Genomic DNA, 55927 nt, shown 5'->3' with positions numbered 1-55927 from the left:
CACGTACAACCTCGTCACCGACTTCGGGAAGATCGCCGACCCCATCGCCGACAAGGCGATCATGGGCGCGGCCCTCATCTGTCTGTCCTGGCTCGGCGACCTCCCGTGGTGGGTGACGGGTGTGATCCTCGGGCGTGAGCTGGGCATCACCCTGCTGCGCTTCCTGGTCATCCGCTACGGCGTGATACCGGCCAGCCGGGGCGGCAAGCTGAAGACGCTGACCCAGGGTGTCGCCGTCGGGATGTACGTCCTGGCGCTCACGGGGTGGCTGGCGACCCTGAGGTTCTGGGTGATGGCCGCGGCGCTCGTCCTGACCGTCGTCACCGGGCTCGACTACGTACGACAGGCCATTGTGCTGCGCAGGCGCGGCATCGCCGAGCGCCGTGCCGCGGCCGAGGAGGCGGAACGTTGACATCCCCGGCCGCCGAAGTGCTGCGACTACTGAACGTGAGAGGCGAGACGCTCGCCGTCGCCGAGTCGCTGACCGGCGGCCTGGTGGCCGCGGAGATCACGGCCGTGGCCGGTGCCTCCCAGGCCTTCCGCGGCTCGGTGACCGCCTACGCCACCGATCTGAAGCGGGACGTGCTGGGCGTGGACGGCACCCTGCTGGCCGAGCGGGGAGCGGTGGATCCGCAGGTCGCGGCCCAGATGGCGGCCGGCGTGCGCAAGGCGCTCGGTGCGGACTGGGGGCTCGCGACGACCGGTGTGGCCGGGCCCGATCCCCAGGACGGCTGCCCGGTGGGCACGGTGTTCGTGGCCGTGGACGGGCCGCTCGAAAGCGTTTCCGCCGAACTCGGTGGCGGGAAAGTGGCCGCGCTGCGGTTGAACGGCAGCCGTGCGGAAATCCGTATGGAGAGTGTACGGAGCGTACTCGCTCTGCTTCTCGAGGAGCTTGCGGGCGAACAGACCGGGAATGAGCGGGCACAGGATACGGAACAGAACGGGGGGACTTGATGTTTGCAGCCCTGAGTGAACACAACAGCGCTCCCCGCACGGCCGCGGCGCAAGGCGGTACGGTGGGGCGTGAAGGATGCGGTTTCGCGGTCCGAGGAGGGAGCCACCGATGATTCTGCTCCGTCGCCTGCTGGGTGACGTGCTGCGTCGGCAGCGCCAGCGCCAGGGCCGTACTCTGCGCGAAGTCTCCTCGTCCGCCCGAGTTTCGCTCGGCTATCTCTCCGAGGTGGAGCGGGGGCAGAAGGAGGCGTCCTCCGAACTGCTCTCCGCGATCTGCGACGCGCTGGACGTACGGATGTCCGAGCTCATGCGGGAAGTGAGCGACGAGCTCGCGCTCGCCGAGCTGGCACAGTCGGCGGCAGCCACCGAACCGGTGCCCGCGCCGGTGCGTCGCCCGATGCTCAATTCGGTGTCCGTCACCGGTGTCCCACCGGAACGGGTCACGATCAAGGCGCCCAGCGAGGCAGTGGACGTGGTCGCCGCCTGACACCCCGCCGCGGGGTGCGCACGGCGCCGACGTGTACGAGGGCCCCGGCCGGGGCCTCTCCGGGGAGACCTGGAGGGGGCGGCCGGGGCTTTCGTGTGTCCGGGGGCGTGATGCTTTGTGGGCAGGGGGTCGGGGGCCGTGGGTGCGGCGCCGTGATCCTCGCCGCCGTCGGTCTCCCGCGCCGGCGGGCGTGCGGCCCCGTTTGCCGGGCCCGTGGGGTGCGGTCATCGTGGAAGGGCGCTCGGGGCCGTACGCACGCTTGCGGAGGATGTCGATGTACGTCGTGAAGAGCCCGCTGTCCGACACGGACCTCAAGATCGTCTCCGAGGCCCTGCAGGGAGCCCTCGTCGATCTGGTGGACCTCTCCCTCGTGGCCAAGCAGGTCCACTGGAACGTGATCGGGCCGCGCTTCCGCTCCATCCACCTCCAGCTCGACGAGGTGGTCGACAGTGCGCGCCTCCACTCCGACACCGTGGCGGAACGGGCGTCGGCACTCGGCGTCCCCCCGGACGGCCGCGCCGCGACTGTCGCTCAGGGCAGCGGCATCGGTGCGGTGCCCCAGGGCTGGGTCAAGGACACGGACGCGGTGGGCACACTCGTCTCCGCGCTCGGCGCGGTGATCGCGCGTATGCGGGAGCGGGTGCAGGCGACCGCCGCGCCGGACCCCGTGAGCCAGGACATCTTCATCGGCATCACCGCGGACCTGGAGAAGCATCACTGGATGTTCCAGGCGGAGAACGGGTGAGGCGAACGGGTGAGCGGGCCGGGTCGCGAGGGGTACCGGACTCGGGTGGTGAGGCCGGGCGCGGGGGAGGGTGTGCGCGGGGTGCGCCGTGTGCGACAGATGCCCGGGGCATGCGCTGGGTCCGGTGCGCCTGTGTGCCGCTGGTGCGCCCTCCCTGGTGGTGACAGGGCGGTCTAGGGTCTGGTTCCTCGGGTTGGAGGTGACGGCCATGGCGGGGCGCGCGGCGCGCTGGGGGGCGACGCTGGCGCTGGGTGCGCTGTGGTGGTGGGGGGTACTCCGACTCGTGCTGGCACCCGATGCGGGGGTGCTGGAGGGGGCGGTCGCGACCGGGGGGTGGGGGCTGAGCCTGCTACCGGTGCACTGTGTGCCGAAGACCCGTGCCGTGGGGGCGGCCGGGTCGGACCAGCAGGCCGGGTCCTGGCGCCGGTGGTGGACCGCAAGGGGGCGCGGGAGGGGCGCGCAACCGGGGTGAGGGTGGGCGAAGGGGGGCGAGCGGGGTCGGCTGGAGACGGTGTCCGGGGGCGTTCAGGGGGCTCCTGGGTGCGGTTTGCGGCCGGCCCGGCCGCCGAGGCCGACAGAGGCTCGGATGCGGGCTGTGCGGCCGCCCTCTTACGGGGCCTGCTCACCAGGGCATCGCTACGCCGCCGTTCGGGCGCAGGATCTGGCCCGTGGTGAACGAGGCGGCGTCGGAGGCCAGGTGCAGCACCGCGTGGGCGACGTCCTCCGGCTCGCCGACCCGGCCGAGCGGTGACAGCCGCGCCATGGACGCCTCGGTCCGTGCCCGGGTCTCCCCGTGCCGGTCGGTCATCGGTGTACGGATCCATCCGGGCGCCACCGCGTTGACCCGGATCCCATGCCGCCCGACCTCGGCCGCCAGGGTCTTCGTCAGCTGCACCACGGCCGCCTTCGCCACGCCGTAGCAGAGCAGTCCCGGGCCGCCGGTGTCGACGGCTCCGGACGCCATCGTGACGATGCTGCCGCGGGTACCGTCCGCGATCATGCGACGGGCCGCCTCCTGGCAGGCGTAGAGCACGCCCTTGAAGTTGACGGCCAGCACCCGGTCCAGGTCCTCGTCCCGGGTCTCCAGGACGGGGCTGCTGTGCATGATCCCGGCGATGGCGGCCAGCGCGTCGAGGCGCGCGCAGGAGGCGACCGCCTGTTGCAGCCGTGCCCGGTCCGTCACATCGAGCGGGTGTGGATGCGCCGTGCCGCCGCGGTCCTTGATCAGGGCCGCCGTCTCGTCCAGACCGTCTGCGTCCCGGTCCGCGCAGTGGACGCTCGCCCCGGCCTCGGCGAACAGCACCGCCGTGGCCCGGCCGATGCCGCTCGCGGCGCCGGTGACGAATGCGGTGCGTCCACTGAGGCCGTACGCCGTGACGGGCATGGTTCCGACGGTACGAGCATTTCTGACGGGTCGTCAATCAGCGGTACGCGGAGGGCTGTCGCGGGGGTCTGCCGGGGCGCGGCGGCGGAGTCGGCCCCCACTGGCAGGCGGGGCACCAGTAGGTGGGGCGCTCCCGGGAGCCGTCACCCTGGTCAGATACCCGGATCGGGGTGCCGCAGTACAGACAGGGGCGGGGCGCACGGCCGTACACGAACAGGTTCTGCTCGCGCCGTCCCGTGGTGTTGCGCGCCGGGCGGTCGCGGTTCGCCTCCAGAAGCCGCTGGGCGAGAACGGGGAGCTGTACGGCGCACTCGGCCGGGAGGTCGCCGACGGGCAGCCATGGGGTCACCCGGAGCAGAAAGCACAGCTCACTCTTGTAGACATTGCCGATGCCGGCCAGATTGCGCTGGTCCAGGAGGGCCTCGCCGAGGGGGCGGGCGGGGTCACTCAGCAGGTTCTCCCGTGCCAGAGCGGGATCCCAGTCCGGACCGAGGAGATCGGGGCCGAGATGGCCCACGGCGCGGGCCTCGTCGGTGGTGCGGAGCAGTTCCAGGACGGGCAGGCGATAGCCGACGGCCGTGCGGTCGGCGGTGCCGAGGATCGCCCGGATCTGGTGGGTGGGGCCGCCGGTCCAGCGCTGTCCCGCCGCGAAGATCTTCCAGGCGCCGTCCATCTTCAGATGGGAGTGCAGGGTGAGTCCGCCCTCGAGCCGGGTCAGCAGGTGTTTGCCGCGCGGGGTGACGTCGAGGACGGTACGGCCGGTGAGGTCGGCCGTGGCGTACTTGGGCACCCGGAGGTCGGAGCGCGTCAGCACCTTCCCTGCGAGCGCCCCGTGCAGACGCTTCGCGGCCATGTACACGGTGTCGCCTTCGGGCATGGGTCAAGGGTGACACGTCGGGAGGCCGCGGTGGCGGGCCCCTGGTCGGGGTGCGCCCCGGTGGCCGGGGAGCCGGTCGCAGGCTGGGAAGCCGGCGGTGCTGATGCCGGGGGAGCCGGCCGTGCTGTCGACGGGGTGCCGGCGGGGGCTCATGCGCGGATGCGCAGTCCTCGTGGGGTCGCGATGAAACCCGCTCCTTCCAGGAGAGCGCCGAACGGGGACGACAGGGCGGCTGCGCCATTGACGCGCTCCACCGTGACCGTGCCCAGGGAGCCCGCCCGTGCGGCCGCCCCGAGAGCCTCGGCGGCGGCGCGCAGACGTGCGTCCTGCGTCAGCTCGGCCTCCGGGTCCAGGGGCCAGGCCAGCAGGGTCTTGCCGCCGCGCTCCATGTAGAGCGCGAGCTCGCCGTCGACCAGGACCACTAGCGAACCCGCCTTGCGTCCCGGCTTGTGTCCCGCGCCCGTGGGCGGCTCGGGCCAGCCGAGCGCGGCACCGTACGCGTTGGCCGGGTCGGCGGCCGCGAGGACCACCGTGCGGGCGGGGCCGGTGGAGCGTGTCCGGTTCGGCGGAAGCCCTGGCCCGCGCTGCCCGTACGGCGGACGGGGGCCGGACTCCACGCCGGTCCCGGAACCGGAGCGCGGCCCTCCGAACCCCGGTGCGGACAGCGGGTCGGGGGGCGCCGGGCCCGAGTCGAAGGGGTCGACGAAGCCCGCGGCCGACGGATCACCGAAGGCCGGAGCGGGCGGGCCGTCGAAGCCGTCGTGGTGCCCGGTGATGCCGAAGGGGTCGTCCGGGGTCTCGTCGTAGCCGGTGCCGAAGGGGCTCTGCGGCGACTGCCCGTAGCTCCCGGGGAATCCGTTCGGGAATCCGTCGGCGAAGCCGCTCCCCGCGCCGGGCAGCGGTTCGCCCCGCTCACGCGCGTTCGCCACCGCGCGCAGCCGGTCCACCGCGCCGTCCATCGCGAACTGCGCCGCGCCCAGCCCCTCGACCACATAGCCGCGCCGGGCCTGCCCGCTCTCCTCGAAGACGGACAGGACGCGGTAGACGGCGGAGAAACCGCCCCCGACGCCCTCCGCCGCCACCGCGCCCCGGGTCACGACGCCGTGCCGGTCCAGCAGCGTCCGGGCCAGGGCGTGGGCGCGGACGGTGGGGTCCCCCTCGCGGGAGGGGAGCAGCGACCAGCGGCCCGCGACGGTCGGCGGTCCCGTACGGGACTGGGGGCGGGCGGCGGCCGTGAGTGAGCCGTACCGCCCGCGCGGGACCGCGCGCTTGGCACGGTGGGCGGTGGAACCCGCGGTGCGGCCCGAGCCGAGCAACGACCGCATCGGCGCCAGCGTGTCGTTCGTCAGCCGGCCCGACCAGGCCAGATCCCAGATCGCGTCGGCCAGTTGGGGGTCCGTGACGTCCGGGTGCGTCGTGGCCCGGACCTGGTCGCCGATCTGCCGGAAGAACAGGCCGTAGCCCCCCGAGAGGGCGGCCAGGACCGACTGGTGGAGCGCGGTCAGCTCCAGGGGGTGCGGGTCGGGCAGCAGCAAGGGGGCCGCGTCCGCGAGGTAGAGGGAGATCCAGCCGTCCTTGCCGGGCAGCGCGCCCGCGCCCGCCCACACCACCTCGCCGGCGGCGGTCAGCTCGTCCAGCATCGCGGGCGTGTAGGTGGCGACGCGGGACGGCAGGACGAGCTTCTCCAGGGCGGACGCCGGCACGGACGCGCCCTGCAACTGTTCGATCGCGCGCACAAGACCGTCCACGCCCCGCAGACCGTGCCCGCTGCCCACGTGCTGCCACTGCGGCAGGAACTGCGCCAGCGCGGCCGGAGGCACCGGCTCCAGCTCGTGCCGCAGCGCCGCCAGCGAACGCCGCCGCAGCCTGCGCAGCACGGCCGCGTCACACCACTCCTGACCGATCCCCGCGGGATGGAACTCCCCCTGGACGATCCGGCCGGAGGCCGCGAGCCGGTGCAACGAGCCCTCGGTGACGGCCGCCCCGAGACCGAACCGCGCCGCGGCGGTGGCTGATGTGAAGGGGCCGTGCGTGCGCGCGTACCGCGCGAGAAGGTCTCCGAGCGGGTCCTTGACCGGCTCGGTGAAGGCCTCCGGGACACCCACCGGCAGCGCTGTGCCCAGGGCGTCCCGCAACCGGCCGGCGTCCTCGATCGCCGCCCAGTGGTCGATGCCCGCGATACGGACCTTGATCGCACGGCGGGCGGCGGCCAGCTCGGGCGCCCAGTGCGGCTCGGCCCCCCGCTCCACCAGCTCGGCGTCGGTGAGGGGGCCCAGCAGCCGCAGTACGTCCGCGACCCCCTCGACGTCCTTGACCCGCCGGTCCTCCGTGAGCCACTGCAGCTCCCGCTCCAGCTCGGCCAGCACCTCGGCGTCGAGCAGCTCCCGCAGCTCCGCCTGGCCCAGCAGCTCCGCCAGCAGCCGGGAGTCCAGCGAGAGCGCGGCGGCGCGCCGCTCGGCGAGCGGGGAGTCCCCCTCGTAGAGGAACTGGGCGACGTACCCGAACAGCAGCGATCGGGCGAACGGGGACGGCTCGGGGGTGGTGACCTCGACGAGCCGCACCTTGCGTGACTCGATGTCGCCCATCAGCTCGGTGAGACCCGGGACGTCGAAGACATCTTGCAGGCACTCGCGGACCGCTTCGAGGACGATCGGGAACGAGCCGAACTCGCTCGCGACCTGGAGCAGTTGGGCCGCCCGCTGGCGCTGCTGCCACAGTGGTGTGCGGCGGCCGGGGTTGCGCTTCGGCAGCAGCAGCGCACGGGCCGCACACTCGCGGAATCGGGAGGCGAACAGCGCCGACCCGCCGACCTGGTCGGTGACGATCTGATCGACATCGCCCTTGTCGAAGACGACGTCGGCCGCGCCGACCGGGGCCTGCTCGGAGTCGAACTCCGCGCCCGCCTTCATCGGCTCCTGGTCGAGCAGGTCCAAGCCCATCAGATCGGCGTCCGGCAGCCGCAGCACGATGCCGTCGTCGGCGTGCATCACCTGGGCGTCCATGCCGTAGCGCTCGGCCAGCCGGGCGCCCAGCGCGAGCGCCCACGGGGCGTGGACCTGCGCGCCGAACGGGGAGTGCACCACGACCCGCCAGTCGCCCAGCTCGTCACGGAAGCGCTCCACGACGATCGTGCGGTCGTCCGGGACATGGCCGCAGGCCTCGCGCTGCTCGGCCAGATACGACAGCACGTTGTCCGCGGCCCAGGCGTCGAGACCGGCCGTCAGCAGCCTCAGCCGCGCGTCCTCCTTCGGCAGCGAGCCCACCTCGCGCAGGAACGCGCCCACCGCGCGGCCCAGTTCGAGCGGCCGGCCCAGCTGGTCGCCCTTCCAGAAGGGCAGCCGGCCCGGGACGCCGGGGGCGGGGGAGACCAGCACGCGGTCGCGCGTGATGTCCTCGATCCGCCAGGAGCTGGTGCCCAGGGTGAACACGTCCCCGACCCGGGACTCGTACACCATCTCCTCGTCCAGCTCGCCGACCCGGCCGCCGCCCTTCTTCGGGTCGGACCCGGCCAGGAAGACCCCGAAGAGCCCGCGGTCCGGGATCGTGCCCCCGGAGGTGACGGCGAGTCGCTGGGCGCCCGGGCGGCCCGTGACCGTGCCCGCCACCCGGTCCCACACCACGCGCGGGCGCAGCTCCGCGAAGGCGTCGGAGGGGTAGCGGCCCGCCAGCATGTCCAGCACCGCCGTGAAGGCCGACTCGGGGAGCGAGGCGAAGGGGGCCGCCCGGCGGACCATGGCGAGCAGGTCGTCGAACTGCCAGGTGTCGAGCGCCGTCATGGCGACGAGCTGCTGGGCGAGCACGTCCAGCGGGTTCCCCGGGACCCTCAGCGACTCGATGGAGCCGGACCGCATCCGCTCGGTGACCACGGCCGCCTGGACCAGGTCGCCCCGGTACTTGGGGAAGACCACGCCCGTGGAGACCGCGCCGACCTGGTGTCCCGCGCGGCCCACGCGCTGGAGCCCGGAGGCCACGGACGGCGGGGACTCCACCTGGACGACGAGGTCCACCGCGCCCATGTCGATGCCCAGCTCAAGGCTGGAGGTGGCGACCACGGCGGGCAGCCGGCCCGCCTTCAGGTCCTCCTCGACGAGGGCGCGCTGCTCCTTGGAGACCGAGCCGTGGTGGGCGCGTGCGAGCACCGGCGGCGCCCCCTGCGCGGCACCCGAGCCGCCCATCAGCTGGGCGGGGGAGTGGTGCTCTTCCAGGGACTCGCCGGTGGCCCGCTCGTAGGCGATCTCGTTCAGCCGGTTGCACAGCCGCTCCGCGAGACGGCGCGAGTTGGCGAACACGATCGTGGAGCGGTGCGCCTGGACCAGATCGGCGATCCGCTCCTCGACATGCGGCCAGATGGACGGGCGCTCCGCGCCCTCGGACCCGTCGCTGACCGGGGAGCCGCCCAGCTCGCCGAGATCCTCGACCGGGACCACGACGGACAGGTCGAACTCCTTGCCGGACTCCGGCTGGACGATCTCCACCTTGCGGCGCGGGGAGAGAAAGCGCGCGACCTCGTCCACCGGGCGGACGGTGGCCGACAGGCCGATGCGGCGCGCGGGCTTCGGCAGCAGCTCGTCGAGGCGCTCCAGGGACAGCGCGAGATGGGCGCCCCGCTTGGTGCCCGCCACCGCGTGCACCTCGTCCAGGATCACGGTCTCCACACCCGTCAGCGCATCGCGCGTGGCGGACGTCAGCATCAGGAACAGCGACTCCGGTGTCGTGATCAGGATGTCCGGCGGACGCGTGGCCAGGGCGCGGCGCTCCGCCGCCGGGGTGTCGCCGGAACGGATACCGACCCTGACCTCCGGCTCGGGCAGTCCCAGCCGGACCGACTCCTGACGGATGCCCGTCAGCGGACTGCGCAGGTTCCGCTCGACGTCCACCGCGAGGGCCTTCAGCGGGGACACGTACAGCACCCGGCAGCGCTTCTTGGGATCGGCGGGCGGTGGGGTGGAGGCCAGCTGGTCGAGCGCGGCGAGGAACGCGGCCAGCGTCTTGCCGGAGCCGGTCGGGGCGACCACGAGCACGTCCGAGCCCTCGCCGATGGCGCGCCACGCCCCGGCCTGGGCCGCGGTGGGCGCGGAGAACGCCCCCGTGAACCAGCCGCGGGTCGCGGGGGAGAAGCCGTCGAGGGCTCGGTGTGCAGGACTGGGCATGCGTCCATCCTGCACCCAGCCACTGACAAACCACCTGACCTGCGCAAACACCGCATGCGTGGGTGCCGGGCGGTGGGGCCGTACCGCAGAATGGAGCCATGGCAGGTTCCGGGGAGCGGGCACGGCACTGGCGGTACGAGGAACTGCCGGGCGTCGACCTGCTGCGGGCCCGCTACATCCACAAGACGTTCGTGCGGCACACCCACGAGAACTTCGTGATCGCGGCCATCGCCGACGGCGTCGAGATCTTCCACCACGGCGGTGCGGACCAGTACGCGGGCCCGGGAGCGCTGGCGCTGGTCAACCCGGACACCTCGCACACGGGCCGGGCCGGGGTACCGGAGGGCTGGCGGTACGGGGCCGTCTACCCCTCGCCGCGGCTGGTGGCCGAGATCGCCGCCGAGACCACGGCCATCCGCGGCACGCCCGGCTTCACCAGCCCGGTGCTGGAGGATCCGTACGCCGCCGGCCTGGTCCATGAGGTCCTCCGGGCCGTGGACGAGGACAACCCGCTCGCCGCCGACACCCTGCTGCGGGTCGCCGTGACCCGGCTGCTGAGGCGGGTCGGCGGGCCCCTGCCGCAACGGGCCGTGCGCACCGCCGGAGGCCGGGCCGCCGCACGCGCGCGTGCCGTGCTCGAGGAGCGGATGGCACAGCCCCCGAGCCTGGAACGGCTGGCAGCCGACCTCGGCACCAGTCCCTTCTCGCTGCTGCGCGCCTTCCGCACCGCCTACGGGATGCCGCCGCACACCTGGCTGACCGACGCCCGGGTCCGCCGGGCGCGGAGTCTGCTGGACGCCGGGACCACACCCGCCGAGGCGGCCGTTGCGGTCGGCTTCACCGACCAGCCCCACCTCAACCGCCACTTCACGCGGATCGTGGGCGTTCCTCCGGGGGCGTACCAGCGCGAGCGCAGGGAGGACGGATCCCGTACCGCCGGGCGCAAGAACGTACAAGACCCGAATGCGTGACTGCTCGTAGCCTCCGGGCGTGGCAGAACAGAGTGCTCTCGCGGACCTCCGCAGAGGAGACAGCGAAAAGCCGGACGCCGCCGTCGTCCGGGACGCCCTCGGGGTCGGGGTGGCCGTCGGCCTGTCCGGCTTCGCCTTCGGGGTCACCTCGGCCGGCAGCGGGCTCACCCTGCCGCAGACCTGCGCGCTCAGCCTTCTGGTGTTCACCGGCGCCTCGCAGTTCGCGCTCGTGGGCGCGCTCGCGGCGGGCGGCAACCCGCTCACGGCGGCCGCGGGCGCCTTCTTCCTGGGCGTGCGGAACGCGTTCTACGGGTTGCGGCTGTCGCAGCTGCTGGCCCTCCCGCGCGCGGTGCGGCCGTTCGCCGCGCAGTGGGTCATCGACGAGACCACCGCCGTGGCGCTCGCCCAGCCGACCCGGCGGAGCGCCCGCATCGGCTTCACCGTGACCGGGCTCACCCTGTACGTCCTGTGGAACCTGACCACGCTGCTGGGGGCCCTCGGCGCGCAGGCCCTCGGCGACACCAGGGCGTGGGGGCTGGACGCCGCGGGGCCCGCGGTCTTCCTGGCGCTGCTCGCGCCGATGCTGAGGACGACCGCGGAGCGTGCCGTGGCGGGCGCGGCCGTCGTGCTGGGGCTCGGTCTGCTGCCGGTCCTGCCCGCCGGTGTGCCGGTCCTGGCGACGGCGCTGGCGGCTCCGGCCGTCCTCTTCCTGGAGGGCCGTCGGGCGGCGGCGAACGCGCGGGGCGCACGGACCGAGACCGTGCGGAAGGCCGACGAGACCCGAGGGGAAGACAGTTGAACGTCTGGATCGCGATCGGCGTCACCGCCGTCGGCTGCTACGCCGTCAAGCTCCTCGGTCTGCTCGTTCCGGCCGGGATCCTGGAGCGGCCGCTCGTCCAGCGGCTCGCAGCCCTGCTGCCCGTCGCCCTGCTGGCCGCCCTCACGGCCCAGCAGACCTTCGCCGACGGCCGCGCCCTGGTGCTGGACGCCAGGGCGGCGGGGCTCGCCGCGGCCGCCGTCGCCCTGCTCCTGCGCGCCCCGTTCCTGGTCGTGGTCGGCGTCGCGGTCGTGGTGACGGCGGGGCTGCGCGCGCTGACCGGCTGACCGAGCGCCTTGCCCGCCCCCGGAGCAGCGACCGCGTCAGCCGATGGCCCGCCCGTACGCCCGGAGGGTGAGCAGCGCCTCGATGGTCACCATGGGGCGGCATTCCAGGGCCGTGCCCGGAGCCCACTGTCGCCACCGGACGGGCCAGCCGCCGTCCTCCTGCTGCTCGCCCGTGAGGTGGTCCAGGGCGCGTTCCGTCTCCTCGTCGGTGAACCACGCGCGCGCCAGGGAGTCCGGCGTACGCGCGAAGTCGTACGGGAAGTGGTGCTCGCCCGGCGCGTACCCGGGGGCGACCGGGTACTCCTCCGGACGGCCGGGGTCCAGGCACACGAGTCGCTCCTCGCGCACCAGGCGGCCCAGCCGGTCGGCGGCGCCCTGCGCGCGCGGCCGGTCGGGCGCCGAGTCCAGGAACGCCACCGCGGCCTCCACCTCGTAGGGATGCGTCTTCCGCAGGGAGTCGATCGCCTGCCAGCAGAAGTCGGTGGCCCGGAACAGCCACGCGTGCCAGACCTCGTTGCGGTGCAGCAGACCCACCACAGGGCCCATGGCGAGGAGGTCGCCCGGCGGGTCGTTGACGATGGGCAAGAAGGGAGCCGCCGGGTAGCCGCGCTGGCTGGGATGGATCGCCGGTAGGGCACCGTCCGGGGTCGACACGGCGGTCAGGTAACGGCACACGCGCTCGACCCGCTGTCCGCCGCAGCGCCCGATCGAGTCCAGGACGCGCAGCGCGTGCGCGGTGTGCAGGGGCTGGCTGACCGGACCCCGCAGATCGGGTTCGAGGGCATGACCGTACCCCTCGTCCTCGTTGCGGTAGGCGGCCAGCGCGGTCTCCACCGGGTCGGCGGCGCCACCCAGGAAGTGGTAGGCGAAGCGGCGCTGCTCCAGCACGCGCGCGGTGAGCCAGACGAACTGCGCGGCGCGGGAGAGCGGGGTGTGCGCCGGGGGTGCGGCGGGGAGTGAGGATGCTCCGGTTTCGGCCATGGATCAGACCGTAGGACGGAAAGCGGTCCTGGGAAGCGGTCCCGGGCAGGGCCCACTCTCAGGGGCTGGATACTGGAGTCATGCGGTTGACGGTTTTCTGGCAGCGGATGGCGGATCACTTCGGTGAGGCGTACGCCGAGACCTTCGCGCGCGACCATGTGATGTCGGAGCTGGGCGGTCGTACGGTGCACGAGGCGCTGGACGCCGGCTGGGAGGCCAAGGACGTGTGGCGGGTGGTGTGCGGGACCATGAACGTTCCGCACGAGAAGCGCTGAACGCGCACGAAGATCCGCAGGCGGTCTCCGGTTGTCGGTGGCGTCGGGGACACTTGCTCCGTGGCCCCGACAGACGAGACCGCACAGGTCCCCCAGCAGGAAGCGCAGCTCCGCACGCTTCAGCCCGACCGGCCTCCGGCGGGTGACGGCGCCGTGCCGGCCGCCCGCATGCCGCGCTGGCTGCCGCGTGCCATGGTGCTGGCGCTCGCCCTCATCGCCGTGTTCCAGCTGGGCAGCTGGGCGTTCCACCAGCTCACCGGCCTGTTGATCAACATCCTCATCGCGTTCTTCCTGGCGCTCGCCATCGAGCCCGCGGTGAGCTGGATGGCCTCCCGTGGCATGCGCCGCGGACTGGCCACCTTCCTCGTCTTCCTCGGTCTCACGATCGCCGTGGCCGGGTTCGTCACCCTGCTCGGCTCGATGCTCGCGGGCCAGATCGTCAGGATGGTCGAGGGCTTCCCGGCCTATCTCGACTCCGTGATCAACTGGATCAACACGACGTTCCACACCAAGCTCAGACGCGTGGACGTCCAGGACAGCCTGATCCACTCCGACTGGCTCAAGAAGTACGTCCAGAACAGCGCGACCGGCGTGCTGGACGTCTCCGCGCAGGTGCTGGGCGGCCTCTTCAGGCTGCTGACGGTCGGGCTGTTCTCGTTCTACTTCGCCGCCGACGGGCCGAGGCTGCGGCGCGGGCTGTGCTCGGTGCTGCCGCCCGCCCGGCAGGCCGAGGTGCTGCGAGCCTGGGAGATCGCGGTCGACAAGACGGGCGGCTATCTGTACTCGCGCGGTCTGATGGCGCTCATCTCGGGCATAGCGCACTACGTCCTGCTGGCGGCGCTCGACATTCCGTACGCGCCCGTACTCGCCGTCTGGGTCGGGCTGGTCTCGCAGTTCATCCCCACCATCGGCACCTATCTCGCGGGTGCTCTTCCGATGCTGATCGCGTTCACCGTGGCCCCGTGGTACGCGGTGTGGGTGCTGGTCTTCGTCGTGATCTACCAGCAGTTCGAGAACTACATGCTCCAGCCCAAGCTGACCGCGCGGTCCGTGGACATCCACCCCGCGGTCGCCTTCGGGTCGGTCATAGCCGGCACCGCCCTGCTCGGCGCGGTCGGCGCACTGATCGCCATCCCCGCGGTCGCGACGCTCCAGGCGTTCCTGGGCGCGTATGTGAAGCGGTACGCGGTCATGGACGACCCCCGGGTCCATGGGCACCGGACGCCGCGGGGCTCCGGAAGCCTGGCCGTGCGGCTGCGGCGGCTCTTCTCCCGCTGAGCGCCGCCGGGACTCACCAGGTGAGCGCCGCCCAGACTCCCGCGCCGAGCACGGCGACCGCGTAGGCGCCGACCGCCGCGCGCAGGACCCGCCGCTTCGCGGTGGCGCTCCAGGCGGTACGGGACAGCAGCCAGGTCAGCGCGGGCAGCACCAGCACGGCGTGCAGGCTGACGCCGTGCAGGGGCTTGAGCGGCGCCGTCGAGTCGTACGCCGCCTGTTGGTGACCGGTGCGGGACAGCACGACTCCCCGCGCGATCATCACCGCCCCCGACAGCAGTCCCACCATCAGGGTCGCGAAGCCGGCGCGCAGCGCGAGCGGCATGCCCGAGGGGCCGTCGGGCCGGTGCCGGAACGCTGCCGCGGCGAACACCGTGAGCACGACGACCAGGACTCCGCCGCCCACCGCGAGCGCCATCGCGACCGCGGTGTCGAAGGGCGTGGTGGTGTTGAGGTGCGAGGGCACATGACGCCACGCCTGGAGGGTGATCCCGGCGACCTCCACGACGCAGTCGACGGCGAAGACGACGAGCAGCACGGTGCGCGACCGCGCGCCGATGCGCAGATACGAGGTCACCCAGGTGACCGCGATCAGCGTCAGCCCGAACGAGAGTCCGAACGTGAAGGGCTTGCGCCAGGAGACAGGACCGTCCCAGGGGCCGCCGTCGACGGCGAACACCAGCAGATGAACCAGCCCCGACAGCACGAGGGCGGCACCGGTCGTGAGACAGAGGCGCTCGGCGGGACGGGCGGCGCGCCGCACGGCGCCGACCCGGCCGACGGGGACGGTGGCCGGGGCGGTGGCGGCGGTCCGGTCCGGGGCGGTTGCGGTGGGGATGCGGATTCCGTGTCGATCCATGGGGACAGCGTCTAGGTGACGGGCCTGCCGGGTCGTCGTACGACGGGAGACTCCTGCGGTACGTCCGGGGGAGCAGTCTTGGGGTGCGCCGGTGTTCGGGTCACCCTTTCTGTCGGCGGCGGCCCGTTGCGACGAGGCGTCTCAGCGCGGTGTGTGCGGGCGGGCCCCAGGTGGACTTGCCGCCCGGGCGGCCGCGGAGGCCGGCCTCTCCGATGAGGATGCCGCCGAGGGCTCGCAGCACCGCCCAGCCACGGGCGCGGCGCAGGGTGGCGGCGTCCGGGGCCGGCCGGTAGGCACGGTGGAAGCGTTCGGCGGCGCCGTCCGGCAGCAGCACCCACGAGGCGGCGAGATCACAGGCCGGGTCGCCCGCGCAGAGGTCGCCGAAGTCGATCACGCCGCAGAAGGTGCCCTCCGCGGTGAGGACGTTGGCCGGATGCAGGTCGCCGTGCAGCCACAGCGCCGGACCCGTCCAGACGGGCGCGGCGACGGCGTCCTCCCAGACGGCGCGGACGGCGTCCGGGTCCGGGATCAGCCCCAGCTCGGTGGCCTCGGCCAGTCGCTGGGCGAACGGCTCGGCATGGGCGGCCAGCGGCCCCCTCGGTCGCGGCCGGTCGGCGCTCCGTCGGGGGCAGGCCGATGAAGGGCCGTCAGGAAGGCGGCCAAGGCGTCGGCCGCCTCCGCAGCGCTCGTGGCGGGGGCGCGGTCGGCAGGTGTGCCCGGCACCCAGGTGGTGACGATCCAGGGGCGCGGAAACCGCTCCGAGGGTTCGCCGAGGCGCTGCGGGACGGGGACCGGCAGAGGAAGGTGCGGGGCGAGGGAGGGCAGCCAGGTGTGCTCCTTGCGCAGCAGCGCGTCCGCGGACCGCGTCGCCCAGGGCAACCGGACGGCGAGGTCGTCGCCGAGTCGCCACAGCTGGTTGTCCCAGCCGCGCGCACCGAGCCGCAACGGGCGGTCGGCCAGGTCGGGGTGCTGGTCGTGCAGCAGATCCCGGACCAGCGCCGCGGTGATCTCGATCTCGGTGTGGGTCATGCGGAGCCAGGGTAGTCCGACGGTGACTCACCGTTTGGGGCGATCCCCGCTCCGTGCCGAGGAACGTAGGCTCGGAGATGCGTGCGGTGCGCTTGACATGAAAATCGAACATCTATTCTTATGGAGCCTCCGGCTCAGTTCTCCGCGGGACTTCGACAGGGTTTCACGGAGAAGTGCCCGAGTTATCCACAGGCCGGACGAGCGTCGGGGCGCATTGTCAGTGGCAGGCGTTAGCGTCTTTGACGTGAAGCGATCGACTCAAGCAAACCGGGTGGAACCCATGGCAGGTACGGACCGCGAGAAGGCTCTGGATGCCGCGCTCGCACAGATTGAACGGCAATTCGGCAAGGGCGCGGTCATGCGCATGGGTGAGCGGTCCAGGGAGCCCATCGAGGTCATCCCGACCGGGTCGACCGCGCTCGACGTGGCCCTCGGCGTCGGCGGCCTCCCCCGCGGCCGAGTGGTGGAGATCTACGGACCGGAGTCCTCCGGTAAGACGACCCTGACCCTGCACGCGGTGGCGAACGCGCAGAAGGCGGGCGGCCAGGTCGCCTTCGTGGACGCCGAGCACGCCCTCGACCCCGAGTACGCGCGCAAGCTGGGCGTCGACATCGACAACCTGATCCTCTCCCAGCCGGACAACGGCGAGCAGGCGCTGGAGATCGTGGACATGCTGGTCCGCTCCGGTGCTCTCGACCTCATCGTCATCGACTCCGTCGCCGCGCTCGTCCCGCGTGCGGAGATCGAGGGCGAGATGGGCGACAGCCACGTGGGTCTGCAGGCCCGTCTGATGAGCCAGGCCCTGCGGAAGATCACCAGCGCGCTCAACCAGTCGAAGACCACCGCGATCTTCATCAACCAGCTCCGCGAGAAGATCGGCGTGATGTTCGGCTCCCCGGAGACCACGACCGGTGGTCGGGCGCTGAAGTTCTACGCGTCGGTGCGTATCGACATTCGCCGCATCGAGACCCTGAAGGACGGCACGGAAGCGGTCGGCAACCGCACCCGCTGCAAGGTCGTCAAGAACAAGGTCGCCCCGCCCTTCAAACAGGCCGAGTTCGACATCCTCTACGGACAGGGCATCAGCCGTGAGGGCGGCCTGATCGACATGGGCGTCGAGCACGGCTTCGTCCGCAAGGCCGGCGCCTGGTACACGTACGAGGGCGACCAGCTCGGCCAGGGCAAGGAGAATGCGCGCAACTTCCTGAAGGACAACCCCGACCTGGCCAACGAGATCGAGAAGAAGATCAAGGAGAAGCTGGGCGTCGGCGTGCGTCCCGAGGAGCCCGCCGCCGAGCCGGGCGCGGACGCGGCGAGCGGCACGGCCGAGGACACCGCCAAGACGGCGCCCGCGGCGGCGGCCAAGACGACCAAGGCCAAGGCTCCGGCGGCCAAGAGCTGACCCGTGACACGACGAACCGACTGGGCCGAGTACGCCTTCCCGGTGGCCCCGCAGGAGCGGGGGAGCCGGGGCGAGGGGGGATCGGCCGAGGACGGCGACGGGGCGCACGACGACATGTGGGGGGACTCGGATGCCCAGGGGGCGGGCGCTCCGCGTGACGACGGCCGTGCGCGTGGGGGGCGCGGACGGGGGCGGCGGCGCGGTTTCGGGGAACCGGCCGACGGCCCACAGGACGGAGGGCTGTCTTTCTCGTCGAGGGCCGAGAAGGGGGAGCCCCCGGCGGCGGACCCGGTGGAGCAGGCACGGGCGATCTGTCTGCGCCTGCTCACCGGGAGCCCGCGCACGCGCAAGCAGCTCGCGGACGCCCTGCGTAAGCGGGAGATCCCCGACGAGGTAGCGGAGGAGGTGCTGTCGAGGTTCGAGGAGGTCGGCCTCATCGACGACGGTGCCTTCGCGGAGGCCTGGGTGGAGTCCCGGCATCACGGCCGGGGTCTGGCCCGCCGGGCGCTCGCGCGGGAACTGCGCACGAAGGGCGTGGACTCCACGCTGATCGACGAAGCGGTGGGACAGCTCGACACGGAGCAGGAGGAGGCCACCGCCCGGGAACTTGTCGCCCGCAAACTGCGCGCGACACGGGGGCTGGAGCGCGACAAGCGCCTGCGCCGCCTCGCGGGCATGCTCGCCCGCAAGGGCTACCCCGAGGGCATGGCCCTACGGGTGGTCCGCCAGGCGCTGGAGGACGAGGGGGAGGACATGGAAGAGCTGGGGGACGGGGAGTTCTGAGCCCGCGGAGCCGCTCGGCGGCAGGGCGGGCCACGTGCGGTCCGGTGGGACCGGGCACGGGACGAGAGCCCTGGACACGGTGGACGCGCGGGGGCGCCGATCGCGTCCAGGGCTCGAAGGCCCGTGGCCCGTCCGGCAGGGCCTACGGCGTCACCGGCAACCCCGCCGCCTTCCAGGACTGGAAGCCGCCCACCAGGTCCGTGGCGCGATGCAGGCCCAGTTGGCGCAGGGAGACGGCGGCGAGGCTCGACGCGTAGCCCTCGTTGCAGACGATCACCACGCGCAGATCGTGGCTCGTGGCCTCGGGGACGCGATGACTGCCCTGGGGATCCAGGCGCCACTCCAGTTCGTTGCGCTCGATGACGAGGGCGCCCGGGATCAGCCCGTCACGGTCGCGCAGGGCCGCGTACCGGATGTCCACGAGCAGGGCGTCCCCGGCGTGTGCGGCGTCGTAGGCCTCCTGGGCCTCCACGCGGACCAGGCCCCCACGGACCCGCTCCAGCAACGCATCGATGCCGATGGGGCTTTCGGGTAGGGACGTCATTGCCAGTCCTCCGGACGCTCGATCTGTTCCAGACGCAGTACCTGCCCTGTGCGACTGTAGCGGCGGATCTGCGGCAGGGGCGGGTAGTAGGCGTGGACCGAGATCGCGTGCCGGTCGGTGGACTCGTTGAGCACCTCATGCACATGGTGCTGTCCGAAGGAACGGCCGTTGCCCGCCGACAGCCGCCGCTCGCGGTCCACCCCCTCGGTGAGTTCCAGGGTCCGCCAGCCGTCGGACGGCAGCCGGGCCGCGAGGGAGTTCTCCTTCAGTTCGCCCGAGGCGGTGACGAAGGCGCCCACCGAGTCGGCGTGGTCGTGCCAGCCGGTGCCCGTGCCGGGCGGCCAGCCGATCAGCCATGCCTCGCTGCCTCCGGGACCTTCCAGGCGTACCCAGGTACGGCCCTCGGGGTCGAGCGGGAGCGACGAGACCAGTTCCGTGTTCGCGGCCGTCCGGCGTACGAAGTCGAGCAACTCGGCCTGGCCGGGTGCCTGAGCGGGACCGCAGACCGACGAGGCGGGGGGAGACGAGACAGGGTAGACCGATGAGACAGAAGGGTGCACAGACACGGGGACCGTCCTGAGGTTCGCGTGGGGGCGCGCGGTGGTGCCAGACGGCGCGCGCGAGTGAAGGGGGTGCGAGATCAGCAGGACGGACGACACACGCAGCCCGCATAGCGGACGAGGTCCATATGGACCCTCCGCCACAGGCGCACACAGGTGTCGGTCACGATCCGGAGTAGACCATGGAGGTGGCGACCGGTCAACTCACCGTCACTATGTGGACGTCACGGTGACCGTGCGTTCGACCGAGAGCGTTCCCCGGCCTCTCAGCCGCGCCCGGAACGCCCCTCCGCCGTGCCCGGCATGCCCCTGAGCCGCCTTCAGCCGTGCCTGGAACACCCCTCAGCCCGCGTTCGCCGCCGCCTGTTCCTTCGCCGGGCCGCCCAGTGTCGCCTCCGCCGCCTGGTACAGGTCCGCCGGCCGCACCCCGCTGAGCGCCGTCACCAAGTGGCCGTCCGGGCGGACCAGAAGAACCGTGTGGGCGGCCGCGCCCGGATAGCTCTCGGCGACCAGCAGTTCGGCGGGATGCGGCAGAGCCGTCACCGCCGCCGCCAGGCGGGGCATGATCCCGGCCGACACCCAGTGCCTGCGCTCCCACACCCCGGTGCCCGGCGCCACCAGCACCACCAGCAGCGATCCCCGCCCCAGCCGGTCCCGCAGCCGTACGGACGAACCGTCCTCGGCCGTCACCCGCACATCCGCGACCGCCGCCCCGGGCTCGGTGTCCACCGGTACCTCCGACTCGCCGGCCGCGGGCTGGAGCGGTGAGTCGGCGTAGGTGCCCGGCGCGCCCAGCGCCCCGCGCCCCAGATGGCCGTCCGCGAGCAGCGCGTCCTGGCCGCGCGCGGTCCCGGGAACGTAGGACCGCAGAGGTCCGCCGCCGCGCAGCAACGGCAGTGCCTGGTCGGCGGCGCGCAGCCGGGCCGCGACCACGGCGCGGCGCTCGGTCTGATAGCTGTCGAGCAGGGTCTCGCGCGAGCCGTGGTGCCAGGCCAGCGCCAGCTTCCAGGCGAGGTTGTCCACGTCCCTGAGCCCCTCGTCCAGACCGTGGGTGCCGAGCGCGCCCAGCAGATGGGCGGCGTCCCCGGCGAGAAAGACCCGGCCGACGCGCCAGCGGCGGGCGAGCCGGTGGTGGACGGTGTGGACCCCCGTGTCCAGCAGGTCGTAGGCGGGGGTGGAGCCTCCGTGCCAGCCCGCGAGCGTCTCCCGGACGAGGGCCACCAGCAGCTCGGGCGTGACCAGGTCCTTGCCCGGCGGCAGCAGCCAGTCCAGGCGCCATACGCCGTCGGGCAGCGGGCGCGCGCTGATCTCGCCGATCGCAGTGCCCGATGGCCGCCACGGCGGCGTCCGGTGCAGCAACGCCTCGCCGGGCCAGGGCAGTTCGGCGCGCAACGCCGCCACGGCATGGCGTTCCACGGCCGTACGCCCCGGGAAGCGGATGTCCAGGAGCTTGCGCACCGTCGAGCGCGGTCCGTCGCAGCCGACCAGATGACTGCCGCGCCACCAGGTCCCCCGGGGACCACGGGTGTGCGCCGCGACTCCGAAGGGCTCCTGCTCGACGGAGTCCAGCCGGCTCTCCACCGCGACCTCGATCAGCGGCTCCCGGGCGATGGCCGCGCGCAGGGCGCCGGTGAGCACATGCTGGGCGATGTGCAGCGGGGCCGGCCCGTCGGCGACCTCGGTCTCCTCCGCCGTACCGTTCCGGCTCTGGGCGCCGCCGTGTCCGCCCCGGCGCCGCTCCGGTCCGCCATCGGCCGGTGCGAACACGACCTCACGGGTCGTCTGCCTGCGCCGCATCGACCGCCATCCGGTCCAGCGCAGCCCGGCTCCCGTGAGCGGGACCCCGGCCAACCGTTCCATCAGCGCGGTGGTGTCCTCACGCAGCACGACCGTGCGCGCGGCGCGCTGCTCGTCCTTGCCGGGGCCCTCGTCGAGGACGACGGAGGGCACTTCCTGGCGCGCCAGTGCGAGCGCGAGCGCGAGCCCCACGGGCCCCGCTCCCACGATGATCACCGGGTCCACGGCGCGGCGCCCCCTGCCCTGAGCGGTGCCCTGAGGGACGTACGGGAACAGGCAGTTGGAGCAGGGTGCACGATCACAGAACGTATGCAACCCACTGCCGCTGCGCCCGTCAAGCGAGCAGGGCAGTGGCGTGACGCCACTGCCCTGCGGGACGGACGGTTCGAGGAACCGGTCGCTCCGGCGGACATGCCGGCGGAGAGCCGATCGCACAAGCGCCGATCCGGCGGCCCGTCCGCCGGAGGATCGGTCCACGACCGCCTGAGGAACCGTCAGGCGTTGATGCCCGTCGACTCCGCGCCATTGACGGCCGCCGGGGCCAGGACGGCTCCGGTCGACTTCTTGGCCCGCCGCAGCCGCTTCTCCAGCCAGGCCGCGAACATCGACAGGGCGAAGTTGACCGCGAGGAACAAGAGGGCCACGATCGTGAAGCTGGCGATGGTGTTGGCGCCGTAGTAGGAGCTCATCGGGGAGACCGAGGACAGCAGTTCGGGGAAGGTGAGAACCGCGCCGCCGAGCGCCGTGTCCTTCACGGTCACCACCAACTGGCTGACGATCGCCGGCAGCATCGCGGTGACCGCCTGCGGCAGCAGGATCAGCCGCATGACCTGGTTCTTGCGCATTCCGATCGCCAGCGCGGCCTCGGACTGGCCCTTCGGTTGGGCCAGGATGCCCGCGCGCACGATCTCCGCGAGGACGGAGGCGTTGTAGAGGACCAGGCCGGTGACCACCGCGTACAGCGGGCGATCGTCCGCGGCGACGTTCGTGTACTGGGCGAACAGGGCGTTGCTGAAGATCATCAGAACGAGCACCGGAATGGCGCGGAAGAACTCCACCACGATCGCGACGGGAACCCTGATCCAGGCGTGATCGGAGAGCCGGGCGATGCCCAGGACCGCGCCCAGCGGCAGTGCTATGAGCACCGCCAGGGCCGCCGCCTCGAGCGTGTTCTGCAGACCCGGCAACAGATACGTCGTCCAGGCCTCCGTCCCGCTGAAGAACGGCTTCCACTGCGCCCATTGCAGCTGGCCCTTGTCGTCGAGGCTGGTGTACACCCACCACGCCAGGGCGGCCAGGACGGCGGCGAACAGCACGGTCCAGACGAGGTTGCGCCGTTTGGCGCGGGGCCCCGGGGCGTCGTAGAGGACGGAACTCATCGCTTCACCGCCAGCTTCTTGCCCACCCAGCCGAAGATCAGGCCGGTCGGCAGCACCAGGCACACGAACCCGAAGCCGATCACCGCGGAGATCAGCAGGAACTGGGCCTCGTTCTCGATCATCTTCTTCATCAGCAGAGCCGCCTCGGCGACACCGATCGCGGCGGCCACCGTGGTGTTCTTGGTCAACGCGATCAGCACGTTCGCCAGCGGGATCACGACCGCACGGAACGCCTGCGGCAGGATCACCAGCGTGAGGACCTGAGTGAACGTCAGCCCCAGAGCGCGAGCCGCCTCCGCCTGTCCGACAGGCACGGTGTTGATGCCGGCCCGCAGTGCCTCGCACACGAACGTCGCGGTGTAGGCGCTCAGACCGAGCACCGCCAGCCGGAAGTTGATGGTGACGAAGTCCGAGGCACCCAGATTGACCCCCAGGGTCTGGTTGAGTCCCAGGGAGGTGAAAAGGATGATCACGGTCAGCGGGATGTTCCGCACGATGTTCACGTAGGCGGTCCCGAAACCGCGCATCACCGGCACCGGGCCGACCCGCATCGCGGCCAGCACGGTGCCCCAGATCAGGGAGCCGATCGCGGAGAGGACGGTGAGCTGAACCGTCCCCCAGAACGCTCCCAGCAGGTCGTAGCGATCAAGAAAGTCGAACATGAGGTCCCGCGCTTCCGCGTGTCGGACAGGCCGGGTGCGCCGCCCACCGGGGGGCGCACGGTCGTCAGGCCCTGCTTACTGGACGATGTTGCCGATCTTCGGCGCGGGCTCGTTCTTGTAGTCGGCGGGGCCGAAGTTCTTCTCCACGGCGGTCTTCCACGAGCCGTCCGAGACCATCTTCTGCAGGGCGGCGTTGATCTTCGCCTTGAGATCGCTGCCCTTCTTGACGCCGATGCCGTAGTTCTCGTTGGTCATCTTGAAGCCGCCGAGCTTGAACTTGCCCTTGAAGGCGGCCTGCGAGGCGTAGCCGGCGAGGATCGAGTCGTCGGTGGTCAGGGCGTCGACGGCGCCGTTCTGCAGACCAGTCAGACATGCCGAGTAGGTCGGGTACTGCTGAAGCTGGGCCTTCGGGGCGAGCTTGTCGTGGACGTTCTGCGCCGAGGTCGAGCCCGTCACCGAGCACAGCTTCTTCGAGTTCAGGTCCGAGGGCGCCTTGATCTTGTTGTCGTCGGCGCGGAGCAGCACGTCCTGGTGGGCGAGCAGGTAGGGGCCCGCGAAGTCGACCTTCTGCTGGCGCTCCGGGGTGATCGAGTACGAGGCGGCGATGAAGTCGACGTCACCGCGCTGCAGCATGGTCTCGCGGTCGGCGCTCTTCGACTCCTTCCACTCGATCTGGTCCGCGCTGTACCCGAGCTGCTTGGCGACGTACGTGGCGACGTCCACATCGAAGCCGGAGTAACCCTGCGGCGTCTTCTGGCCGATGCCGGGCTGGTCGAACTTGATGCCGATCTTGATGGTCTTGCCGCCGCCCGAGGACGACCCGCCGTCCTTCTTGTCGCCGGATCCGCAGGCCGTGGCGGCGGTGGCGAGGGCGAGCACGGCGACCGTGGCGGCGGTGACCTTGCGGAACTTCATGCTGAACATCCTTTGAGTGGTGAGGAACGAGGTCCGTCAGGGAGGGCGCCCCGGCTCGTCAGAACGCCGGGGCCGCGCCGTCAGTGGTGCAGGATCTTGGAGAGGAAGTCCTTGGCCCGGTCGCTGCGCGGGTTGCTGAAGAACTGGTCGGGAGTGGCCTGTTCGACGATCCGGCCGTCCGCCATGAAGACCACGCGGTTCGCGGCCGATCGTGCGAACCCCATCTCGTGGGTGACGACGATCATCGTCATGCCGTCCCGGGCGAGCTGCTGCATGACCTCCAGGACCTCGTTGATCATCTCGGGGTCGAGGGCGGAGGTGGGCTCGTCGAAGAGCATGACCTTCGGGTCCATCGCCAGGGCGCGCGCGATGGCGACGCGCTGCTGCTGGCCGCCGGACAGCTGGGCGGGGTACTTGTCGGCCTGGGTGCCCACGCCGACCCGGTCGAGCAGGGCGCGGGCCTTCTCCTCGGCCTGCTTCTTCTCCGTCTTGCGGACCTTGATCTGGCCCAGCATGACGTTCTCGAGCACGGTCTTGTGCGCGAAGAGGTTGAAGGACTGGAAGACCATGCCGACGTCGGAGCGCAGCCGGGCCAGTTCCCTGCCCTCCTGGGGCAGCGGCTTGCCGTCGATCGCGATGGTGCCCGAATCGATCGTCTCCAGGCGGTTGATGGTGCGGCACAGGGTGGACTTTCCCGACCCCGAGGGGCCGATGACCACGACGACCTCACCACGGGTGATGGTCAGGTCGATGTCCTGGAGCACGTGCAACGCGCCGAAGTGCTTGTTGACGCTCTTCAGGACGACCAGTTCGTCGGTCGCGGCCACCGAGTCCTTGGCCACCGATGCTGCGGTCATTACTGGTTGGCTCCGTCCTCACTCGGTTTCGGAGGACAGTAATGAGGCCGCCCGACCAGCGTCATTACATCTGAGGGAGATCTGAGCATCACGATCCGATAGCGATCGTTCACTTGTCGTAGTCACCGTATGCCACCCGCGTACCGGCTGAATAACGGAAGGCGCCCGCAACCGGATCCCCCTTGACGCCGTCCTTGTTCATCGGCGTGACTGCCTTGGTGCACGCGCCCGCGTGCATTCGTTCGCACGGATGACGCTTTCCGCCTTCGGGCGGATGACGTCTTTCGGGTACAGACGGCTCCCTCCCGGGAGAGGATGCGGGCCGGCTCTTGTACCGGGTGACGGCGAACGGGACCGTGGGGCCGAGAGATCCGGAGGGGGTCGGCATGAAACTGCTTCTCGTCGAGGACGACAACCACGTCGCGGCCGCCCTGTCCGCCGTGCTCGCGCGACACGGCTTCGACGTCACCCACGCCCGCAACGGTGAGGAGGCCCTGCGGGCGCTGGTCCCCGAGGGTGCCGGTTTCGGTGTCGTCCTGCTCGACCTGGGCCTGCCCGACCAGGACGGCTACGAGGTCTGCGGGAAGATCCGCAAGCGTGCCAACATTCCGGTGATCATGGTGACCGCGCGCTCCGACGTGCGCTCCCGCATCCACGGTCTGAACCTCGGCGCCGACGACTACGTGGTCAAGCCGTACGACACCGGGGAGTTGCTGGCGCGCATCCACGCCGTCAGCAGGCGCATCCCGCACGTGGACGACACCGGCGCCACCGAGACCGTGCTGCGCCTCGGCCAGATGCAGATCGAACTGCCCACCCGCCGGGTCAGCGTGGACGGTTCGGTGGTCCAGCTGACCCGCAAGGAGTTCGATCTGCTCGCCCTGCTGGCCCAGCGCCCCGGTGTGGTCTTCCGCCGCGAGCAGATCATCAGCGAGGTCTGGCAGACCAGCTGGGAGGGGACCGGACGCACCCTGGAGGTGCATGTCGCCTCCCTGCGCTCCAAGCTGCGGATGCCCGCGCTGATCGAGACCGTGCGAGGCGTCGGGTACCGGCTCGTCGCCCCGGTCGCCTAGCGGGGGACGGGTGGGCGCACGACTGCTTCCGCTGCTCATCGTCCTGATGGCGGCCGTGCTGCTCGCGCTCGGTGTCCCGCTGGCGGTGAGCCTCGCCGCCGCGCAGCAGCAGCGGGTCGTCGTCGACCGGATCGACGACACGGCGCGCTTCGCGGCCCTCGCGCAGTTCGTCACCGACCGGCCCGCGGCCGGCTCCCAGGTGGGGACCGAGGACGAACGTGGTGAGACCCTGCGCAAGGAGCTCGCCATGTACTACAGCGTCTACGGCATCCGCGCGGGCGTCTTCTACCGCGACGACGTACCGATGGCCAACGCGCCGGAGGACTGGTACCTACCGCAGGAGGGCGACGGCCGCGACGCCTTCAACGAGGCCCTGCTCGGGCGGCGCAGTCATGATCCGGAGCAGGTGTGGCCCTGGCAGCGAACCCGGCTCGTGGTCGCCTCCCCGGTCATCCGCGACGGCGACGTCATCGCCGTCGTCGTCACCGAGTCGCCCACCGGGCAGATGCGGTCGCGCATCCTGCACGGCTGGCTGTTCATCGGCGCCGGGGAGATCGCCGCGATGCTGCTGGCGGTCGGCGCGGCGCTGCGTCTGACGGGCTGGGTGCTCCGGCCCGTACGGGTCCTGGACGCGACGACCCACGACATCGCGACCGGACGCCTCAAGTCCCGGGTCGCCGCCGCCGGCGGACCGCCGGAACTCCGGCGGCTGGCCCGGTCGTTCAACGAGATGGCGGACAACGTCGAGGAAGTCCTGGAGCAGCAGCGCGCGTTCGTCGCCGACGCCTCCCACCAGTTGCGCAATCCGCTCTCCGCGCTGCTGCTGCGCATCGAGCTGCTCGCCCTCGAACTGCCCGAGGGCAACGAGGAGATCGCCTCGGTGCAGACCGAGGGCAAGCGCCTCGCGCGGGTCCTCGACGACCTGCTCGACCTGGCGCTCGCCGAGCATGCCGAGGCCGACCTGAGAGTCACCGACGTGGGCGCGCTGGCCGCCGAGCGGGTCGCGGCGTGGAGTCCGGCCGCCGAGGCCAGGGGCGTACGGCTGATCGGGAGCTGCCCGGCCACCACCGCCTGGGCCGACCCCGTCACGCTCTCCAGCGCCCTGGACGCCGTCATCGACAACGCGGTGAAGTTCACCCCGGAGGGAGAGTGCGTCAAGGTCGAGGTCACGGCGGACGGCGAGTGGGCCACGGTTGTGGTCACCGACTGCGGCCCCGGACTCGGCGACGAGGAACTGGCCCGTATCGGGGACCGCTTCTGGCGCAGCGCGGCACATCAGAACATCAAGGGCTCGGGGCTCGGGCTGTCGATCTCACGGACGCTGCTCGCGGCGGGCGGGGGATCGATCGCGTACGCGCACCACGAGCCGCAGGGGCTGAAGGTGACGGTCACGGTGCCACGGACGGTGCGCGCGAGCGGGTCGTCCGGTTCGTGAGAGCGAGGCCGGGGGATGCGCGACACGGCGCGCCCCGGCTACGGCTTCACCGACTCGTAGTACCGCCGCGCGCCCTCGTGCAGTTCCAGCGGATCCGTGTAGATCGCCGTCCGGAGGTCCACCAGCTGGGCCGCGTGCACCTGGGCGCCGATCCGGTCCCGGCTGTCGATCACGGTGCGGGTGAGCTTCTCGGTCAGGTCCGCGTTCATGTCCTCCCGGGTGATCAGGAGGTTCGCGACGGCAACGGTCTGCACGGCCGAGCCCTGCTCGATGTCCGGGTAGGCGTCGGCGGGCATCACCGCGGCCCGGTAGTAGCTCGACGCGCCGCCCTGCGCGTGCAGCTTCGCCACCAGATCGCTGCCGATGGGCACCAGCCGGATCCCGAACCGGTTGGACAGCTGGGTGATCGCACTGGTGGGCAGTCCGCCCGACCAGAAGAACGCGTCGATCCTGTGCTGCTTGAGCAGGCCGGGCATGGTTCCGATGCCGTCGGACAGGGCGGTGATGTCCTTCTTCGGATCCAGCCCGGCCGCAGCGAGTACATGGTCCGCGATCAGCCGCACCCCCGAGCCGGCCGGCCCGACGGCGACGGTGCGCCCCTTGAGGTCCGCCACGGACCGCACGGGGGACGAGCGCGGCACCACCAGGTGGACATAGTCGTCGTACAGCCGTGCGCAGCCGCGCAGCCGGTCGGCGCCCGGCTGCTTCTCCAGCCGGTAGGTCTCCACCGCGTCGGCCGCGGCGATCGTGAAGTCCGCCTTGCCTGTCGCCACCCGTCGCACGTTCTGCTGAGAGCCGTCGCTGTCGCGCAGCCGGACGTCCAGTCGCGGCAGGTCCTTGGCGATGGCGCCCCGCAGCAGCATGCCGTACTTCTGGTAGACGCCGGTCGGGGTGCCCGTACTGAAGGTGACCGTGCCGCTGGGGGGCTCGTCGCCGATCGGCAGCAGCCACCACAGCAGCAGCCCGACGAGCGCGAGGGCCGCCGTCGAGCCCAGCAGCGCGCGGCGCCTGCCGATACGGGGGAGTGCCTGGAGCATGCGGGCGATCCTGCCAGGCCGCACGCACCCCTGACCAGGGCGGGGGGCGCGCGGATGAGCCCGAGGGGCGCGTCGGCGGTGGCCGATAGGGTCGCCGGATGCACCCTTCACCCGCCTCCCTCGTCCGAGAGTTCCACCTCGCCTTCGGCCTCGACGCCCGTACCGTTCCGGCCGAGGTCTCCCCGGAACTGGCCGCGCACCGCGGTGAGTTGCTCGCGGAGGAGGCGGCCGAGGTCGCCGAGGTGGCCGTCACCGGACCGCTGGACCGGCTGGCGCACGAGCTGGCCGACCTCGTGTACGTGGCCTACGGCACGGCGCTTGTGCACGGCGTCGACCTCGACGCGGTGATCGCCGAGATCCATCGCGCCAACATGACCAAGATCGGCCCGGACGGCACGGTCGCCCGGCGGGAGGACGGGAAGGTCCTCAAGGGCGACCACTACCGGGCCCCGGACGTGTCGGCGGTGCTGCGCCGTCAGGGGTGGACGCCGTCCTCGGTGCAGGACGCCCGCGACTGCACCTCGTAAGGACGGCCCGACGTCCTCACCGGCGCAGGAACCGCTCCACCGCCGTGAAGCCCTCCTGGACGAGTTCGAACAGGGCGTCGTCCACGAGGGGTTCGGCGGTCCATCGTTCGAAGGCGACACGGAACGTCGTCGTCGCGGTCTCGGCGGCGAACACCGCGTCCATGGGGCCGAGGCCGCGCGCGCACAGGATAGTCGTGAGCGCGGCCGCCCATGACGCGAGATTCACCAGTTCACGTTCGCGCAGCTCCGGGGACTGCCGGATGATCCGGGTGCGCAGCACCAGCCGCTCCCGGCTCGGTTGCAGGGCACCGGTCAGCGCCTTCAGACCGGCGAGGATGGTCTCGTAGGGCGTCGCGTCCGCCGGCACCGCGGCCGATGTACGGGACTCGCCGCTGCTCGGCGAGCCGGCCGGGCTGCCCCCCGCCGTGGTCCTCACCGCCGGACTCGACCCGCTCCGCGACGAGGGCAGGGCGTACGCGGCGGCCCTCGTAGCCGCGGGCGTGCCGACCATCTTCCTGGAGGCCGAGGGCAACCCGTCCCCTCCTCGCAGGCCGACATCGCCGAGGCCCTGACGGCACTGCGCGCGGTCGCGGACGGGGCGCGCCGCCCGGTCGGCTGACCGCCGGCCGGCCCTCTGCCTGCCGCCGTGTCCCCGGCAGCCTTCGTCCGGCGGCATGCCGCTTCGGCGGCCCGCCCTCGGTGGGACAGAGCCCCCGGAGTCGCCCCTAGACTAGGGCGACTCTCAGGACATGACCCGCAACGGGAAGGGGACGACGACGGTGGCGGCAGGCGGCGGTGGTTTTGCGCAGGACCCGCCCCCCGAGGTGTGGTCGGCGGCGGCCGCCGCGTTCGGGCTGCTGGCCTCGCCCGCGCGACTGCACATCGTCTGGGCGCTCACGCAGGGCGAGAGCGATGTCACCGGACTCGCCGAGCGCGTCGGCGGCGCACTGCCCGCCGTGAGCCAGCATCTGACCAAGCTGAAGCTCGCCGGACTGGTGCGCTCCCGTCGCGAGGGCCGCCGCCAGGTGTACTTCGTCGACATCGCCGACACCGCCGCCGACGCGGACGTGGTGACGGTGGTGCGCCTGGTGGTGGACCAGCTCAGTGAGCGTGCCACCCCCACCGGTGTCCCGGCCGCCCGGCTCCGTGGCCTCTGAGACCGCCGCACCGTCGCCGGCCTGGCCCGCGGGCGTCGGCCCCGGCCCGGGGGCGCCCACCGCTCTCCAGGAACTGCGCCGGCTGCGGAGCAGTCCGCGCGGACTCACCGACGCGCAGGCCGAGTCCCGCCTCGCGGACGTCGGCGAGAACGTGCTTCCCGAGGCCCGGACCCCCTCCTGGTTCCGGCGCTTCGTGCGCGGTCTGCGCGATCCGTTCACCACGGTCCTGCTCTGCCTCGGCCTGGTGTCCGCGACGGTCAGCGCCTGGGGCACCGCCTGCGTGATCCTCTCCCTCGTCGTCGTCAGCTGTCTGCTGCGCGCCACCGGCGAGTACCGGGCCGACCGCTCGATGGCCGCGCTGCGCGACCTGGTCGCCACCACCGCGACCGTGCTGCGCCGCCCGGACGCCGACCTGCCGCCCCGGGAGTGGGAGACACCCGCCGCCGAACTGGTGCCCGGCGATGTCATCCGCCTCGCGCCCGGCGACCTGGTCCCCGCCGACGTACGGCTGCTGCGCACGGGCGGCCTGACCGTGCATCAGGCGGCGCTGACGGGTGAGTCGGCGCCGGTCGCCAAGTACGCCCTCGACGCGCCCACGGCCGTGGCGGCAGGCCCCTACGAACAGCCCCATCTGTGCTTCCAGGGCAGCAGTGTCGCCACCGGCGGCGGCACCGCGCTCGTCCTGGAGACGGGCACCCGCACCCGGTTCGCCCGGGCCCACGGGGTCCGGGCCCGGCGTGAGGCGAGCGCCTTCGAGCGGTCCGTGCACGGCATCTCCTGGGTGCTGATCCGGTTCATGCTGCTCACCCCGCCGCTGGTGCTGATGGCCAACGCGACGCTGCGCGACCGGGGCCTGGAGACGCTGCCCTTCGCGGTGGCCGTCGCCGTCGGCCTCACGCCCGAGATGCTGCCCGTCATCGTCACCACCTGTCTGGCGCGCGGCGCCCGGCTGCTCGCCCGCGCCCACGGTGTGATCGTGAAGCGCCTGCCCGCCCTGCACGACCTCGGCGCGGTCGATGTGCTGTGCCTCGACAAGACCGGCACCCTCACCCAGGACCGGCCGGTCGTCGAACGGGCCCTGGACGGCGCCGGCCAGGACGCGCCCGAGGTGCTGCGCCAGGCCGCCGCCATCGCCTGGTGGACCCTCCAACTCGCCGACCTGCCCACCCCGGACGCCCTCGACGAGGCGCTCCTGGACGCGGCCGACGGCAGCTGGGAGGCGTACGACGGCGTGGCCGCCGTACCGTTCGACCCGGTCCGCCGGCTCGCCACCGCCGTGGTCCGCGGCGGCCTCGGCACCCACACCCTCCTCGTCAAGGGAGCCCCCGAGGCCGTACTGGAGCGCTGCGCCGTCGCCCCCGACGAGTGGGAGCGGCTGCTCGCGCTCGCCGCCGACCAGGCGCGGGACGGCCTGCGGGTGATCGCGGTCGCGGCCGGCGACCGACCCGCCCGCACCCGCCCCTACACCCCCGCCGACGAGCGCGGACTCACCTTCCGAGGCTTCGTCACCTTCCGGGACGCCCTCGCCCCGACCGCCGCGCGGGCCCTGCGGGACCTGGCAGCCCGCGGCGTCACCGTGCGCATCCTCACCGGCGACCATCCGGGCACGGCGGCCCGCGCCTGCCGCGACCTCGGCCTCGACCCGGGTGAGGTACGGACCGCGGGCGCCGCTGACGATCACACCGCGACCGTCGTCGCCCGGTGCACCCCCGAGGACAAGGCGCGGATCGTCACCGCGCTGCGCCGCGCCGGGCACACCGTGGGCTTCCTCGGCGACGGCGTCAACGACGTCCCGGCGCTGCACGCCGCGGACGTCGGGATCGCCCCGCGCGACGCCGTCGACGTCGCCCGGGAGAGCGCGGACGTCGTCCTCGCCTACAAGGACCTCACCGCGATCGACCACGCCGTCGCCGCCGGGCGGCACAGCAGCGGCAACATCGCCACCTATCTGCGCGTCACGCTCTCCTCCAACCTCGGCAACGTCGTCGCGATGCTCGGCGCGGGCCTCCTGCTGCCCTTCCTGCCGATGCTCCCGGCCCAGGTGCTGGCCCAGAACCTGTGCTTCGACGCGGCCCAGCTCGCCTTCGCCTACGACCGCCCCGCGCCCGGGGTGCTCACCCGCCCCACCGTGCTGCGGCCGCGCGACTTCCTCCGCTTCATCACCGGCTTCGGTCTGCTCAACGCCGTCGCCGACCTCGCCACCTTCGCCGTCCTCGGGCTCGCCCTGTACGGGCCCGACCCACTCGACGACGAAGCGGTCTTCCACTCGGCGTGGTTCACCGAGAACCTGCTCACCCAGTCCCTGGTGATGGTGCTGCTGCGCTCCGGCCGAGGCCTCGCCGCCGGGCGGGCTCCGGGACCGGTGGGCCGGGCCGCGGGCGTCCTCGCCGCCCTGGCCCTCCTGCTGCCCTTCACCCCGTTCGGTGCGGTGCTCGGCATGACCGTGCTGCCGATGGGCTACTACGTGCTGCTCGCCGCCGTCCTCGCGCTGTACGCGCTTGCGCTGTGGGCGGTCCGGGCGCGCTACGGGCGGCGCGCCGCGGCCGGCGGCGATCACCTGTAGGTCACGGTTCGGTCGTGGCGGGCGTCCCACGCTCCCGATCGCCTCTCACGGTCGTACAGTTGCGCAAAGTAGCAACCATGAACCGGACGGGCGAGTGACGGAAGGCGTCCTCGGCCGAGGCGAGGAAGGCGGGCAGGCCGATGCTCCGCAACGGACTGGAACCCTGGCATCTGCTGATCGTGGCGATCGTCGTCATCATGGTGTTCGGCTCGAAGAAACTGCCGGACACCGCCCGTGCGCTCGGCAAGTCGATGCGCATCCTCAAGAGCGAGGCCAAGGCGATGAAGGACGAGAACGCGCCCTCCGCCTCCGGCTCCGAGTCCGCCCCGGTGGCCCCGACCGCGGTCCGGACCGCCGCCGAGGTCGCGGCGGCCGAACCGCCGGCCACCGCCTCCTGAGGCGGGGCCGCCCGTCGGCCCGGCCGGGTCAGGGGCTGGCGCTGTCGTAGCCGTACATCAGGGGCTCGTCCCGGGCGCCGAGCCGGCGCCGGTACACATACAGCGCTGCCACCTGGACGCCGTCCGCCGGGTCCTCCACCTGGCACGGACAGGTCACCTGCACCACCGAGGGCCGGCCCGCGACCCGCATGCGCAGGCCGTCGGCCGGCCCTCCCGCGAGGACCGCCGTCTCCCACTTCGTCGCGACATGAAGATCCATGTCTGTACTGTAAAGTTGCGCAATCGCGAAAGTGTTGTGAGCTCTACCACCTCGGTGCGTGATGCCCGAAGCGGGCTGTGCCACCTCAGTCGGTGAAGCGCGGATCGACGGGGAGAGTCAGCCGGAACAGCGCCCCGCCCCCCGGTGCCTGATGAGCGGTGAGCTCCGCCCTGTGGGTCTGGGCGATCTGCCGGGCCATGGCCAGGACCAGGCCGGAGCCGGGCAGCGCACGAGCGGTCCGGGACCGGTAGAAGCGGCCGAAGACATGGGGCAGGTCCGCGGCATCGATACCGGGACCGTGGTCGCGGACGGTGATCTCCAGCCCGCCGTGGGCCGGTGCGGTGTGCGCGGCCACCTCCACCCGTCCGGCGGCCGGCGAGAACTTCGCCGCGTTGTCCAGGAGGTTGGAGAAGAGCCTCGTCAGCCGGCTCGGCACGGCGGCCGTCATGGCGGCCGCGGCCGCCGGAGCGATGTCGAGGGCGAAGGCGACCTGGGGCCAGTGGTCGCGGGCCGCGGCCACGGTGTGCTCCAGGAGCGCCGTCGGCTGCACCAGTTCGAGCGCCTGGTGCGGTTCCTCGTCGCGGGCCAGGTCCGATCAGGTCGTTGACGAGCGTGGTCACCTCCCGCAGCTGCCGGGTGAGGGCGGCCGTGGCACGCTCGCGCTGGCGCGGGGTCAGCTCGTCCGTCCGCAGCAGGATCTCCGCGTTGGCGCGCAGCGCCGTCAGGGGCGTGCGCAGTTGGTGCGAGGCGTCGGCGACCAGCCGGCGCTGCGCGGTGACGGACTCCTCCAAGGCGTCGAGCATGGTGTTGATGGTGACGGCGAGTCGGGTCAGCTCGTCCTCGCGGCCTCGGGGCCCGCCCGGCACCTCGATGCGCAGCCCGGGGTCGCGGGTGGCCGTGATCCGCTCCGCGGTCGAGGTCAGCCGGCTCACGGGAGCGAGCCCCGAACGGGACACCCAGTAGCCCAGCAGCGCCGCGACCGGCACGCCCGCCCCGCCGATCACGGCCAGGAGACCGGCGGCCTGACGCTCGGCCCGCATCACCCCGTCGGACCGCAGCGCCGCCTGCATGGCCAGCCCCTTGCGGGCCGGAGTGGTCAGCACCCGCACCGGATGGCCCGCCACCGAGGCGACGCTGTAGTACGGCGCCCGACGCCGGCCGCGGCCTGGCGCACCGCCGGGGTCACGGGCAGCAGAAAGCCGTCCCGCGGATCGTCGGCGGCCCTCTCGGGCACGAGCTGGGCGCAGGCGGGCGCCGCCAGATACCGGCACTGACCGGCCTGGACGCCGGGCCCCTCCCGGGCGTACTGCTGGACGGCGAGCGTGGCCGCCTGCGTGAGCTGCTAGCCGCCGGAATCGGGCACCGGGGGCCCGCGCCCCTCTGCGGGTCCCCCGGTCATTACCCGCCGCGGCCGTCGGGACCCGCAGGGCGGGCTCAAGGCAATCGCGCGTCGTCCGGCGGGAAGCCGTGCCGCCCCTGGAGCCGGACGAAGCAGGCGGCGGTCAGCACCCGCAACTGCCGCAACTCCCGTTCCGTGCGCTCGAAGCACACCACCTGCTCGTGCCCGCCCGGCCCGATCGGCTGCACCAGGCGGCCGCCCTGCCGCACCTGCTCGACCAGCGGCGCGGGCACCTCGGTGAACGCCGCCGACACCAGGACCGCGTCGTAGGGAGCCCGGTCCGGCACGCCACACGTGCCGTCGCCGACCCGCAGGTCCACGTTCCGTACGCCCTGCCGCGCGAGATGTGCGCGCGCCTGCCGGGCCAGGTCCGGCCGTACCTCGATGCTGACCACGTCGGCGGCCAGCCGCGCGAGCAGCGCCGTCTGGAAGCCGAGGCCGGTACCGATCTCGAGGACGTGCTCGCTCCCGTCCAGAGCGAGACCCTCGATCATCAGGGCGGACAGCGACGGCTGGGTGGTGACCTGTCCCTGCCCGATGGCGACGGGCACGTCCCGGTAGGCGGCGGCCGTCTCCCCGGCGGGGACGAACCCCGCCCGGGGCGTCGTTCGCACGGCTTCGAGCAGTCGCAGGTCCCTGATCCCGGCCGCTCTGAGGGCTCGCACGAGATCTCCGGGATCCCTGGGTACCGAGGTCACGGTCGGGTCACCACACCAACGGGCCGGGCAGCCGCCGGGCTGCGGGTTTCGACGAGGCGCCCGCTCCGGGCAGCACCGGGGCAGGGACTTCCAGGAAACGCCTACCCTTGAGGAATGACCAGCAGCAGCGACCGGAGCCTCGCAGTGGACGTTCCCGCACCCAAGAGCTATGAGATCCGCACCTACGGGTGCCAGATGAACGTCCACGATTCAGAGCGATTGGCCGGGCTGCTCGAAGACGCCGGGTACGTGCGCGCCCCCGAAGGGTCGGACGGTGACGCGGACGTCGTCGTCTTCAACACCTGCGCCGTGCGCGAGAACGCCGACAACCGTCTCTACGGCAACCTCGGCCGCCTCGCGCCCAGGAAGGCCGACCGGCCCGGCATGCAGATCGCCGTCGGCGGCTGTCTCGCGCAGAAGGACCGCGACACCATCGTGAAGAAGGCGCCCTGGGTGGACGTCGTCTTCGGTACGCACAACATCGGCAAGCTGCCCGTCCTGCTGGAGCGCGCCCGGGTCCAGGAGGAGGCGCAGGTCGAGATCGCGGAGTCGCTGGAGGCGTTCCCCTCCACCCTGCCGACGCGGCGCGAGAGCGCCTACGCGGCCTGGGTGTCGATCTCCGTGGGCTGCAACAACACCTGCACCTTCTGCATCGTCCCCGCCCTGCGCGGCAAGGAGAAGGACCGCCGGCCCGGCGACATCCTCGCCGAGGTCGAGGCCCTGGTCGCCGAGGGCGTCTCCGAGATCACGCTGCTGGGACAGAACGTCAACGCCTACGGCTCGGACATCGGCGACCGGGAGGCGTTCAGCAAGCTGCTGCGCGCCTGCGGCGCCGTCGAGGGCCTGGAGCGGGTCCGTTTCACCTCCCCGCACCCGCGCGACTTCACCGACGACGTCATCGCGGCCATGGCCGAGACGCCGAACGTCATGCCGCAGCTGCACATGCCGCTGCAGTCGGGGTCGGACACGGTCCTGAAGGCGATGCGCCGCTCGTACCGCCAGGACCGCTACCTGGGGATCATCGAGAAGGTGCGGGCCGCCATCCCGCACGCCGCGATCACCACCGACATCATCGTGGGCTTCCCGGGCGAGACCGAGGAGGACTTCGAGCAGACGATGCAGGTGGTGCGCGAGGCGCGGTTCGCGCAGGCGTTCACGTTCCAGTACTCCAAGCGGCCCGGGACCCCGGCGGCCACCATGGAGAACCAGATCCCCAAGGAGGTCGTCCAGGCGCGCTACGAGCGTCTCGTCGCCCTTCAGGAGGAGATCTCCTGGGAGGAGAACAGGAAGCAGGTCGGCCGCACCCTGGAGCTGATGGTCGCCGAGGGCGAGGGCCGCAAGGACGGCGCCACCCACCGCCTGTCCGGCCGCGCCGCCGACAACCGTCTGGTCCACTTCACCAAGCCGGACGAGGAGGTCCGTCCGGGCGACGTGGTGACGGTCGAGATCACGTACGCCGCCCCGCACCACCTGCTCGCCGAGGGCCCCGTGCTGAGCGTGCGCCGCACGCGCGCGGGCGACGCGTGGGAGAAGCGGAACGCGGCGGAGGCCGCCAAGCCGGCCGGCGTCATGCTGGGGCTGCCGAAGATCGGGCGCCCGGAGCCCCTGCCGGTCGCCACGGCCGGGGCCTGCGGCTGCGACTGACGACAGACGTCACCGGGGCGGGTGCGGGCGGGGCGGCCGGACGCCGACCGGCGACGGGTGCCCCGACCGCGTCCGTGAAGTGCCATGGCGCCGTCCGGCGGGGTTACGCTGCGGATCATGCTCGTCGCCGCCGCCGTCTGTCCTTGTCCGCCCCTGCTCGTGCCCGAGGTCGCCGCGGGTGCCGCGCCCGAACTCGACGGTGCCCGCACCGCGTGCGCGGACGCCCTGAGCGTGCTCGCCGCCGCGCGCCCCGACCGGCTGGTGGTCGTCGGCCCCGCACCGGAGAGCGGCTGCGGGCCGCATCCGCAGGGCACGCGGGGGTCGTTCCGCGGGTTCGGGGTGGACGTCGACGTACGACTCGGCGGCGCGTGGCCGAGGCCGCTTGCGCCGGAGCAGGAGCTTCCGCTCTCGCTCGCCGTCGCCGCCTGGCTGCTGGAACGCCTGAACTGGGCGGATGCGCCCGTGGAGGGGGTCGGTGTGCCGGAACTCCTGGCCCCCGAGCGGTGCGCCGAGACGGGGGCGGCGCTCGCCGCGCAGGACGCGCGGGTGGCACTGCTGGTCATGGGCGATGCGAGCGCCTGCCGCACGCTGAAGGCGCCAGGCTATCTGGACGAGCGCGCGGCCGGCTTCGACGCCACCGTGGCGCGTGCGCTCGACACCGCGGACCTGACGGCCCTGCGGGCGCTGGACGTCGGTCTGGCTCACGAGCTGCAGGCCTGGGGCCGGGCGCCCTGGCAGATCCTGGCGGGCGCGGCGGAGGGCGCGGACCTCACCGGCGCGCTTCTGTACGACGACGCGCCCTACGGGGTGGGGTATCTCGTGGCGACCTGGTCGTAGCACCTCCGGCGGCCCGGCTCGGGCCACCGTGTCCGTGACCCCGGCACCCCGTGACCACGGACACGGCGGACGGCCGGGAGGCCCCCGCCTCGCGGCCCTCCGCCGATGTGTCGTGCCGTGTCAGGACGCCGGAGGCGGCGATCCGCCGGGCGGCGTCTGCCCACTGGCCGCGGGGCCGGTGTCCCGGTGCGCGATGCGTTCCATCGCGTGCTTCGCCTTGCCCGTGCCCGTGTCGATCTTGCCGCTGTACTTGCCCTTGGTCTTGTCGTCGATCATCTTCGCGGCCTTCTCCAGGCCACGATCGACCTTTCCTTCGTGCTGTTGCGCGAAGTTCGAGACCTTGGCCATCAGGTTGTCCACGAGACCCATGGTCCACCTTCCCTGCGAAGCGCGGTTATGTGCGGGCGCCCTCCTCGGCCTCGTTCTCCGCGGCCTCCGCGGCGGACTGCTGCCGGGGGATCCCTACGCCGCCCTCGGCGGTCGGAGCTGTCTCCTGCGTCGCCGCCTCCGGCCCGGTCTCGGTTCCGGCCGTCCCCTTGCCTGAGTCCGTCGCCTCCGCCTCGGTCCCGGCCGTCGTCCGCGCGGCCTCCGCCGCCACGGACTGTGCCTCCTCCGTCGTCCTCGACCACCGGAAAAGCCGTGCAAAAACGCCCATACCTACTCCATACGTTACTCGTGCGGGCGAAATACCGCGTCACTCGGTGCGCCCGTTTGCATCGCCCGGCCCTCCCGCCCTCGAACCGGTGACCGGAACCTCGCATCAGGCAACGACCCCGCATACGGCGCGTAACGTCGCTCGTTCGAGGAGGGGTCCGGAGGTTTGCGAGACTGTTGCGGTGAGTAGCGCAGCCCCCGCACCGCGGGTCATCGCCGTCGTCGGACCGACCGCGGCCGGAAAGTCCGATCTGGGCGTATTTCTTGCCCAGCACCTCGGCGGCGAGGTCGTCAACGCCGACTCCATGCAGCTCTACCGGGGGATGGACATCGGCACCGCCAAACTGACCCCCGAGGAGCGCGGCGGCATCCCGCACCATCTGCTGGACATCTGGGACGTGACGGTGACCGCGTCCGTGGCGGAGTACCAGCGCCTCGCCCGCGCCCGGATCGACGCGCTGCTTGCCGAGGGCCGCTGGCCGATCCTGGTGGGAGGCTCCGGCCTGTATGTGCGGGGCGCGGTCGACCATCTGGAGTTCCCGGGGACCGACCCGGAGGTGCGCGCCCGGCTCGAGGACGAGCTCGCCGTGCGCGGCTCCGGAGCGCTGCACGCACGCCTGGCCGCCGCCGACCCGGGGGCCGCGCAGGCGATCCTGCCCAGCAACGGCCGCCGTATCGTCCGGGCCCTGGAGGTCATCGAGATCACCGGCAAGCCCTTCACCGCCAACCTCCCCGGCCATGACTCGGTCTACGACACGGTCCAGATCGGCGTGGACGTGGCGCGCCCCGAGCTCGACGAGCGCATCGCGCGACGGGTCGACCGGATGTGGGAGGCGGGACTCGTGGACGAGGTGCGCGCACTGGAGGCACAGGGGCTGCGGGAGGGGCGCACGGCGTCGCGAGCTCTGGGATACCAGCAGGTGCTCACGGCGCTCACGGGGGAGTGCACGCTGGAGGAGGCGCGCGCGGAGACCGTACGCGCTACCAAGCGCTTCGCGCGCCGTCAGGACTCCTGGTTCCGCCGCGACCCGCGGGTGCACTGGCTCAGCGGCGCCGTTGCGGACCTGCGGGAACTCCCGCACCGCGCGCTGGCGTTGGTCGAACGACCGGTTACAGCCTGATCACGTGATGGCATCGGGACGCCCCGGCCGTCATCCGGGCCTCCGGCGGCATGCCATCATCGAGCTTCGATCGACCAAGTGGAGTCCGAGTTGGGAGGGCGCGTGGCGATGGAGGCCGGCCCTCGCGACACCGCAGGGAGCGCGGAGCACGAGACCGCGGAGGCCGGGGACCAAAGGCTCAGTTCCGATGGTCCCGACGATCACCTTTCGGGCGGTGTGACCGACGACGGGCCGAGCCCGGAGGAGCTGTCCACCGGGCCCGAGGTCGAGGTCGAGCTGCGCCCGCAGCGGCGGCTGCGGATCTGGCAGCTCGCCCCCATCGTGGGACTGGCGGCGATGGGCTCCCTGATGTTCGCCTTCCCGCTGGCCTTCGAGTTCGGTGACGGCGGCGCCGTGGTCGCCATGCTCGGTCTGCTGATCTTCTCCTGCGCGGCCGGCTGGGGCATGATGGCCGCGCGCCGGGTCGGTTACACGTGGCCCGGCCTGCCGCAGCGCGGCTCCGGACGGCGCCCGGACTGGCGGGTCGTCCTCGCCTACGTCGTCCTGGTCGCCGCGGTGGTCGTACTCGCTGTGTGGCGCGTGGCCCGACTGCGCTGAGCCGCCCGGGCCCCACCGGGCCGACCGCCTTTCCCGACCGGCCGTGTCCCTGCCGCGATCCCGTCGCCGTACCTCTGTGACGATCCCGTCGCCGCCTCGGCTCACGCCCCCACCAGGCCATCCGTCCCCCGGACCGCTCGTCCCGGGTGTCGTGGCGACCCCGTACGATCGAGGAATGAGCACGCGGATCGCCTTCCTCAAGGGGCACGGCACGGAGAACGACTTCGTGATCGTCCCCGACGCCGAGAACGTCATCGACCTGCCCGCATCCGCCGTCGCCGCCCTGTGCGACCGCCGCGCGGGCATCGGCGGCGACGGTCTGCTGCACGTCGTGCGCTCCTCCGCGCACCCCGAGGCGCGGGGGATGGCCGACCGGGCGGAGTGGTTCATGGACTACCGCAACGCGGACGGCTCGATCGCGGAGATGTGCGGCAACGGCGTGCGCGTGTTCGCGCGCTACCTCCAGCGCGCCGGGCATGTGGCCGAGGGGGACCTCGCGGTCGCCACGCGCGGGGGCGTCAAGACCGTGCACATCGCCAAGAACGGCGACGTCACCGTCGGTATGGGCCGGGCGCTCCTCCCCGAGGACGGGGTCACGGTGAGCGTCGGCGAGCACAGCTGGCCTGCCCGCAACGTGAACATGGGCAACCCGCACGCGGTGGCCTTCGTCGACGACCTCGCGCACGCGGGCGACCTGTACACCCCGCCCCCGTTCAGCCCGGCGGCCGCCTACCCGGACGGGGTGAACGTCGAGTTCGTGGTCGACCGCGCGCCCCGGCACGTGGCGATGCGCGTCCACGAACGGGGCTCCGGCGAGACCCGCTCGTGCGGCACGGGCGCGTGCGCCGTGGCCGTCGCCACGGCCCGCCGCGACGGCGCCGACCCGGCCGTCACGGGCACCCCGGTGACGTACACCGTGGATGTTCCCGGCGGCACCCTGGTGATCACCGAGCACCCGGACGGCGAGATTGAGATGACCGGCCCCGCGGTGATCGTCGCCGAGGGCGAGATCGACACCGACTGGCTGCGGACCGCGGCGCGCTGACCCGACACCCTGTCAAGCCGCCCCGACCAGCGGCTCCTTGGGGGCGAACGGGCGGCGCGCGGAAGCACGGGGTCGCACATGAACGTGATGCTCGGCACAGGAGGGTGGCCGGAAAACGTCCCCGGCCTCTCCTCCGTGCGGCTCCGGATCGCAGCCCGGCCTCCTCAGGGCGCTCCGATCCGCAGCCCGGGGCGGCCGGGTCTGCTCGAATCGACGGTCGGTGCCTCGGCCCATGGCTGAATGCCGTAAACCCCTGAATCGTCGCTCGAATGGGTGATCCGGTTCACGCTCGGCGAGAGCCGGTCGGGCGGGCGTGGTGGGCTCGATAGCATCAAGCACCGGCCCGGACGGGGGACCGTCGCCATCCCCTGCGCCGCGTATGCCAGGGGGCACTCCGTCCGCCGGTCCACGAGCCGGAGGTGCCCCATGAGTGCGGAGGCCACGAACCCTGCCACCCCCGCCCCTGCCCCTGCCACGCCGGGGCCGCACCGCAGGAAGAGCCGCGCCCGGATCGACCTGCGCCGCCTGGGGCGCGCCGCCCTGCTCGGCCCCGCCACCCGCGACCGGCTGCCCGACGCGATCGGCCATGTCGCCGAGGCGCACCGCGCCCACCACCCCGACGCCGACTTCGAACCACTGCGCCGCGCCTATCTGTTGGCCGAATCCTCGCACCGCGGGCAGATGCGCAAGAGCGGCGAGCCGTACATCACGCACCCCCTCGCCGTGACCCTGATTCTCGCCGAACTCGGGGCCGAGACCACCACCTTGACCGCGTCCCTGCTCCACGACACGGTCGAGGACACGGACGTGACGCTCGACCAGGTGCGCGAGCAGTTCGGCGAGGAGGTGCGCTACCTCGTCGACGGAGTCACCAAGCTGGAGAAGGTCGACTACGGCGCCGCCGCCGAGCCCGAGACCTTCCGCAAGATGCTCGTCGCGACCGGCAGCGACGTCCGCGTGATGTCGATCAAACTCGCCGACCGACTGCACAACATGCGCACCCTCGGCGTGATGCGCCCGGAGAAGCAGGCGCGTATCGCCAAGGTCACCCGGGACGTGCTGATCCCGCTCGCCGAACGCCTCGGCGTCCAGGCGCTCAAGACCGAGCTGGAAGACCTCGTCTTCGCGATCCTGCATCCCGAGGAGTACGAGCACACCCGGGAGCTGATCGTCGAGAACGCGGCGCACGGGGACGACCCGCTCGCCGACATGGCCGAGCAGGTGCGTACGGTACTGCGCGAGGCGGACATCCAGGCCGAAGTCCTCATCAGACCACGGCACTTCGTCTCCGTGCACCGCATCTCCCGCAAGCGCGGCCGGCTGCGCGGCGCGGACTTCGGCCGGCTCCTGGTCCTGGTGAACGAGGACGCCGACTGCTACGGGGTCCTCGGCGAACTGCACACCTGTATGACGCCGGTCGTCTCGGAGTTCAAGGACTTCATCGCCGTCCCCAAGTTCAACCTGTACCAGTCGCTGCACACCGCGGTCGCGCGCGAGGACGGCGAGATCGCCGAGGTCCTCATCCGCACCCACCAGATGCACAAGGTGGCGGAGGCGGGCGTGATCGCCCTCGGCAACCCCTACGCCCCCGCCCCCGACGACCCGTCCGACGGCGAGCGCGTCGACCCCACCCGCCCCGGCTGGCTCTCGCGCCTGCTGACCTGGCAGGAGGCCGCCCCGGACACCGACACCTTCTGGTCCACCCTGCGCGAGGACCTCGCCCAGGACCGGGAGATCACCGTCTTCCGCCCGGACGGGGGCGCACTGGGGCTCCCCGAGGGCGCGAGTTGTGTGGACGCCGCCTACGCGCAGTACGGGGAGGACGCGCACGCCTGTATCGGTGCCCGTGTCAACGGACGGCTCGCGACGCTGGGCACCGTTCTGCAGGACGGCGACACCGTGCAGCTCCTCATGGGCCAGGACCCGGCCTCCGAGCCCTCCAGAGAGTGGCTGGAGCACGCCCACACGCCCGCCGCGCGGATCGCCATCCAGCGCCGGCTGGCGGCGCCCGCTGCGGACGCGCCGGGGGACCCGTCCGCCGGCGCGTCCGCAGCGGGCGCCGCGCATCACGGCTCCGAGCCGGCTGCGGACGGCGCCGGCGCGCACACCACCGCGCCCGACACCGCCGCCCGCCCCACCGCGCTGTCCTCACGCCCGCCCGCGCCTTCCACGCGTCCCACGGCGGCGGCGCACGGCGCACGCGCCGCCAACGCGGTCGTCGACCTGCCCGGCGCCTCGGTACGTCTCGCCGGCTGCTGTACGCCCGTGCCGCCCGACGAGGTCACCGGCTTCGCCGTACGCGGAGGCGCGGTGACCGTGCACCGCGTCGAGTGCGCCGGAGCGGCGCGCATGAAGAGCACCGGGCGCCCGGAGATCGGCGTGCGCTGGGGCGACACCACCGACTTCCGGGTCACGCTCGTCGCCGAGTCGTTCGGGCGCCCGCACCTCCTCGCGGATCTCACCGAGGCCATCGCCCTGGAGGGCGTGGCCATCGTCTCGGCCACCGTCGAACCGCCCAGCCAGCAGCGGGTGCGCCACACCTACACGTTGCAACTCCCGGACGCGGCCCACCTGCCGGCCCTCATGCGCGCGATGCGGAACGTGCCGGGCGTGTACGACGTCAGCCGGGCCCACAACGCCGCGGCGGCCACCCGCTGACCGCCGTGCGGTCATCCTCGGGCCGCGTGGCCGCCGGGGCGTTGGAGGCCGGGAACTGAATCCGTTCGGGTGGGCCCGGCGCGCGTCGTCACCGCGCGGTGCACGCGCGCTGGTAGCCGTGGTCCATGCCGCACACCCCCCGTTCCGCCATCCCGCGTGCCCGCCGTGCCCGGGCGGCCCTGCTCGCCTGTGTCGTCTCCGGCTGTCTGATCGCGGCGGGCGCCCCCAACCCCGCCGTGCCCCTCGGCATCGGCGACCGGCTCTTCCCGACGCTCGGCAACCCCGGCTACGACGTCCTGTCGTACGACCTCTCCTTCACCTATCCCGGCAGCAACAGCAAGCCCCTCGCCGCCGTCACCAAGATCCGTGCGCGCGCCACCGAGCGCCTGGAGAGCGTCAATCTGGACTTCGCGCACGGCACGGTGGCGTCCGTCGACGTCAACGGAGCGCCCGCGCACTTCACCACCGCGGGAGAGGACCTGGTGATCACACCGACCGCCCCCCTCCCCAAGGGCGGCGCGATGATCATCACCGTGCGGCACACCAGCAACCCGGTGCCCGAGAAGGGCCGCGAGGGCGGCTGGGTGCAGACCGACGACGGGCTCGTGATGGCCAACCAGGCCGACGCCGCCCATCTGGTCTTCCCCTGCAACGACCACCCCTCCGACAAGGCACTGTTCACCTTCCACGTGACCGCGCCGAACGGCTACCGGGCGGTGGCCAACGGCCTCCCGGTGGGGACCCGGACCAGCGGCAACGCCACGACCTGGAGCTACCGCACCCAGCACCCCATGGCCACCGAACTCGCCCAGGTCTCCATCGGCCACACCACCGTGCTCCGGCGCAGCGGACCGCACGGGCTGCCCCTGCGCGACGTCGTCCCCGCCCAGGACGCGGCGCAACTCGAACCCTGGCTGGCGAAGACCCCCGCCCAGATCGCCTGGATGGAGCGGAAGGTCGGCCCGTACCCCTTCGAGGCCTACGGGCTGCTGATCGCCCGGGCACGCACCGGCTTCGAACTCGAGACCCAGACGCTCTCCCTCTTCGAGAAGGACGTCTTCGGCAACTCCGCCTACCCCCAGTGGTACGTCGAGTCGATCATGGTGCACGAGCTGTCCCATCAGTGGTTCGGTGACAGCATCAGCCCGCGCACCTGGTCCGACCTGTGGCTCAACGAGGGACACGCCACCTGGTACGAGGCCCAGTACGCGGAGGAGACCGCGCACCGGCCGATGGAGGCCCGTATGAAGGCGGCCTACGCCTTCTCCGACCGCTGGCGCGCCACCGGAGGCGCGCCCGCGGCCCCCCAGCCGCCCCGGAAGGGCCAGAAGATCGCCATCTTCCGGCCGAGCGTCTACGACGGCGCCGCGCTCGTGCTCTACGCGCTCCGCCAGGAGATCGGGCGCCCCGCGTTCGAGCGCTTGGAGCGGTCCTGGGCCGCCCTGCACCGGGACGGCACCTCGACCACGGCCGACTTCGAGCAGCTGGCCTCCCACGTGGCGGGACGCGATCTGAGCGCCTTCTTCCAGGGCTGGCTGTACGGCAGGAAGACCCCGCCGATGCCGGGCCACCCGGACTGGAAGACAAACCCCGTATGAGCCCCGGAACGAGACGACAACTCGGATGACGGGACAGGCCGTGCCGTGCGACCATCGATGGGTCGGCGGCGCGGCCCCGGGCCCGGGCGACGGGAATCTCCCGGGCAGCCCGAGCGTTGTGACCTGTGCGAGTGGTGTGGCCGAGACGGCTCCCACCGACGCCGCAAACGGAATCCCCAACGACGTAAGGACCCAATGACCTCCTCTTCTTCCCCTTCCCAGGACACCAAGCGCTTCGCGCACACCTACCCCGAGGGTCTTCGGGCCGATGCCCTGATGGAAGAGGACGTCGCCTGGAGCCACGAGATCGACGGAGAGCGGGACGGCGACCAGTTCGACCGCTCCGAGCGTGCGGCCCTGCGCCGGGTCGTGGGCCTGTCCACCGAGCTCGAGGACGTCACCGAGGTCGAGTACCGACAGCTGCGCCTGGAGCGCGTCGTGCTCGTCGGGGTGTGGACCTCGGGGACCGCGCAGGACGCGGAGAACTCGCTGGCCGAGCTGGCGGCTCTCGCGGAGACCGCCGGCGCGCTCGTGCTGGACGGTGTCATCCAGCGCCGGGACAAGCCCGACGCCGCCACCTACATCGGCTCCGGCAAGGCCGAGGAGCTGCGGGACGTCGTCCTGGAGACGGGCGCGGACACCGTCATCTGTGACGGTGAGCTGAGCCCCGGCCAGCTGATCCACCTCGAGGACGTCGTCAAGGTCAAGGTCATCGACCGCACGGCCCTGATCCTGGACATCTTCGCGCAGCACGCCAAGTCCCGAGAGGGCAAGGCGCAGGTCGCCCTTGCCCAGATGCAGTACATGCTGCCGAGGCTGCGCGGCTGGGGTCAGTCGCTGTCCCGGCAGATGGGCGGCGGCAGCGGCGGCCTGGCGACCCGTGGTCCCGGTGAGACCAAGATCGAGACGGACCGGCGGCGGATCCGCGAGAAGATGGCGAAGATGCGCCGGGAGATCGCGGAGATGAAGACCGGCCGCGAGATCAAGCGCGCGGAGCGCAGGCGCCACAAGGTGCCCTCGGTCGCCATCGCGGGCTACACCAACGCCGGTAAGTCCTCCCTGCTCAACCGCCTCACGGGCGCGGGCGTCCTGGTCGAGAACGCACTGTTCGCGACCCTCGACCCGACCGTGCGCCGGGCGGAGACCCCGAGCGGGCGGCTGTACACCCTGGCCGACACGGTCGGCTTCGTCCGGCATCTGCCGCACGACCTGGTCGAGGCGTTCCGCTCCACCATGGAGGAGGTCGGCGACTCCGATCTCATCCTGCACGTGGTGGACGGCTCCCACCCGGACCCGGAGGAGCAGCTGGCCACCGTGCGCGAGGTGATCCGCGAGGTCGGCGCCACGGACGTGCCCGAGATCGTCGTGATCAACAAGGCGGACGCGGCCGACCCGCTGGTGCTCCAGCGGCTGCTGCGGGTCGAGAAGCGTGCCATCGCGGTCTCGGCGCGCACCGGCCGGGGCATCGAGGAACTGCGCGGGCTCATCGACAACGAGCTGCCCAGGCCGGCGGTCGAGGTCGAGGCCGTCGTGCCCTACACCGAGGGCCGACTGGTCGCGCGGGCCCACTCCGAGGGCGAGGTGATCTCCGAGGAGCACACCCCGGAGGGCACGCTGCTCAAGGTGCGGGTGCACGAGGAACTGGCGGCGGACCTGGCACCGTACGTCCCGGCTCCCGCGCTCTGACCCACAAGCGGTAAGGCCCGCTCCCCGAGAGGGAGCGGGCCTTCGCGTGTCTACCGGTGTTCCGTCACCGGCCGGCGAACTTCTCGCTCACCGAGTCGTAGACGCCCTTGGCCACCTGGCCCAGCCGCGGTCCGGCCAGCCAGCCCGAGGACACCGGGCCGATCGAGGTGTTGGAGACCAGCGCGGGCTTGCCGCTCGCGTCCCGCTCCACCCAGCCGCCGCCGGACGCGCCGCCCGTCATGGTGCAGCCGATGCGGTACATCGTCGGGTCCGTCCGCAGCAGCGAGAGCCGGCCCGGCTTGTCCTGGCACTGGTACAGCGCCTGGCCGTCGTACGGCGCCGCTGCCGGGTAGCCGCTCGCCGTGATGCTGTCGACCTTCGGCACGGCCGGCGCGTTGAAGTTCACCGGCAGCGCCGAACCGACGGTCTCCTCCAGCGACTTCCCGCCGCTGCCCGCTTCCGGCGTCACATGGATGACGGCGAAGTCGTACGAAGCGCCCTGGCCGCCGGTCTCGCCGCCCTGCGCGATCCACTGCTGCGAGGTCTGCGCCCAGTCACCCCACCAGACGCCGTACGGGGCGACCTGCTGCCGTGTGGCGCTCGCCAGCTGCGTCGCCGTCAGCCCGGAGTTGTTGTACGCCGGCACGAACGCGATGTTGCGGTACCAGCCGCCCTGCTTGCCGGCGTGCACACAGTGCCCGGCCGTCCACACGAGATTGGACTTGCCGGGGTGCGCCGGGTCCTTCACCACGGTCGCCGAGCAGACCATCGTGCCCTTGGGGGAGTCGAAGAACACCTTGCCCGCCGTGGGCGCGTGCTCGTGGTAAGCGGCCGGCACGGCCTGCGCGGGGACCGGCGCGGGCGTCGGGTCGCTGACGCCCTGGTCGCCCGCGAGATCGTCGGCGCCCACGACCTTGTCGGGGTCATTGGCCTTGCGCATCCGGTCCGGATTCCACAGGCCCTTGATGACGGGGTTGATGAAGTCGTCGGCCTCGCGCAGCCAGTCGTCCTTCTTCCAGTTCTTCCAGGCGCCGTTCTTCCACTTGTCGACGTCGATCCCGTGTTCCTTGAGCTTCCGCTTGATGTCGTCCGGGATCTTGATCTTTCCGTCGTCGGCGGAGGACGCGGACGCGCTCGCCTCGCCGCTCGCCCGGGCACCGTCACCGGAGTCGCACGCGGTAGCGGTCAGCGCCAGCGCCGCGGCGAGGCCGACTGCCGTCAGCCCTCGGGACGTTCTGGCGTGCACGCTCCCTTCCCTGCGCACGGTGAAGGGCGGGCGTATGCGTCGCATGGTCTGAACTCCCCCTGACATGAGCCAGCGTTGAACGGCCTCCCACACTATGGGCCGGCTGTGGGCGGCATTCCATGGAACGGCAACGGTTCCGCTACAAGCTGCCTTGGCGGTTCCCGCAGCCGCCGTCCTGGCGTTGCCGACCGCCGGATCCGTGGCCGTGGACCATGAACCCCAGGTCCGTGGCCGTGGACCATGAACCGCGGCTGTGGAGCCGAGCGCGTACGGAGCGAAGCACCCTGCGGTCCAGTCGTGTCATTTGTCCGGGTGTGGCAGCCTCGTGGTATGACTCCGGCGAACACGACGGGTGCCGACGGTGCCACGGTGTACTACGGGAACCTGGACAACGGTCACGCCCTCCAGGTGTTTCTCGAACTGCGCGACCGGGGCAGTCACCGCATGGCGGAGAGCCTCCTCGGCACCATCCGCCAAGCCGCGGACGACAACAGGTTCGTCGTGAAGTTCCATTTCGCGGCGACCATGGACGACACGGTCGGCGGCAGCGGTTCCCGGCGCGGTCTGAGCGCCCTCGGCGCGGCGAGCGACGCGGGACAACGGCAATTCATCGAGTACTTGGCCGCGTTGTTGGCGGCGCAGCCGTTCCCGCCCGGCGACGACCGTTTCTCCGACCCGTCCGTGCTGCTGTCGGTGGCGAGCGAGGTCGACGGACTGAGGTGTCCCGACTTCGACCACAAGGTCACGGACGACACCTATCTGACCTGGGCCGGAGAGGTGGTCGGCGGCTTCCCCTCCTTCGGCGTGGTGGGAACGCCGGTCGTCTGGTACGACGACGAGGTGATCCCCGTCGTGAAGACCGAGGACGGCTCCGCCGTCACCCCACAGGAATTCCTGGCCCAGCTGTCGACGTGAGCCCGGCACCCGTCGCGTCCGGAGCTCTCAGGGCCGATGGCGGTGCAGCCGGGCGAGCAGACGGTAGGCGCGCTGTTCGGTGGCCACAAGCAGTGCCGGGTCGATCCCGGCCGGCCACAGCTCACCGGCCGCGGCGTCGTCGGCCTCGCACAGTTCCACGACCGCCATGGCCAGATGCACCTGGACGAACGCGGGCGGCGCGCCGGTGACGTGGTCCAGTGCCCGTTCGGCCCGCTCGGCGGCCTCCTGGCACGCGGCCAGCGCCCGTTCCACCCGGATCGCGGCCTGGTCGTGGACCAGCAGCAGCGCACACAGCAGTGCCACGGAGATGCCCACGATGCTGCCCAGCACCCGGTCGAGGACCAGCTGTCCGGCCGGGGCGGGAGCCGCCAGATCGCTGAGCAGCAGTGCCAACGGCGTGAGGAAGACGACGCCGAGGCCGTAGTTGCGGGCCACGACGTACTCCAGCAGGAACTCCAGGACCACGATCAGCACCGCGAGTGCCGCGGGTTGCAGGTGTGCGGCGAGGGCTCCGAACGCGAGCAGCAGCCCGATGACCGTGCCCAGGGTCCGCTGCACGGCTCGCTGGGTCGTGGTGCGGAGGTTGACCGAGTGCAGAACGGCGGCCGCCGAGATCGCCGCCCAGTAGCCGCGCTCCAGGCCCAACAGGGCCGCGATCCCTCCCGCCGCCCCGGTGCCCAGCGCCATCCGTACGGCGGGAACGGCCAGGACGGCGAGGCGGCCGGTGCCCCTGCGTCGTCCCATCAGCAGTTCGGTGGCGCGGCGCGCGGCCGCACCGCTCTGCGACGCGACCGGCGCGGCCGGACGAGGGACCCCCGCAGCGTCCCGGCCCTCTCCTGTCGCCCCGAGGGCGTCCGAGTCTCCTGATGCCCTTGATTCCTCTGATGCCTCGGGGCGCAGCTCACCGAGCATGAGGGGATCCCGGAGCCGTCGGTCGGTGAGCAGGCGAGCCTGCCGGCGCAGGAGGTCCGCGGTGGCGGCCGGGTCGGCGGGGGAGTGGGCCGCCGAGCCGATCAACAGGGTCCAGGACAGATCGGTCAGCCGGACGAAGGCCGCGTCGCGGGTGGGTTCCGCCCTCCCGGCGCCCGAGGGCGGCGCGACTCCGAGGGACCGGTACGCGTGGAGGACGGCGACGGTCGCCCGGTGCCGCCGCTGCCGGGGCGCCTCCCCGGCGGCGGACGCCTCCAGGAGCTCGGAGAGCCTGCGCAGTGCGGTGGCCACCGCCAGGCGCTGCGGCCGGTCCGGGTGCACCAGCCGGCCCGACACGCCCAGCAGCCAGGCCAGGGCCGCTCCCACCGCGGCGAGCGCGGTGTACGGGAGCACGTCGGCACTCCGGGTCGAGTTGTTGGCCGCCACCGCGAACGAGAACAGCAGCAGCACCGCACCCAGCCCGCTCAGCCGTTTGGCGTCACAGACGAACTTCGCCGCTCCCGCGACCAGGGCCGTCGCCGTGACCACCGCCGCGGTGCCGGCACCGCCGGCCGACGGCCGCGCCCACGCGGCGAGGGCCGAGCCGCAGCCCACCAGCACGGTCATGGTCACGGCCACCACGGCCAGGACGCGGGCCCGCCGCGCGTAGGGCAGATTGCGGCCGAAGGTGGTGGTGAAGGAGCCCAGCATGGCGTAGACGGCGAGGTCGGGCCGCCCTGCCTGGGCGAGCGGCACCGCGAGGAGCCCCATGGCCAGGGCGGCCCGCAGGGCGAACAGAAACGCTCCGTCGACCGCGTGCAGCGTCAGCGCACCGCGCGGCGAGAGCGCGTGGGGTGCGTCGGCGAGCCAACGCCGCGGGCCTTGCCGAGGCTCGGAAAGGGGGAAGCGGCGCACAATCCGCATGTCGGGTGTATACCCCCTGTACGGGCCACACCGCGCCCGCCGCCGGTCGCGGCACTAGCCCAGGGACACCACCAATGCGGTCGCCTGCCCCCCGGGTGCGTCGTAGCTCACCGTGTCGCCCGCGTGGTGGCCGAGGAGCGCGCGCCCGAGCGGGCTGTCGGCCGTGACCAGCGTCGGGTCCAACTCCTCGGCCGTCTCGCCTATCTGGAGGGTCTCCACCGAGCCGTCGGGGAATCGCACGGTGACCGTGCTGCCCACACCGACCAGGTCGGTGGGCGGCGGGCCCGCCGTCTCCGCCTCTCGGAGCCGTGTGCTGATCATCGAGATCCGGGCGTCCAGACGCTGCATATCACCGGCTCGCTGCAACTCGTCGGCCTCGTCGGCGCGATCGCCCACCGCCGCGTCGGAGTCCCGAAGCGTCGCGGCGACCATCGTGCGTTCGGCGCGCAGGTCGGCGAGCTCTTGTTCCAGGGCGTGACGGGCGGCGGCGCTGATCGGTGCTGGTTCGTTGGGCATGCCTGCTCCTCGGGGGTGCAGAGGGAGGGTCCCAAACAGGATATTGTGCATCATATCAGTCACATTTAAGGATCGGTGTCGTGTCGATTCCGTCGCGTGGCGCCGTCCGACCCCCCCGGCCTAGCCTGAGAAGAAGTGCCGGTACCCGGCCCATGCCCGGACGGGTGAAGGGGTGAGATCCTTGAACGCCTCGGACGACCACCAGGACGGACTCGAGCCCCGAGTGGGGCCCGAACCCGAGGGTGAACCGTTCTTCCACCCCTACCACCATCCCGCCGCGGGCTGGGGGGCGGCCAAGAGCGTGACCCGGGTGCTGATGCGCGAACGTGCCCTCGTGGACGGACCACGGGCGATCATGCGCATGAACCACGAGAACGACGGCTTCGACTGCCCCGGCTGCGCCTGGCCTGACGACACCAAGGGCCTGCACCTGGACATCTGCGAGAACGGCATCAAGCACGTCACCTGGGAGATGACCCCCAAGCGGGTCGGCCGCGACTTCTTCGCCGCCCATTCGGTCACGGAGCTGTACGGCTGGAGCGACTACGCCCTGGAGGACCAGGGCCGGCTGACCGAACCGATGGTCTACGACCCGGAGTCGGACCACTACCTCCCGATCAACTGGCACGACGCGTTCGAGCTGGTGGGCCGCACCCTGCGCGAGCTGGACAGCCCCCATCAGGCGTCGTTCTACACCTCCGGGCGCCTCGGCAACGAGGCCACCTTCCTCTACCAGTTGATGGCCCGCGAACTCGGCACGAACAATCTGCCGGACTGCTCCAACATGTGCCACGAGGCCAGCGGTCGCGCGCTGGACGCGTCGCTGGGCACCGGCAAGGGGACCGTCGACCTCAAGGACTGGGAGACCACCGACGCCCTGTTCATCATGGGCGTCAACGCCGCCTCCAACGCGCCCAGGATGCTCACGGCCCTGGCCGAGGCGTACCACCGTGGCGCCCAGATCGTGCACATCAACCCGCTGGTCGAGGCGGCCGCCACGCGCACCATCGTGCCGCACGACTTCACGGACATGGCCCTCTTCAAGACGACGCGGACCAGCACCCTGAACCTGCAACCGCGGATCGGCGGTGACATGGCCCTCATGCGCGGCGTCGCCAAGGCGGTCCTGGAGCAGGCCAAGACCGACCCCAAGGCACTGGACCAGGAGTTCGTCGACCGCCACACCTCGGGCTTCGACGAGTACCGGGCGCTGTGCGAGGACACCTCCTGGGACGAGATCGAGCGCCAGTCCGGCGTCGACCGCGACGAGATCCTCAAGGCGGCGCGGGTGTACCGGGACGCCGACCGGACCATCGTCAGCTGGTGCCTGGGCATCAGCCAGCACGAACACGGGGTCGACACCGTCCGGGAGATCATCAACCTCCTGCTGCTGCGCGGCAATCTGGGCCGCGAGGGGGCCGGACCGTCCCCCGTGCGCGGGCACAGCAACGTTCAGGGCAACCGGACCTGCGGCATCGACCACCGGCCCACCGAGGACTTCCTGGAGCGCCTCGCGGGGATCTGCAAGATCGACCCACCGCATGCGCACGGCCTGGACACCGTCGGCACCATCGAGGCGATGCACCGCGGCGACGTGAAGGTCTTCGTCGGCATGGGCGGCAACTTCGCCCTCGCCGCGCCCGACACCCCGTACACCTACGAGGCGTTGCGCAAGTGCGACCTCACGGTCCAGGTGAGCACCAAACTCAACCGCAGCCATCTCGTCCACGGCCGGCGCGCGCTCATCCTGCCGTGCCTGGGCCGCACCGAGAAGGACCACCAGCGCCACGGCATCCAGAGCACCTCGGTCGAGGACTCGATGAGCATGGTCCATCTGTCCCTCGGCATGAAGCGGCCCGCCTCGCGGCACCTGCTGTCCGAGCCCGCCATCATCGCCGGGATGGCCCGCGCCGCCCTGCCGGACAGCCGTACGCCCTGGGAGTGGTACATCGAGGACTACGACCGTATCCGCGACACCATGGCCCAGGTCCTGGACGGGTTCGAGGACTTCAACCGCCGGGTGCGGCTGCCGCTGGGCTTCCGGATCAAGCAGCCCGCGCGCGAACTGGTCTTCCTGACCCCGTCGGGACGCGCCGAGTTCTCCAGCGCACCCCTGCCCGACGTGGTCCCCGCCCCCGGCACCCTGGCGCTGGGCACCATGCGCTCCCACGACCAGTGGAACACCACCATCTACTCCGACAACGACCGCTACCGCGGCATCAAGAACCTGCGCACGCTCGTCTTCATGAACAAGGACGACATGCGGGAGCGCGGCATCGCGGAGTTCGATCCGGTCGACATCACCAGCACCGCCAAGGACGGCAGCCACCGTCACCTCAACGGCTTCCTCGCCATTCCGTACGACATCCCGCGTGGCTGCGCGGCGGGCTACATGCCGGAGATGAACGTGCTGCTCGCGATCTGCGACTACAGCGCCCAGAGCGACCAGCCACTCATGAAGCACGTCAAGGTCACCATCGCCCCCGCCACCTGAGGGGCGGCGAGGGCGGCGGCACCCGGCAGCGTCAGCATCGTCCTTGGTCCGCCTGCGGCCACTCCCAGCCGAGCTGGAGAAAGAAGCCGAGGCGGTCGAACGCCTCACCCCTGTTCGGCGGCTGCTTCCTGAAGGTCCTTGTGGCTGTGGTCCATCAGCTCGCCCAGGTCGTCCAGATCGGGGGCGAGCTCCTTGGCGCGCGGCGCGACCTGCCGCAGGCACTCCGCCATGGCGAGCGCGAGCTCGACGGCCTTCTCCTTCTCCCCGTCGCTGAGGAGTTCCTCGATCCTGAAGGCGATGCCGGCGATGGTCTCGTCGTCGGTCTCCGGTACCAGGTAGCCCCTGAGGCCCGCCGGGTAGGGCGTCCGCTGACGGAACTCACGCAACGCGTCGACCACGGCCGAGTTCTCGCTGAGCCGGTCGAGGAGCCCCATGAACACATACAACCGAGCCGCCAGCCGGGGCGGACCGGGGAAGCGGTCCAGCCAGACCGCCAGCTCGCGCTGACCACCGAGATGCTCGGAGACCTGCGACATCGCCTCCGCGGACGTGTTGGACTGCGACCAGTGGTAGGGCAACAGGCCAGCCACCTGCCGAGCCAGTTCCGCCTCCTGCTGCGGGGTGAGGGTGCCGGTGACGAAACCGCTGACCAGCGCGCCGTCGAGGCCGAAGGCGACCGGTGTCGAACGGTCCTTCGCGGTGCGCGACACGTCGTGACGCAGGCGCAACAGCTCGTCCTCGATCCTGCTCAGCAGTGTCTCCCGCATGCGTCCTCCCAGCCGTAGGGGCTTGCCGTCCCGTCGGGTGCTCGTGCACGGCCGCACCCTGTGGGGCGCGGGGAGCGCGGGAGCAGCCGACCGAAGCCCGCAATCAACACCATGCCGCCCGAGGCCGGGACACGCGCGTTCGGTGGCCCATGCGGGCTAGTACTCCAGCCGTAGTTCGGTATCTGGGCTGGTCAGCGGCCTGGTGGCGTGGAGTGTGGCGGGGCGCCAGGTGGGCGGGACGGACTTCCCCACCGTGCCCCGGCGAAGAGGTAGCCGCGCCGTTCGTAGTGGCTCTGGCGGGCGCGTGCCTGGTGGCGTCGTCTCCACCGTGACCAGGTCAGCGTGTGGTTGTGGCGTGCGCGGGGGTGCGGGGGTTCAGCTGCCAGGAGACGGCGGATCTCGGCCGGTGTGAGGTCCACGAGATCGGGCGTGTCGTCGCCGGGGCCCCCCTTTCGCGTTCCTGGGCGGCGATGGCGGCGAGGAACGCGTGGGCGAGCATGGCGAGGGTGATGTGCCGGTACCAGCCGGTGTAACGGCGGACCTCGTACTCGTCGAGGCCGCACTCGTTCTTCGCGGACTGGAAGCATTCTTCGATCTTCCAGCGGCATCCGGCGATCCGGGCCAGGTCGGCGAGGGTGGCGTCCAGCGGAGCGCTGGCCAGGAGGTAGGCGATGTCCTCGGGGTCGGTGATGCTGCGGCGGGCCAGCATCCACCGCCTGCGGGTGGGCTCGTCGCCGTCGCGTTCCTCGACGACGGGCA

51 protein-coding genes and 3 pseudogenes (1 of these 54 cut by a window edge) are annotated in these 55927 nt (G+C 72.1%); 28 read left to right on the top strand and 26 right to left on the bottom strand.

The annotated features are described in order from the left end of the window. From pgsA to ACFYX0_RS33595, 4 genes are all read left to right on the top strand, one after another. Positions 1–412, top strand: partial view of a CDP-diacylglycerol--glycerol-3-phosphate 3-phosphatidyltransferase gene (pgsA, locus tag ACFYX0_RS33610; protein ID WP_388976040.1) — the 3' portion only. It extends 407 nt beyond the left edge of the window; the window shows 412 of its 819 coding nt (coding positions 408–819); the start codon falls outside the window, past its left edge; its stop codon occupies positions 410–412. Further along, positions 409–954: a CinA family protein gene (locus ACFYX0_RS33605; RefSeq protein ID WP_355910216.1), complete on the top strand. Its 546-nt coding sequence runs from the start codon at positions 409–411 to the stop codon at positions 952–954. Before pgsA ends, ACFYX0_RS33605 begins: the two co-directional genes overlap by 4 nt. Positions 955–1063: 109 nt before the next feature. Next, entirely contained in the window at positions 1064–1441 is a 378-nt protein-coding gene (locus tag ACFYX0_RS33600) for a helix-turn-helix transcriptional regulator (RefSeq protein ID WP_311691687.1), read from the top strand. A gap of 274 nt (positions 1442–1715) precedes the next feature. Then, complete coding sequence (locus tag ACFYX0_RS33595; RefSeq protein ID WP_355910475.1) at positions 1716–2186, top strand: DNA starvation/stationary phase protection protein; 471 nt, start codon at positions 1716–1718, stop codon at positions 2184–2186. Positions 2187–2808: 622 nt separating this feature from the next. Here ACFYX0_RS33595 and ACFYX0_RS33590 read toward each other — a convergent pair. The 3 genes from ACFYX0_RS33590 to ACFYX0_RS33580 form a co-directional block, all read right to left on the bottom strand. Further along, the gene (locus tag ACFYX0_RS33590; protein WP_388976037.1) at positions 2809–3570 is read right to left on the bottom strand and encodes an SDR family NAD(P)-dependent oxidoreductase; all 762 of its coding nucleotides are present in this window, start codon (positions 3568–3570) and stop codon (positions 2809–2811) included. A 37-nt stretch (positions 3571–3607) separates the two neighbouring features. After that, on the bottom strand, positions 3608–4447 hold the full coding sequence (locus ACFYX0_RS33585) for an Fpg/Nei family DNA glycosylase (RefSeq protein ID WP_388976035.1): 840 nt from the start codon (positions 4445–4447) through the stop codon (positions 3608–3610). Positions 4448–4596: 149 nt separating this feature from the next. Then, positions 4597–9597 carry an ATP-dependent helicase gene (locus tag ACFYX0_RS33580; RefSeq protein ID WP_388976033.1) on the bottom strand — a complete coding sequence of 1667 codons (5001 nt, stop codon included), beginning with the start codon at positions 9595–9597 and terminating at the stop codon, positions 4597–4599. Between the two features lie 98 nt (positions 9598–9695). Between ACFYX0_RS33580 and ACFYX0_RS33575 the strand changes: the two genes are divergently transcribed. Genes ACFYX0_RS33575 through ACFYX0_RS33565 form a run of 3 tightly spaced genes read left to right on the top strand, consistent with a single transcriptional unit; the run spans position 9696 to position 11672 of the window. Next, positions 9696–10568, top strand: coding sequence for an AraC family transcriptional regulator (locus tag ACFYX0_RS33575; protein WP_355910231.1), 873 nt, complete (start codon positions 9696–9698; stop codon positions 10566–10568). A 19-nt stretch (positions 10569–10587) separates the two neighbouring features. After that, positions 10588–11367, top strand: a complete 780-nt coding sequence (locus tag ACFYX0_RS33570; protein WP_388976030.1) for an AzlC family ABC transporter permease — start codon at positions 10588–10590, stop codon at positions 11365–11367. Next, positions 11364–11672 carry an AzlD domain-containing protein gene (locus tag ACFYX0_RS33565; protein WP_311691698.1) on the top strand — a complete coding sequence of 103 codons (309 nt, stop codon included), beginning with the start codon at positions 11364–11366 and terminating at the stop codon, positions 11670–11672. Before ACFYX0_RS33570 ends, ACFYX0_RS33565 begins: the two co-directional genes overlap by 4 nt. Before the next feature lie 36 nt (positions 11673–11708). Here the strand turns inward: ACFYX0_RS33565 and ACFYX0_RS33560 are convergent, their stop codons facing one another. Next, on the bottom strand, positions 11709–12653 hold the full coding sequence (locus ACFYX0_RS33560; protein WP_388976027.1) for a hypothetical protein: 945 nt from the start codon (positions 12651–12653) through the stop codon (positions 11709–11711). 80 nt (positions 12654–12733) lie between these two features. Between ACFYX0_RS33560 and ACFYX0_RS33555 the strand changes: the two genes are divergently transcribed. Continuing rightward, positions 12734–12928 (top strand): DUF3046 domain-containing protein, encoded by a 195-nt coding sequence (locus tag ACFYX0_RS33555; protein WP_311691702.1) that lies wholly within the window; start codon positions 12734–12736, stop codon positions 12926–12928. A gap of 60 nt (positions 12929–12988) precedes the next feature. After that, positions 12989–14206, top strand: coding sequence for an AI-2E family transporter (locus ACFYX0_RS33550; RefSeq protein WP_388976024.1), 1218 nt, complete (start codon positions 12989–12991; stop codon positions 14204–14206). Positions 14207–14219: 13 nt separating this feature from the next. Here ACFYX0_RS33550 and ACFYX0_RS33545 read toward each other — a convergent pair whose 3' ends face one another. Together ACFYX0_RS33545 and ACFYX0_RS33540 are read right to left on the bottom strand one after the other, a co-directional pair. Continuing rightward, the gene (locus ACFYX0_RS33545; protein WP_388976022.1) at positions 14220–15062 is read right to left on the bottom strand and encodes a hypothetical protein; all 843 of its coding nucleotides are present in this window, start codon (positions 15060–15062) and stop codon (positions 14220–14222) included. Positions 15063–15162: 100 nt separating this feature from the next. Next, positions 15163–16091: pseudogene (locus ACFYX0_RS33540) on the bottom strand (aminoglycoside phosphotransferase family protein). Between the two features lie 280 nt (positions 16092–16371). Between ACFYX0_RS33540 and recA the strand changes: the two are divergent. Together recA and recX are read left to right on the top strand one after the other, a co-directional pair. Beyond that, complete coding sequence (gene recA / locus ACFYX0_RS33535) at positions 16372–17493, top strand: recombinase RecA (protein ID WP_388976020.1); 1122 nt, start codon at positions 16372–16374, stop codon at positions 17491–17493. Positions 17494–17496: 3 nt separating this feature from the next. Continuing rightward, positions 17497–18276 (top strand): recombination regulator RecX, encoded by a 780-nt coding sequence (gene recX / locus ACFYX0_RS33530; protein ID WP_388976018.1) that lies wholly within the window; start codon positions 17497–17499, stop codon positions 18274–18276. A 142-nt stretch (positions 18277–18418) separates the two neighbouring features. On the opposite strand, the gene ACFYX0_RS33525 is transcribed toward recX, so the two are convergent. The 8 genes from ACFYX0_RS33525 to ACFYX0_RS33490 form a co-directional block, all read right to left on the bottom strand. Next, positions 18419–18820, bottom strand: a complete 402-nt coding sequence (locus ACFYX0_RS33525; RefSeq protein WP_355910252.1) for a rhodanese-like domain-containing protein — start codon at positions 18818–18820, stop codon at positions 18419–18421. After that, positions 18817–19386 (bottom strand): cysteine dioxygenase, encoded by a 570-nt coding sequence (locus ACFYX0_RS33520; protein ID WP_388976015.1) that lies wholly within the window; start codon positions 19384–19386, stop codon positions 18817–18819. The genes ACFYX0_RS33525 and ACFYX0_RS33520 overlap by 4 nt, the downstream gene beginning before the upstream one ends. A gap of 74 nt (positions 19387–19460) precedes the next feature. Then, positions 19461–19508, bottom strand: coding sequence for a hypothetical protein (locus ACFYX0_RS33515; RefSeq protein WP_309506048.1), 48 nt, complete (start codon positions 19506–19508; stop codon positions 19461–19463). Positions 19509–19722: 214 nt separating this feature from the next. Then, positions 19723–21402 carry an FAD-dependent monooxygenase gene (locus tag ACFYX0_RS33510; RefSeq protein WP_388976013.1) on the bottom strand — a complete coding sequence of 560 codons (1680 nt, stop codon included), beginning with the start codon at positions 21400–21402 and terminating at the stop codon, positions 19723–19725. Between the two features lie 269 nt (positions 21403–21671). Continuing rightward, positions 21672–22556, bottom strand: a complete 885-nt coding sequence (locus ACFYX0_RS33505) for an amino acid ABC transporter permease (RefSeq protein WP_388976010.1) — start codon at positions 22554–22556, stop codon at positions 21672–21674. Then, a complete protein-coding gene (locus ACFYX0_RS33500; RefSeq protein WP_355910264.1) occupies positions 22553–23218 on the bottom strand; it encodes an amino acid ABC transporter permease in 666 nt (221 codons plus the stop codon). The genes ACFYX0_RS33505 and ACFYX0_RS33500 overlap by 4 nt, the downstream gene beginning before the upstream one ends. A gap of 75 nt (positions 23219–23293) precedes the next feature. Then, on the bottom strand, positions 23294–24133 hold the full coding sequence (locus ACFYX0_RS33495; protein WP_388976007.1) for a glutamate ABC transporter substrate-binding protein: 840 nt from the start codon (positions 24131–24133) through the stop codon (positions 23294–23296). 80 nt (positions 24134–24213) lie between these two features. Continuing rightward, complete coding sequence (locus ACFYX0_RS33490) at positions 24214–24990, bottom strand: amino acid ABC transporter ATP-binding protein (protein WP_311691724.1); 777 nt, start codon at positions 24988–24990, stop codon at positions 24214–24216. A gap of 386 nt (positions 24991–25376) precedes the next feature. On the opposite strand from ACFYX0_RS33490, the gene ACFYX0_RS33485 reads away from it, so the two are divergent. Together ACFYX0_RS33485 and ACFYX0_RS33480 are read left to right on the top strand one after the other, a co-directional pair. Then, positions 25377–26063 carry a response regulator transcription factor gene (locus tag ACFYX0_RS33485; protein ID WP_355910272.1) on the top strand — a complete coding sequence of 229 codons (687 nt, stop codon included), beginning with the start codon at positions 25377–25379 and terminating at the stop codon, positions 26061–26063. 10 nt (positions 26064–26073) lie between these two features. Further along, entirely contained in the window at positions 26074–27498 is a 1425-nt protein-coding gene (locus ACFYX0_RS33480; RefSeq protein ID WP_355910275.1) for a HAMP domain-containing sensor histidine kinase, read from the top strand. Between the two features lie 38 nt (positions 27499–27536). Here ACFYX0_RS33480 and ACFYX0_RS33475 read toward each other — a convergent pair whose 3' ends face one another. After that, a complete protein-coding gene (locus ACFYX0_RS33475) occupies positions 27537–28535 on the bottom strand; it encodes a TAXI family TRAP transporter solute-binding subunit (protein ID WP_355910278.1) in 999 nt (332 codons plus the stop codon). Between the two features lie 98 nt (positions 28536–28633). Here ACFYX0_RS33475 and ACFYX0_RS33470 point away from each other — a divergent pair, with 98 nt between their 5' ends. Beyond that, the gene (locus tag ACFYX0_RS33470; RefSeq protein WP_388976005.1) at positions 28634–29062 is read left to right on the top strand and encodes a MazG nucleotide pyrophosphohydrolase domain-containing protein; all 429 of its coding nucleotides are present in this window, start codon (positions 28634–28636) and stop codon (positions 29060–29062) included. A gap of 16 nt (positions 29063–29078) precedes the next feature. Here the strand turns inward: ACFYX0_RS33470 and ACFYX0_RS33465 are convergent, their stop codons facing one another. Further along, entirely contained in the window at positions 29079–29498 is a 420-nt protein-coding gene (locus ACFYX0_RS33465) for a hypothetical protein (RefSeq protein WP_388976002.1), read from the bottom strand. Here ACFYX0_RS33465 and ACFYX0_RS33460 point away from each other — a divergent pair. From ACFYX0_RS33460 to tatA, 4 genes are all read left to right on the top strand, one after another. After that, a complete protein-coding gene (locus tag ACFYX0_RS33460; protein WP_388975999.1) occupies positions 29488–29634 on the top strand; it encodes an alpha/beta hydrolase fold domain-containing protein in 147 nt (48 codons plus the stop codon). The genes ACFYX0_RS33465 and ACFYX0_RS33460 overlap by 11 nt on opposite strands. Before the next feature lie 207 nt (positions 29635–29841). Then, positions 29842–30219 carry a metalloregulator ArsR/SmtB family transcription factor gene (locus ACFYX0_RS33455; protein ID WP_355910479.1) on the top strand — a complete coding sequence of 126 codons (378 nt, stop codon included), beginning with the start codon at positions 29842–29844 and terminating at the stop codon, positions 30217–30219. Continuing rightward, entirely contained in the window at positions 30209–32782 is a 2574-nt protein-coding gene (mgtA, locus tag ACFYX0_RS33450) for a magnesium-translocating P-type ATPase (protein WP_388975996.1), read from the top strand. Before ACFYX0_RS33455 ends, mgtA begins: the two co-directional genes overlap by 11 nt. A 140-nt stretch (positions 32783–32922) precedes the next feature. Next, positions 32923–33180, top strand: a complete 258-nt coding sequence (gene tatA / locus ACFYX0_RS33445; RefSeq protein WP_355910284.1) for a Sec-independent protein translocase subunit TatA — start codon at positions 32923–32925, stop codon at positions 33178–33180. 28 nt (positions 33181–33208) lie between these two features. Here the strand turns inward: tatA and ACFYX0_RS33440 are convergent, their stop codons facing one another. The 3 genes and pseudogenes from ACFYX0_RS33440 to ACFYX0_RS33430 form a co-directional block, all read right to left on the bottom strand. Further along, a complete protein-coding gene (locus tag ACFYX0_RS33440) occupies positions 33209–33439 on the bottom strand; it encodes a hypothetical protein (RefSeq protein WP_311691742.1) in 231 nt (76 codons plus the stop codon). Between the two features lie 85 nt (positions 33440–33524). Next, positions 33525–34778: pseudogene (locus ACFYX0_RS33435) on the bottom strand (ATP-binding protein); the annotation flags it as partial. A 95-nt stretch (positions 34779–34873) separates the two neighbouring features. Beyond that, complete coding sequence (locus tag ACFYX0_RS33430) at positions 34874–35503, bottom strand: protein-L-isoaspartate O-methyltransferase (protein ID WP_388975994.1); 630 nt, start codon at positions 35501–35503, stop codon at positions 34874–34876. A 147-nt stretch (positions 35504–35650) separates the two neighbouring features. Between ACFYX0_RS33430 and miaB the strand changes: the two genes are divergently transcribed. Together miaB and ACFYX0_RS33420 are read left to right on the top strand one after the other, a co-directional pair. Then, on the top strand, positions 35651–37180 hold the full coding sequence (miaB, locus tag ACFYX0_RS33425) for a tRNA (N6-isopentenyl adenosine(37)-C2)-methylthiotransferase MiaB (protein WP_388975991.1): 1530 nt from the start codon (positions 35651–35653) through the stop codon (positions 37178–37180). Positions 37181–37297: 117 nt separating this feature from the next. Beyond that, entirely contained in the window at positions 37298–38017 is a 720-nt protein-coding gene (locus ACFYX0_RS33420) for a class III extradiol dioxygenase subunit B-like domain-containing protein (RefSeq protein WP_388975988.1), read from the top strand. Between the two features lie 120 nt (positions 38018–38137). Here ACFYX0_RS33420 and ACFYX0_RS33415 read toward each other — a convergent pair whose 3' ends face one another. Then, the gene (locus ACFYX0_RS33415; RefSeq protein ID WP_311691756.1) at positions 38138–38386 is read right to left on the bottom strand and encodes an antitoxin; all 249 of its coding nucleotides are present in this window, start codon (positions 38384–38386) and stop codon (positions 38138–38140) included. Positions 38387–38411: 25 nt separating this feature from the next. Next, complete coding sequence (locus tag ACFYX0_RS33410) at positions 38412–38672, bottom strand: hypothetical protein (RefSeq protein WP_388975985.1); 261 nt, start codon at positions 38670–38672, stop codon at positions 38412–38414. Between the two features lie 181 nt (positions 38673–38853). On the opposite strand from ACFYX0_RS33410, the gene miaA reads away from it, so the two are divergent. The 6 genes from miaA (at position 38854) to hflX (ending at position 47376) form a co-directional block, all read left to right on the top strand. Beyond that, a complete protein-coding gene (miaA, locus tag ACFYX0_RS33405) occupies positions 38854–39792 on the top strand; it encodes a tRNA (adenosine(37)-N6)-dimethylallyltransferase MiaA (RefSeq protein WP_355910299.1) in 939 nt (312 codons plus the stop codon). Between the two features lie 108 nt (positions 39793–39900). Beyond that, positions 39901–40389, top strand: coding sequence for a hypothetical protein (locus ACFYX0_RS33400; RefSeq protein ID WP_388976053.1), 489 nt, complete (start codon positions 39901–39903; stop codon positions 40387–40389). A gap of 175 nt (positions 40390–40564) precedes the next feature. Next, positions 40565–41434 carry a diaminopimelate epimerase gene (gene dapF / locus ACFYX0_RS33395; protein WP_388975982.1) on the top strand — a complete coding sequence of 290 codons (870 nt, stop codon included), beginning with the start codon at positions 40565–40567 and terminating at the stop codon, positions 41432–41434. 426 nt (positions 41435–41860) lie between these two features. Continuing rightward, on the top strand, positions 41861–44092 hold the full coding sequence (locus ACFYX0_RS33390; RefSeq protein WP_388975979.1) for a RelA/SpoT family protein: 2232 nt from the start codon (positions 41861–41863) through the stop codon (positions 44090–44092). 125 nt (positions 44093–44217) lie between these two features. Next, positions 44218–45690: a M1 family metallopeptidase gene (locus tag ACFYX0_RS33385; protein ID WP_388975976.1), complete on the top strand. Its 1473-nt coding sequence runs from the start codon at positions 44218–44220 to the stop codon at positions 45688–45690. A 195-nt stretch (positions 45691–45885) separates the two neighbouring features. Then, a complete protein-coding gene (gene hflX, locus ACFYX0_RS33380; protein ID WP_388975974.1) occupies positions 45886–47376 on the top strand; it encodes a GTPase HflX in 1491 nt (496 codons plus the stop codon). Positions 47377–47440: 64 nt separating this feature from the next. On the opposite strand, the gene ACFYX0_RS33375 is transcribed toward hflX, so the two are convergent. Then, positions 47441–48667 carry a trypsin-like serine peptidase gene (locus tag ACFYX0_RS33375; protein WP_388975973.1) on the bottom strand — a complete coding sequence of 409 codons (1227 nt, stop codon included), beginning with the start codon at positions 48665–48667 and terminating at the stop codon, positions 47441–47443. Positions 48668–48952: 285 nt separating this feature from the next. Between ACFYX0_RS33375 and ACFYX0_RS33370 the strand changes: the two genes are divergently transcribed. Next, the gene (locus ACFYX0_RS33370) at positions 48953–49537 is read left to right on the top strand and encodes a hypothetical protein (protein ID WP_355910315.1); all 585 of its coding nucleotides are present in this window, start codon (positions 48953–48955) and stop codon (positions 49535–49537) included. A 27-nt stretch (positions 49538–49564) separates the two neighbouring features. On the opposite strand, the gene ACFYX0_RS33365 is transcribed toward ACFYX0_RS33370, so the two are convergent. Together ACFYX0_RS33365 and ACFYX0_RS33360 are read right to left on the bottom strand one after the other, a co-directional pair. Continuing rightward, positions 49565–51391 (bottom strand): FUSC family protein, encoded by a 1827-nt coding sequence (locus ACFYX0_RS33365; protein ID WP_388975970.1) that lies wholly within the window; start codon positions 51389–51391, stop codon positions 49565–49567. Between the two features lie 54 nt (positions 51392–51445). Then, positions 51446–51907, bottom strand: coding sequence for a GreA/GreB family elongation factor (locus tag ACFYX0_RS33360; RefSeq protein ID WP_388975967.1), 462 nt, complete (start codon positions 51905–51907; stop codon positions 51446–51448). A 316-nt stretch (positions 51908–52223) separates the two neighbouring features. Between ACFYX0_RS33360 and ACFYX0_RS33355 the strand changes: the two genes are divergently transcribed. Continuing rightward, positions 52224–54401 (top strand): FdhF/YdeP family oxidoreductase, encoded by a 2178-nt coding sequence (locus ACFYX0_RS33355; protein ID WP_388976050.1) that lies wholly within the window; start codon positions 52224–52226, stop codon positions 54399–54401. 104 nt (positions 54402–54505) lie between these two features. On the opposite strand, the gene ACFYX0_RS33350 is transcribed toward ACFYX0_RS33355, so the two are convergent. Further along, on the bottom strand, positions 54506–55168 hold the full coding sequence (locus ACFYX0_RS33350; protein WP_388975964.1) for a hypothetical protein: 663 nt from the start codon (positions 55166–55168) through the stop codon (positions 54506–54508). Positions 55169–55505: 337 nt separating this feature from the next. After that, positions 55506–55927, bottom strand: a pseudogene (locus ACFYX0_RS33345) (IS701 family transposase); the annotation flags it as partial.

The organism is Streptomyces sp. NPDC002573, from assembly GCF_042889625.1.
GTDB classification, from domain to species: domain Bacteria; phylum Actinomycetota; class Actinomycetes; order Streptomycetales; family Streptomycetaceae; genus Streptomyces; species Streptomyces gibsoniae.
Note: the sequence above shows the minus strand (reverse complement) of the source record. Positions and strands in the feature narration are given on the sequence as shown.

What these genes read in the sequence shown, in the direction of transcription:
- ACFYX0_RS33590 (WP_388976037.1), bottom strand. Translation starts at nt 3,570, where the DNA reads ATGCCCGTCACGGCGTACGGCCTCAGTGGACGCACCGCATTCGTCACC.
- ACFYX0_RS33415 (WP_311691756.1), bottom strand. Translation starts at nt 38,386, where the DNA reads ATGGGTCTCGTGGACAACCTGATGGCCAAGGTCTCGAACTTCGCGCAA.
- ACFYX0_RS33490 (WP_311691724.1), bottom strand. Translation starts at nt 24,990, where the DNA reads ATGACCGCAGCATCGGTGGCCAAGGACTCGGTGGCCGCGACCGACGAA.
- ACFYX0_RS33555 (WP_311691702.1), top strand. Translation starts at nt 12,734, where the DNA reads ATGCGGTTGACGGTTTTCTGGCAGCGGATGGCGGATCACTTCGGTGAG.
- ACFYX0_RS33400 (WP_388976053.1), top strand. Translation starts at nt 39,901, where the DNA reads ATGGAGGCCGGCCCTCGCGACACCGCAGGGAGCGCGGAGCACGAGACC.
- hflX (WP_388975974.1), top strand. Translation starts at nt 45,886, where the DNA reads ATGACCTCCTCTTCTTCCCCTTCCCAGGACACCAAGCGCTTCGCGCAC.
- ACFYX0_RS33545 (WP_388976022.1), bottom strand. Translation starts at nt 15,062, where the DNA reads ATGGATCGACACGGAATCCGCATCCCCACCGCAACCGCCCCGGACCGG.
- ACFYX0_RS33575 (WP_355910231.1), top strand. Translation starts at nt 9,696, where the DNA reads ATGGCAGGTTCCGGGGAGCGGGCACGGCACTGGCGGTACGAGGAACTG.
- ACFYX0_RS33440 (WP_311691742.1), bottom strand. Translation starts at nt 33,439, where the DNA reads ATGGATCTTCATGTCGCGACGAAGTGGGAGACGGCGGTCCTCGCGGGA.
- ACFYX0_RS33580 (WP_388976033.1), bottom strand. Translation starts at nt 9,597, where the DNA reads ATGCCCAGTCCTGCACACCGAGCCCTCGACGGCTTCTCCCCCGCGACC.
- ACFYX0_RS33585 (WP_388976035.1), bottom strand. Translation starts at nt 4,447, where the DNA reads ATGCCCGAAGGCGACACCGTGTACATGGCCGCGAAGCGTCTGCACGGG.
- recA (WP_388976020.1), top strand. Translation starts at nt 16,372, where the DNA reads ATGGCAGGTACGGACCGCGAGAAGGCTCTGGATGCCGCGCTCGCACAG.
- miaB (WP_388975991.1), top strand. Translation starts at nt 35,651, where the DNA reads ATGACCAGCAGCAGCGACCGGAGCCTCGCAGTGGACGTTCCCGCACCC.
- ACFYX0_RS33595 (WP_355910475.1), top strand. Translation starts at nt 1,716, where the DNA reads ATGTACGTCGTGAAGAGCCCGCTGTCCGACACGGACCTCAAGATCGTC.
- ACFYX0_RS33355 (WP_388976050.1), top strand. Translation starts at nt 52,224, where the DNA reads ATGCGCGAACGTGCCCTCGTGGACGGACCACGGGCGATCATGCGCATG.
- ACFYX0_RS33500 (WP_355910264.1), bottom strand. Translation starts at nt 23,218, where the DNA reads ATGTTCGACTTTCTTGATCGCTACGACCTGCTGGGAGCGTTCTGGGGG.
- ACFYX0_RS33350 (WP_388975964.1), bottom strand. Translation starts at nt 55,168, where the DNA reads ATGCGGGAGACACTGCTGAGCAGGATCGAGGACGAGCTGTTGCGCCTG.
- tatA (WP_355910284.1), top strand. Translation starts at nt 32,923, where the DNA reads ATGCTCCGCAACGGACTGGAACCCTGGCATCTGCTGATCGTGGCGATC.
- ACFYX0_RS33385 (WP_388975976.1), top strand. Translation starts at nt 44,218, where the DNA reads ATGCCGCACACCCCCCGTTCCGCCATCCCGCGTGCCCGCCGTGCCCGG.
- ACFYX0_RS33525 (WP_355910252.1), bottom strand. Translation starts at nt 18,820, where the DNA reads ATGACGTCCCTACCCGAAAGCCCCATCGGCATCGATGCGTTGCTGGAG.
- ACFYX0_RS33360 (WP_388975967.1), bottom strand. Translation starts at nt 51,907, where the DNA reads ATGCCCAACGAACCAGCACCGATCAGCGCCGCCGCCCGTCACGCCCTG.
- ACFYX0_RS33475 (WP_355910278.1), bottom strand. Translation starts at nt 28,535, where the DNA reads ATGCTCCAGGCACTCCCCCGTATCGGCAGGCGCCGCGCGCTGCTGGGC.
- ACFYX0_RS33470 (WP_388976005.1), top strand. Translation starts at nt 28,634, where the DNA reads ATGCACCCTTCACCCGCCTCCCTCGTCCGAGAGTTCCACCTCGCCTTC.
- ACFYX0_RS33495 (WP_388976007.1), bottom strand. Translation starts at nt 24,133, where the DNA reads ATGAAGTTCCGCAAGGTCACCGCCGCCACGGTCGCCGTGCTCGCCCTC.
- ACFYX0_RS33390 (WP_388975979.1), top strand. Translation starts at nt 41,861, where the DNA reads ATGAGTGCGGAGGCCACGAACCCTGCCACCCCCGCCCCTGCCCCTGCC.
- ACFYX0_RS33485 (WP_355910272.1), top strand. Translation starts at nt 25,377, where the DNA reads ATGAAACTGCTTCTCGTCGAGGACGACAACCACGTCGCGGCCGCCCTG.
- ACFYX0_RS33365 (WP_388975970.1), bottom strand. Translation starts at nt 51,391, where the DNA reads ATGCGGATTGTGCGCCGCTTCCCCCTTTCCGAGCCTCGGCAAGGCCCG.
- dapF (WP_388975982.1), top strand. Translation starts at nt 40,565, where the DNA reads ATGAGCACGCGGATCGCCTTCCTCAAGGGGCACGGCACGGAGAACGAC.
- ACFYX0_RS33370 (WP_355910315.1), top strand. Translation starts at nt 48,953, where the DNA reads ATGACTCCGGCGAACACGACGGGTGCCGACGGTGCCACGGTGTACTAC.
- ACFYX0_RS33560 (WP_388976027.1), bottom strand. Translation starts at nt 12,653, where the DNA reads ATGGCCGAAACCGGAGCATCCTCACTCCCCGCCGCACCCCCGGCGCAC.
- ACFYX0_RS33600 (WP_311691687.1), top strand. Translation starts at nt 1,064, where the DNA reads ATGATTCTGCTCCGTCGCCTGCTGGGTGACGTGCTGCGTCGGCAGCGC.
- ACFYX0_RS33505 (WP_388976010.1), bottom strand. Translation starts at nt 22,556, where the DNA reads ATGAGTTCCGTCCTCTACGACGCCCCGGGGCCCCGCGCCAAACGGCGC.
- ACFYX0_RS33410 (WP_388975985.1), bottom strand. Translation starts at nt 38,672, where the DNA reads ATGGGCGTTTTTGCACGGCTTTTCCGGTGGTCGAGGACGACGGAGGAG.
- ACFYX0_RS33375 (WP_388975973.1), bottom strand. Translation starts at nt 48,667, where the DNA reads ATGCGACGCATACGCCCGCCCTTCACCGTGCGCAGGGAAGGGAGCGTG.
- ACFYX0_RS33420 (WP_388975988.1), top strand. Translation starts at nt 37,298, where the DNA reads ATGCTCGTCGCCGCCGCCGTCTGTCCTTGTCCGCCCCTGCTCGTGCCC.